Genomic DNA, 41,846 nt, shown 5'->3' with positions numbered 1-41,846 from the left:
CATTGAGCAAGAAGCCCCCACTTCAAAATCTGTGATTTAAGTGGTGGGAGCATGTCACTTACAGGAAAGCACAGAAAACAGTAACTCTGATCCGGGAAGGTGAAGGCAATTTTCTGATGAAACAGAGGAAGGAAGCAAAAGAACATATGGCAGCAATTTTTTTTGATATTGACGGAACTTTATGGGACAGGGAAAATAACATTCCACAGAGTACCAGGGATGCGATCAGGCAGCTTCGGGAGCATGGACACAAGACATTTCTTTGCAGCGGCCGGACCAGGATCTTTATTAACAGCGAGGAACTGCTTGGAATGGGATTTGACGGCATTATCAGTGGTTGTGGTACCTTTATAGAATATGAGGGAAAAGATCTGCTGTACAAAGAGATTGACCGGGAATTATTGAAAAAGACAGTGCAGATATTTTATGATTATGATATTGCCATGGTGATGGAAGGTCGGCATATGCTTTACATGGATGCAGATGAGATCAGTAGAGATGCTTATGGAAGATATCTGCTGGACGTAATGAAAGATTGTATGCTTCCGATTCGAAATCATGAGGATCAGTGGGAAGCCAGCAAGTTTTCTGTATTAATTCACGACAGAGACTACCCGGCAGTGATCGAACTGTTGAAGGATGATTATGATTTCATGGTTCACGGTGATATCGCAATGGAAGTAGTACCGAAAGGATACAGCAAAGCCAGCGGAATTGCATTTGTATGTGAGAAACTGGGCATTGATGTAAAGGATACGTATGCATTTGGTGACAGTGCCAATGATGTCGATATGCTGGATTTTGTCGGTGTGGGTGTTGCCATGGGCGATGGAACAGATGTAGCCAAAGAACATGCGGATTATGTGACAAAAGGACTTCATGAGGATGGTATTTACCATGCGCTGAAACATTTTGAACTGATTTAGCAAATTAGCCCCGTGAAGGTTTTATCTTTTTAACCACATTATAAAAATGAAAAAGTGAGAAAAAAAGAGAAAAAAAGAGTATATATGAGAATATATGTGAAAATATATGTATAAATACGAATCAATTTAGTTGCGATTCAGGTACAAAATAACTATTATATGACTATCGGTTAGCACTCAAAAGAAATGAGTGCTAATAAAACAGAAGAAAGCATAATACTTATATATAGAATAAGGAGGAACACATCATGAAATTAGTACCATTAGGTGACAGAGTTGTATTAAAACAGGTAGAAGCAGAAGAGACCACAAAATCAGGTCTGATCCTTACAACAAGTGCACAGGAGAAACCACAGGAAGCAGAAGTAATCGCTGTAGGACCTGGCGGAATGGTAGACGGTAAAGAAGTAACCATGCAGGTAAAACCGGGTGATAAAGTTATTTATTCTAAATATGCTGGTAACGAAGTAAAATTAGAGGGTGAGGAGTACATCATCGTAAGACAGAATGACATCCTTGCAATCGTTGAGTAATTATATTTCTGGAAAATATCAGAGTAAAACAGGCTTTCACAAAGAAACCTGAAAATCAGAATAATAAAATAGAAAAGAACATATGCATAGAAACAGATTATGCATAGGCTATAGGTTAATGAATGAAGGAGGAAATTCATCATGGCAAAAGAATTAAAATATGGATCAGAGGCAAGAAAATCTCTGGAAGCTGGTGTAGATAAATTAGCAGATACCGTTCGTGTTACATTAGGACCAAAAGGAAGAAACGTTGTTCTGGACAAATCTTTCGGCGCTCCGCTGATCACAAATGATGGTGTTACAATCGCGAAAGACATCGAGCTTGAGGATGCATTCGAGAACATGGGTGCACAGCTTGTAAAAGAGGCAGCTACAAAGACAAACGATGTTGCCGGTGATGGTACAACAACCGCTACTGTTCTTGCTCAGGCAATGATCAAAGAGGGAATGAAAAACCTGGAAGCAGGTGCAAACCCGATCGTAATGAGAAGAGGTATGAAGAAAGCAACTGAGGCAGCTGTAAAAGCAATCGCAGCTATGAGCCAGAAAGTGGATGGAAAGAACCATATCGCGAAAGTTGCAGCAATCTCCGCTGGCGATGAGACAGTAGGAAACATGGTTGCAGATGCTATGGAAAAAGTTTCCGCAGACGGCGTTATCACAATCGAAGAGTCCAAGACAATGCAGACAGAGTTAGACTTAGTAGAAGGTATGCAGTTTGACCGTGGATATATTTCCGCATACATGGCAACTGATATGGACAAAATGGAAGCAAACCTTGATGAGCCATATATCCTGATCACAGATAAAAAGATCACAAACATTCAGGAAATCTTACCACTGTTAGAGCAGATCTTACAGACAGGCAAAAAATTACTCATCATTGCTGAGGATATCGAAGGTGATGCATTAACAAACCTGATTGTAAACAAATTACGTGGAACCATTACTGTTGTCGGTGTAAAAGCTCCGGGATATGGTGACAGAAGAAAAGCAATGCTGCAGGATATTGCAATTCTGACAGGTGGTACAGTAATTTCTTCCGAACTTGGTCTGGAATTAAAAGACGTAACACTGGCACAGCTTGGTCAGGCTAAATCCGTTAAAGTTCAGAAAGAGAACACGATCATCGTTGACGGTGAGGGTGATTCCGAGGCAATCAAAGCAAGAGTTGCTCAGATTCGTGCAGAGATTGAGACAACAACATCTGATTTCGACCGTGAGAAATTACAGGAGAGACTTGCTAAGATGGCAGGCGGCGTAGCAGTTATCCGTGTTGGTGCAGCTACAGAAGCAGAGATGAAAGAAAGCAAACTGCGTATGGAAGACGCTCTGGCAGCTACAAAAGCAGCTGTAGAGGAAGGAATCATCGCAGGTGGCGGATCCGCATACATCCATGCAACAAAAGAAGTTGCAAAACTTGCTGAGACACTGGAAGGCGATGAGAAGACAGGAGCAAAAGTAATCCTGAAAGCTCTGGAAGCTCCGTTATTCTACATTTCCGCAAATGCAGGTCTGGAAGGCGCTGTTATCATCAACAAAGTTCGTGAGAGCGAGCCGGGTATCGGATTTGATGCAGCAAAAGAAGAGTATGTAAACATGGTAGACGCAGGAATCCTTGATCCTGTAAAAGTAACAAGAAGTGCATTACAGAACGCAACAAGCGTTGCTTCTACCTTATTAACAACAGAGTCTGTTGTAGCAGATATCAAAGAGCCGGCTCCGGCAATGCCAGCAGGCGGTGCACCAGGAATGGGAATGATGTAATTCGGCAGAGTGCCTGTAATTTATAATTTTGGTTATTGAAGCCCGGAGAACCAGAAAAGAATACCGCAGCCTGAGACGGCAGCTTGTATTATTTTCTGGTTCTCCGGGCTATTTAAACTGAGAAAATATCTAAATGTAAATCTGTGTATTTACGATATAAGCAGGAGTGAAAGTCCGAAAATAATACAAGCAGACGTCTTAGTCTGCGGTATTCTTTTCGGACTCTCCTTCCTCATAAAACAAACGTTATTTCACAATTTCGGCTAATGGACGGATTTTAATATCATTTTCGGTAAGTGCCTTACGGATTTTTTCTACGAAAAGCAGTGCTTTTTCACCATCTCCGTGTACGCACACGGAATCTGCCTGAATCGGAATATCCTTTCCGGTCACAGCAGTAACAACGCCTTCTTTTACCATACGAATGACGCGGGCAATTGCCTCATCCTCATCTTTGATCAGCGCGCCTTCCTTACGGCGGTTGACCAGTGTGCCATCTTCTTCATAGCCACGGTCTGCAAATACTTCGCTGGCCGCTTTTAATCCACAGTCTTTGGCAGCGCGGATCATTTCACTTCCGGATAATCCCATGACAATGATCTCAGGATCATAGTCGCGGATCGCCTCACAGATGGCCATAGACAGCTCATAATCCTTGGCTGCCATGTTGTATAAGGCTCCATGTGGTTTGACGTGCTGCAGGCGCATTCCGTTTGCCTGACACATGCCGCCAAGGGCACTGATCTGATACAGGGTGTAAGCTTTCGCTTCTGCCGGGGAGATTGCCATATTTCTGCGTCCAAATCCCATGAGATCCGGAAGTCCCGGATGTGCACCAATCTTGATGCCTGCCTCTTTGGTGCGGGCAATGGATTCCAGTATTACGACAGGATCGGATGCATGATAACCGCAGGCAATGTTTGCAGAAGAAATAAGAGGAATGATTTTTTCATCCATTCCGATGGTATAGCGGCCGAAACTTTCGCCAAGGTCACTGTTTAAGTCTACCTGATACATGGTAAAGACCTCTCTTTCTGATTTGAAAATTTATTAGTCCAGACGTAAAATCCGTTCAATAAAGCCGGTATCGGCTTTTCCTTCGCAGAACTCTGGATTTTTCAAAATACGATACTGAAAATCAAGGTTGGTTTCCATACCCATGATTACCATTTCGTCCAGCGCGGAGCGCATTTTCTGCAATGCTGCATCACGATTCGGTGCATGAACAATGACTTTTGCAATCATGGAATCGTATTCGGATGGAATTCGGTAGCCAGTGTAAAGGGCAGTATCTACGCGGACGCCGTTTCCAGATGGCAGATGCAGATGTTTGACCACACCCGGACTTGGCATAAAGTTTTTCTCAGGGATTTCCGCATTGATACGACACTCAATGGCATGACCACGCGGAGTGACATCCTTCTGGGTAAAACTTAACGGCTCACCCATAGCCACGCGAATCTGCTCAATAATGAGGTCTGTGCCGGTGACCATTTCTGTGACACCGTGCTCTACCTGAATACGGGTATTCATTTCCATGAAATAGTAAGTGCCTTTTGGATCTACGATAAATTCAACGGTTCCGGCGTTTGTATAATTTACAGCTTTTGCTGCAAGAATCGCGTCATGATTCATAGAAGCACGCATTTTTTCCGTGATGGCAGGAGACGGGGACTCCTCAATCAGCTTTTGGTGATTTCGCTGTACGGAGCAGTCACGCTCGCCAAGAGCAACCACATTTCCGAAGTTATCTGCCATGATCTGAATCTCTACGTGGCGTGGATTTTCAATGAATTTTTCAATATACATGGTGTCATCGCCAAAGGAATTGGCTGATTCACGCTGTGCCATATTGAAATTAAATTCGAATTCATCTTTGGATTTTGCCACACGCATACCTTTTCCACCGCCGCCGGAGGAAGCCTTGATCATAACCGGGTAACCGATCTCATCGGCAAATTTTTCACCGGTTTCTGCATCGTAGACAGGCTCTTTTGTGCCTGGAACGACAGGAACATTGGCATCCATCATTGTTTTGCGGGCGTGGGATTTGTTTCCCATGCTGTTGATGACATCGGCAGTCGGTCCGATAAAGGTGATACCATACTCGTCACAGAGACGGACAAAATCTGCATTTTCGGATAAAAATCCGAAGCCCGGATGAATGGCATCAGCGCCGACATTGCGGGCAGCTGTGATGATGCGCTCCATATTCAGGTAATTGTTGCGGGCAGGGCCTTCTCCGATGCAGACACGCTGATCTGCCAGCTGTACGTGAAGACTGTTTTTATCTTCTTTGGAGTAAACGGCGACGCTGCGGATGCCCATGTTGCGGCAGGCGCGGATAATGCGGACCGCGATTTCTCCACGATTTGCGATTAATATTTTGTGAAACATCAGCAGGCCTCCTTAGTCATCCAGTTTTTTTACCTTAAACAGTGGCTGGCCATATTCGATCTTCTGCTCATTGCTGGCCAGAACGGCTTCGATTTCACAGTCAAAATCACTTTCAATCTCATTCATCAGTTTCATTGCTTCCAGAATGCATACGGTCTGTCCGGCTTTGACTCTGTCACCGACTTTTACGAAGGCTTTTGCTTCCGGAGACGGAGCGGAATAGAAGGTGCCGACGATCGGGGAGGTGATGTAGGTTTCGTCCTCTGCTTCTTCTTCAATCGGGGCAGCAGGAGCAGTCTGTGCAACGGTGACTGCTGCTTCTCCCGGAACACCCATGGTTCCGCGGCGGCTCATTTTGATCTTTGTATCGCCTTCCTGAATGGAAAACTCCAGCATGGAGGAATTTTCGATAATCTGTACAAGTTTTTCAATCTGTTGTAAATCCATGATAGTTTGTTACTCCTTTGATGTTCAATAAAAAGGATTCTATAGGAAGATCCTGTGAATGTATTTTCAATCTGTTGCTACAGAATCCTGTAATAGTTCAGTAGCTAGTCCTGAAACAGTTTTGATAAACGTTTTGCCACAAGTCTGCAGTCCAGAACTTCTTTACACGGCTGATAAATTTGTTTGCGGAATTCCTGCAGTTCATGAAGTTCATCCTGCATGAGCTGCTGGGCTTCTTCTACGGTAACTGCCTGAAAACGTACCTTGTGGTCTGTTTTTCGCTGAACCAGTTTCGGAATGTCCACGGAAATGACAGTGGCAATTTTTGCATACCCGCCGGTGGTTTGACGGTCGGAAAGCAGAATGATCGGTTTTCCGTGGCTTGGCACCTGAACAGATCCGAAGGCAATTCCGTCTGAAATGATATCGGAAGTGGTCTTGTATGCGATGAACGGTCCTTCCAGACGGCATCCCATACGGTCAAATTCACTGGTTACGGTATATTCGGATTCCAGAAATGTCTTTCTGCCTGCTGCGGTAAATGCTTTATCCTGTGGTCCCATAATGACACGCAAGGTCACTTCATCCTGATCAAATTCATCCAGATCCAGAGTACGGGACAAGTAATATGGTAAATATCTGCGTTTGATACGGAAACCAACATAATCCCCATCCATCAGACGGCGTCCTTTGTATCCGCCAATGGAGCATTTGATGTTGGTAGAACGGCTTCCCATAACCACCGGAATGTCCAGATAACTGGAAAAAGCGATGTAGCCACGGCTGCCGGTTCTGGCGCCGCGGAAGGATAAGATATCACCACGGTGCATATAGACTGCGGTATAGTTTTTGATGGGTTTGCCGTTTACCTGTGGCTGGAAATCGCCGCCGGTGATGGCAATAATGGTTTCGGAAGTAAATTCCAGTGTCGGTCCCATCAGGGTAAATTCAAGGACTGCTTCGTTTTCCGGATTGTCTAAAAGCAGGTTTGCAATTTTAAAGGAGCGCACATCCATGACACCGGACACACCGAAGCCCTGGCTCTGATAGCCGGTTCTTCCAAGATCCTGTACAGTTGTGAGCATGCCGCCTTTTAATACACGAACGCCCATGGGTTACACCTCCTTTTGATGAATCGTGCAGGTATAAGTACCTTTTTCCACTTCATCTTTGATTGCTGTAAAATCAGATTCGCTGACTGGGACAAAACGGATGTAATCGCCGGCTTCAAAAAGAATCGGAACTTCACGGTTCGGATCATACGTTTTTACCGGAGTCAGTCCCAGTAACTGCCATCCTCCCGGTGAATCTAACGGATAGATACCGGTCTGGGAACCGCCGATGCCGACGCTTCCGGCTGGGATTTTGATACGCGGATTTGCCAGACGCGGAGTGTGGATGCGTTCATCCAGGCCGCCAAGATAAGAAAATCCCGGCAAAAATCCAAGCATGTAGATCAGATAGTCACTGGAAGAGTGAATATCAATGACTTCCTGCGGGGTAAGGTTTGCGTGTTTTGCAATGTTTTCCAGATCCGGGCCGTATTCGCCGCCGTAGCACACCGGAATTTCAAAAATACGGGAAGAAGATGCTTTTTTGCTGACTTCCAGTTTTAATAATTTTTCCAGACGGCGTTTTAATTTGCGGTAGTCGATAACGCGCGGATCATAGTTGATGAGAAGGCTTGTGAATGCAGGAATCACATCTGTGACACCTTCCACATGCTGTTCTCTCATCAGATGCACAAACGCAGTGATCTGTGCATTGATTTCCGGAGAAATCTCCTGCCCAAACTGAATGAGCAGGGAGGAATCTCCGGCGGTAAGAATTTTTGTGTCTTTCATAATTGATCATGCTCCATTATGCAAAAAGTGTTGCAAGGTTTCCGAGGGATGTGATGCCAAGGTATGCGGAGATGACAACAACAACGATACCAAGGATCAGCAGCCAGGTCGGATGATGGTAATCCTCACCCATGATAGTCTTCTTTTTGGAAGCTATCAGGCATACACCAAGGGTAATTGGAAGGATCAGTCCGTTTAAAGCTCCTGCCAGAACAAGCAGAGTAGCAGGCTGACCGATCAGTGCCATAACGACGGTGCTGAGGATGATGAATCCAACGATAAACCATTTTTCATTTTTTTCGATAAATTTACTGAATGTCTTCAGGAAAGATACGGAAGTGTACGCGCAGCCTACGATAGAGGTGATGGCAGCACACAGAAGTACCAGTCCAAAGAAGCGGTATCCGATCTGACCTGCACCGATCTTGAATGCATCAGCGGCAGGGTTGGACGGATCCAGTGTATGTGCACCGGAAGTTGCAGTAGCAACAACGACGCCAAGGATGGCGAGGAATAACAGTACACGGACGATGGTTGCGATACCAAGTCCCATAACAGAACTTTTCTTAATTTCACCAAGGTTTTCTTTTTTCGTGATACCTGCATCGATCAGACGATGTGCACCGGCAAAGGTGATATATCCGCCAACGGTTCCGCCAAGCAGTGTCAGGATGGCAGGGAAAGTGTCGCTCATTGCTGCAGATGGTGCAACGGTTTCTTTTAAGGCATAGCCAACTGGTGGGCGGACAATAAGGATCACAACGAAAATAACGGCAATCATAAGTCCACCAAGTACTTTTGTCAGGGTATCCATGGCTTTTAATGCATTCTTAGATAAGAAAACAACGACTGCAATGGCACCTGCAAGGAAATATCCAACTGTTGTCGGAATGCCGAGTAAGGTGTTAAAACCAAGGGCTCCGCCGCCGACGTTACCGATGTTAAATACAAGACCACCGGCTACGACCAGGAATGCTACCACATAACCAAGTCCTGGAAGCACTTTGTTTGCAACGTCTTGTCCACGCATACCGGATACGCAGAGTACACGCCATACGTTTAACTGTACAATGGCAGCCAGTACGATGGAAATTAAAATAACAAAGCCGAAACTTCCATGTAGGCTGTCCGTGAATTTTCCGGTCTGGGTCAAAAATCCCGGACCAATGGCGGAAGTCGCCATAAGGAATGCGGCACCGATCAGGGCACCAGCGTTTTTTTTCTGATTGTTTTTGTTCATACAACGCTCCTTCACAAATTTAATATCTATATTATTATACATAATTATAAGAAGAAGTACAAATTTTTTTGCTTTTATGTATTGGGAGTGTCCGGTCCGAGAGTCAGAAAAGAATGTCGCAGACTAAGACGTCTGCTCTCATTATTTTCTGACTCTCGGACTTACGTTTACGAAGTTGGCAATTATCGTATGAAAAAGACTTATAATTAACAAACTGACAAGAAATGGAAAATTAAAAAAGTGCGGCAATGTTGTCCGGAACTCAATCTGGAAGAGGGAGATTTCCTGACGGAACTGGTCTGTGAAAAGGAGCTGTTGCAGCAGAATACAGAAGAACAGTTCTCTCTGGAACTGACTTTGGAAGGATTAAATCATACCGTTTCGGCAATTTTTCATCTCAGTCTGAGTTGAGACTCCCACTTCTGCAAGTGGTGAGTAGTAACAAGTATTTCTCAGTGGGAGTTCAATCTCCGACTGAGATAAATGCTCCGCGAGGGCGCACATTGTCTGGGAGACAATGGTTTTGCGCCGACCGGAACGGAGTGTAGAGTGCAGTGATTCTGAAAAGAAGATGTCAGCTTTCGCTGACCAGAATCACGCACCAAGTCTCACGTGCGTTCGACTTGAATTATATAAAGAAGCAAACAAAGGAAATACAGGGTACGGGGCTTGACATGGCAATCACGAAAAGCCTGACAGATGCAATGGGTGGAAATATCCGGGGAGACAGTACGCTTGGAAAGGCAGTCGTTTTTGTGTTGAGATTCCGTTTGCGGTATCTGCTGCTGAGATGTACAACGCTGTCTGGATGCGGGGATGAATGCCCATATTGCAAAACCGGTGGATTTTGATAAATTGAAGGAAATATTGCAAAATTTGTAGTAGTAACTTGAGTCTGGTGGCAATAAGTGTTACAATGAACCCAGAAAATAACATATTGATTTGCATGAGATTATGAGCTGAGCAAAAAGGAGACCATGAAGATGGTTTATTTTTGTTCGGCTCTTTTTAATTTCACCAGGTTCAAGCAGATTTTTAGAAAAGTGTATAAATAAGTATTTATGAATGAAAAAATATTTGATGAGTTGGATCTGAAGGAAGCGAAACTGAGAAAAGGAGAGCGATTTTATGTATGATGTAATGATCATTGGGGCAGGTGTCACCGGAAGTGCCATTGCCCGGGAGCTGATGCGAAAGAAACGAAACATTGCGGTACTGGAGCGCTGCAGCGATATCTGTGAAGGTACCAGCAAGGCAAACAGCGGTATCGTGCATGCGGGATTTGATGCGACACCGGGAACCCTAAAAGCGAAAATGAACGTACAGGGAAGCCGGATGATGGAAGCACTTTCAAAGGAACTGGATTTTTCCTATAAACGAAACGGTTCGCTGGTACTTTGTTTTAATGAGGCGGACAGACCAAAGCTGGAGCTGCTTCTGGAAAAGGCAGAGAAAAATGGTGTAGAAGGATGCGAGATTATTTCCGGCGACGAAGTGCGGCAGATGGAACCGCAGGTGTCCGAACAGGTTGTGGCAGCACTGTATGCACCGGCAGGCGGCATTGTATGTCCGTTTGGATTGACAATCGCACTGGCAGAAAATGCATGTACCAACGGCGCAGAGTTTTTGTTAAATCAGGAAGTACAGAAAATTGTGAAAAAGGACGGATATTATGAGATTCATACGCAGGATCATGTGTATGAGACAAAACTGGTGGTAAATGCCGCCGGAGTTTACGCGGACGTTTTCCACAACATGGTCAGCGAACATAAAATTCAGATCATCCCACGAAAAGGCGAGTATTGCCTGCTGGATAAAAAGGTTGGAGACTTTGTATCCCATACGATTTTCCAGCTTCCGACAAAGTATGGAAAAGGTGTGCTTGTAACGCCGACTGTACATGGCAATCTGATGCTGGGACCGACCGCGGTAGACGAATCAGATAAGGAAAATATCGCAACCACAGCAGAAGGTCTGGAAGATCTGCAGCAGCGTGCGCTATTTAGTACACCGAACCTGCCAAAACGTCAGACTATCACATCCTTTGCCGGTTTGCGGGCGCATACAGAGAAAAATGATTTTATCATTGAGGAAGTGGCAGATGCGCCGGGCTTTATCGATGTGGCCGGGATTGAATCTCCGGGACTTTCCAGTGCACCAGCCATTGGCGTTTATGTGGCAGAATTGATTGAAAAACTGCTTCCGGCAGAGGATAATTTGGAGTTTGTATCTACCAGAAAAGGTGTGGTCTGCATGGAAGAACTGACTGTGGAAGAACGCCATGCGATGATTCAGAAAAATCCGGCATACGCAAACGTCATCTGCCGTTGTGAGATGGTGACAGAGGGTGAGATTTTAGATGCAATCCACCGCCCATTGGGAGCGACAACACTGGATGGCGTAAAACGCAGAACCCGCGCCGGAATGGGGAGATGTCAGGCAGGATTTTGTTCCCCGAAGACCGTGGAGATTCTTGCAAGGGAACTTGGATGCGACATCAGTGAAATTACGAAAAAAGGCAGAAATTCAGGATTCCTGACCGGATATGATAAGGAGGATCTGTAGCATGAAAACGAAAATTGCGATTATCGGCGGCGGACCTGCAGGTTTGGCAGCAGCGGTTGCGGCACGAAAGGCCGGTGTGGAAGATATTTTAATACTGGAACGTGATGAGCAGCTGGGCGGAATTTTAAACCAGTGTATTCACAATGGATTTGGACTGCATACCTTTAAGGAAGAACTGACCGGACCGGAATATGCGGCACGTTTTATTGCGGAAGTGGAAAAGATGCAGATCCCATATCTGCTGACAACCATGGTGGTGGATATCAGTCCGGATAAAAAAATTACCTGCATGAACCGGGAGCAGGGGATGTTTGTGGTAGAGACAGAAGCCATCGTTCTGGCCATGGGATGCAGAGAGCGCCCGCGGGGAGCCTTAAATATTCCGGGCTATCGTCCGGCAGGCATTTATTCCGCCGGAACAGCACAGCGTTACGTTAATATTGAGGGACGGATGCCGGGCAAAAAAGTGGTTATTCTTGGTTCCGGGGACATCGGACTGATCATGGCACGACGTATGACCTTTGAAGGTGCAAAAGTGCAGGTGGTGGCAGAACTGATGCCGTATTCCGGCGGCTTGAAACGAAACATTGTACAGTGTCTGGATGATTATAATATTCCATTGAAACTGAGTCATACCGTGGTGGATATCAAAGGAAAAGACCGGGTAGAGGCAGTGACCATCGCGCAGGTGGACGAGAAGTTAAAACCAATTCCGGGAACAGAAGAAACCTACGAATGTGATACCTTACTGTTATCCTGTGGTCTGATTCCGGAAAATGAGCTTTCCGGAAAATTAGGTGTGAAATTAAGTCCGGTGACTTTCGGACCGGTAGCCAATGAGAGCCTTGAGACAAATATTCCGGGTGTGTTTGCATGTGGAAATGTCCTGCATGTGCATGATCTGGTGGATTATGTGTCAGAGGAAGCCGGGGCGGCAGGAACGTTCGCGGCAGAATATGTGACACAGCAGTTTGCGGAAGATGCAACAGAAATCAATATTTGCCCGGAGGGTGGTGTGCGCTATACGGTGCCGTCTTCCGTTCATCCGCATCGGATGCAGGACAAACAGATTGTACGCTTCCGGGTCGGAAATGTATACAAAAACTGTGAGCTTTGTGTTTATTTTGACGATACCTGTATCATGCGTTTAAAAAAGAAAGTTATGGCACCGGGTGAAATGGAGCAGGTGATTTTGCAGAAGAAAAAACTGCAGGAATATGAGCATTTATCCAAAATAACAATTCGAATCGAACAGGGGGAAGCATAATGGAACGAAAAGAACTGATTTGTATCGGCTGCCCGCTGGGCTGTAATCTGACAGTGGAAATGGATGGCGTGCAGGTGATATCCGTAAGTGGAAATACCTGCAAACGCGGGGATGATTATGCCAGAAAAGAGCTGACAGATCCAAGAAGAATCGTGACATCCACGGTTCCGGTAACGGGCGGCAATCTGCCGGTGGTATCGGTGAAAACGGCATCGGATATTCCAAAAGGGAAAATCCGGGAATGCCTGATGGCATTAAAAGGAGTGACACTTACAGCACCGGTTCAGATTGGGGATGTGATTGTGAAAAATGTGGCAGATACCGGTGTGGATGTGGTTGCAACCAAAGAGATACAGTGTTCCTGAAAGCATTGTTTATGGTCTTAATAAGGGGATTTTACGATGAGACCAGATGCCGATAATGTGAAAAAATCTGCTGTTGAAAGATAGGAATAGATACGATAATATAAAAATATATATACAGAAGTGTTTTACATAATAATTTACTATGAGAGAACAGCATCAGGATTGTATATCAGATGGGAGCCAATCCCCCATCTGATATAGCCTCCGGCAGGATTACAGAGGTGCGCAGTTGAAGTATGTCATGCAAGTGCATGACGCGCACCTCGCAACAAGAATGCCGGAGCATTCTTGAATATGAAAAATATGTATAAATAAGAGAACTATGAGGAGAAAAAATCATGGGGAAAAAATATATTATGTCATTGGATCAGGGAACCACAAGCTCCCGCTGTATTTTATTTGATCATGAAGGAAATATCTGTGGTATGGCACAGAAGGAACTGACACAGATTTATCCGCAGCCGGGCTGGGTGGAGCAGAATCCACGGGAAATCTGGTCCACACAGTTATCTGTATTGGCGGAAGCGATCGCGGTTACGGGTACAACTCCGGAAGATATCGAAGGCATCGGTATCACGAATCAGCGTGAGACAACCATCGTATGGAACCGACACACCGGTGTCCCTGTATACAATGCGATTGTGTGGCAGTGCCGCAGAACTGCGGATCAGATCGAACGTTTGAAAGAGGAAAAATTTGACGAACTGATCCGGGAAAGAACCGGACTGATCGCAGATCCTTATTTTTCTGCAAGCAAGATCGCATGGATTCTGGACAATGTAGAAGGCGCCAGAGCGCAGGCAGAAGCCGGTGATCTGTTATTTGGAACCGTGGATACCTGGCTGATCTGGAATCTGACCGGAGGCACAGTGCATGTGACGGATTATTCCAATGCATCCAGAACGATGCTGTATGATATTCATAAATGCTGTTGGGATAAGGAGATTCTGGCAAAATTTAACATTCCGGAAAGTATGCTTCCGGAGGTAAAACCATCCAGTTATATTTATGGACATACCGATCCGGCAGTGACCGGCGGAGAGATTCCGGTGTGCGGAGCAGCGGGAGATCAGCAGGCAGCATTGTTTGGACAGAGCTGTTTTGAAAAAGGTGAAGGAAAAATTACATACGGAACCGGATGTTTCCTGTTGATGAATACCGGAAAAGAGCCGATCGCATCAAAAAATGGTCTGCTGACCACGTTGGCTGCCAGTATCAGCGATGAAGTGGAATACGCGCTGGAAGGAAGCGTATTTGTGGCAGGCGCAGCGATCCAGTGGCTGCGGGATGAAATGCGTATGATCAAAACTGCACGCCAGTCAGAGGAATACGCAGACGAAGTACCGGACTGCAAAGGCGTTTATGTGGTTCCTGCTTTTACCGGAATGGGTGCGCCGTACTGGGATTCTTATGCGAGAGGCACGATCGTAGGCGTGACCAGAGGATGCAAAAAAGAACATTTTATCCGTGCAACCTTGGAGTCCATTGCTTATCAGGCTTATGATGTCATTGCAGCGATGGAAGAAGATGCCGGAGTCAAAATGACACATCTCAAAGTGGATGGCGGAGCCAGTGCCAATAATATGCTGATGAAATTCCAGGCAGATATTGCAGGCATTCGTGCAGAGCGTCCGAAATGTATTGAGACAACAGCACTTGGCGCGGCTTATCTGGCAGGACTGGCTGTAGGCTATTGGAGCAGTAAAGAAGAAATTCGCAAAAACTGGAATCTGGGACGGACATTCGAGCCGACCATGGAAGAAGCAGAGCGTGCAAAACTGTTAAAAGGATGGCATCGTGCGGTGCGTTGTGCACTTGCCTGGTCTCAGGATGAAGACTAAACGAGTGAAGCGCAAGGGGCATGTTTGGTACGAAGAACAAGAAAGAAAAATAGAATAAGCGATTAAGTAATTTAGAAAGAACTGCTTTTATGTGACGATGATACATAGAAGCAGTTCTTTTTCTGTAATTGTAATCAGTACAACCATGTAAGTCATACAGTTGCAAGAATGTGTGATAACAGCTTCCATGGAATGAATGTCTTACAACTGTTGCGCAAAATTGCGCAAACTAACAGAAAATATGTATAATTTACAGAAAACAGAGGAATGATTTTATGAAATAAGCAAATTGACGATAAAATGATATCAAAGTAATATAGATATATACAAAATTAACAGAAAAAATGGGAGATGAGTAAAGCAAGTGGGGATACAAAAATAACGATTGAGCAAATTGCGCAAGATTTAGGATGTTCCAAGACAACCGTATCGAGAGCTTTATCCGGAAAAGGCCGGGTGGGGAAAGAGATGCAAAAGAAAATCCTTGCCTATTGTAAACGAATCGGATATCAGAAAAAAGAAACAGATGTTTCAGATGAGACATTTAAGACATCCAACCTTGGAGTTCTGCTTCCGGCAGATCAGGAACTGAATGAAATACCATTTTTCCAACAGTGTCTGATGGGAATCTGTGAAACAGCTGCCAGCAAATTGTATGAGGTACTTGTGATCATGCTGGAGGCGAACGATCTGTCCAGAGTCAAACGGGTGGTTCAGGAAAATAAAGTGGATGGAATGATCGTAACCCGGGCGCTGACCAATGATCCGGTGATCCAATATCTGGAAAGTGAGCATGTACCGCTGGCGGTTATCGGGGAAGTGAAAGGACACGAAGCACTGTATGTGGATGATGATACGGTGGAAGCCTGTACGCAGATGACAGATTATCTGTTGGGACGGCGCATCAACCGAATGGCATTGATTGGTGGAAACGAACAGCATACGGTTACACAGAAACGTTTGCGCGGATTTGAGAGAGCACATGAGATTTATTACAAGAAAATACCACAGGATCTGGTGTATTTAAATTGCGCGACGAAAGCAGATGTCTTTGCCGCAGTGGAAGAACTTGCAGAAAAATGTGTGGAATGTATTGTGTGCATGGATGATAAAATTTGCAGCCATGTACTGATGAAATTAAACCGCATGCATTTGTCGATTCCAAAAGACATAAAAGTAGTGTCTTTTTATGATAGTTTTTTTCTGCAAAATTACATACCGCCGGTTACTGCGATTTCCTTTGATGAGCAGGAGCTTGGACGGCTTGCATGTGAAAAACTGATCGGATGGCTGGAATCCGGGGATGCGGGTGAGAAGATTTCCCCGGGGTTTGATCTGGTATTACGGGCATCTACCAAAATGTAGATACTAAGAGCAATTTTTTAAAACACATTAGCAAATAAACACAATGAAAACAAAGAAATTGTGGTTTATAATGAGCGCAAGAAGTTAAAGGGCAAGAAGGATAGTAAAACTTATAAGAAAAAAGAGGAGGATATGAAAAATGAAGAGAAAAGGGATTCCAATGAAAGCATTTGCCTGCCTGCTGGCAGCGGCAATGGCAATGTCACCAATTACAGGTGTTTCTGCAAAAGCAGCAGATACCACAGCTGTATCTAACCAGATTGAAAATGATATATTCTGGCACGATACGGACGGAAATCCAATTTATTCTCAGGGTGGTGGAATTTTTAAATTTACAGTTGATGGAGTGACGAAATATTACTGGTATGGTGTAAAGTATGACGAAAGTGAGATATACTATAACGATTCCAGTAAAGCACAGAAGAACAACCATTTTGCAGGCGTAACCTGTTACAGCTCCACGGATTTAACGAACTGGAAGTACGAGGGCGACGTGGTAGTTCCGGAAGAAATTACAAAACGTGAAGAAATGGATAATCAGGATGTGGAATGGGTAGGACGTCTTGGTGTTGCATATATGGAAGATACCGGTAAGTATGCACTGTTTGTACAGCATGAATGTGCAGATCCGGATAATAAGCTGGATAAAAATCAGACAGATAATTACAGCAAACAGGTACTGGTACTTACTTCTGACAGTCCGACTGGACAGTTTAAATGGAATCAGCGTATTGATATGAGAGACTATACTGGCGGAACAACAAATACCGGTGATCAGACCGTATTTACCGATGAAGATACCGGAAAAGATTATCTGGTATATTCCTATGGTTCCGGACGAGGCAAAATCTTTATCTCTGAGATTCAGACACAGGCAGATGGTAAAGTAGGACTTGGACCTTCTTATATGGTATACAAAGGAGCAGGGCGTGAAGGAAACTGCATGTTCAAGTACAATGGCAAATATTATATCTGCGCATCAGATTTGTATGGATGGAATGCTTCTCATGCATATTATATGGTACTTGATAGCTTAGATGAGTCCTATCTGGCTGCAAAAGCAAAGAATCCAGAGACAAATATGAAGATAATGCCGGGCTGCAGCGATGACTTCTGCCATGTAACCCAGACTGGATTTTTCTACACCGTAAAAGGAACCGAGCAGGAGACCGTATTATTCTGTGGAGACCGTTGGGCAGATTTTGCCAGAAACGGACTTGGTTATAACCAGTGGTGCCCGTTATCTTTTACAGAAGACGGAACTCCATATTACAATTCTCTGAGTGCATGGAATCTGGACGCAGAGACTGGAACATGGACGGTTGCAGATAAAAATAACTATGTAAAAAATGGCAGCTTTGATGCAGATCGTGTGGGCAGTACAGCGTTGGCAGGCTGGACGAATCAGGTGACAAAAGGAAAAAGCCCGATTAATAACAATGGAACCACAACAACCGGAAAATATGCACTGCGCCTGGGCGACAGCACAGATTTCTCCTGTGGCGTATCACAGACGATCCAGAGTAATCAGTATGTTGCCCTGCCGGATGGAACTTATGATATGAGTGCCAAAATTAAAAATGGTGGAAACTTCCAGAAACTGCAGATGTATGCAGAATCCGGTGATGTATCCATGAACATCGATATTCCACAGAATCAGTCAGAATGGACAGACGTTACAATGAAAAATGTAACTGTTTCCGGCGGAAAAGTAACGGTTGGTTTCAAGGCAGACGGAGAAGCAAATGCATGGTGCAATATTGATGATGTTACCTTTGTGAAATCTACCGATGCAGTGGAAATGGGAAAAGTTTCCGGAACAATTTCTTCTGATCTGACCGGTGAAAATCTGATTTTACGTGCACAGAGTGAGACAGGGGATGTTTATACAAAAACAATTCTGCTGGATGGAGAAAAAACAGACTATAGCTTTGATTCCTTAAAACCGGGTAAGTATACCATCAGTGCTGAATTAGATGGAGCCGAGATTGAGGGACCAAACAGCAGCGTAGAAGTTGTATCTGGTCAAAGTGTCAGCGGCATTGATTTTTCCGTAAAAAATCTGTCCGGAAATATTGCAGGAACCGTTACAAGCGGTAATGCTGCACTGGCAGGTGTAACGGTAAGCTTAAAACAGGGCGATACCGTTGTGGCACAGACTGAGACCGATGCGAGTGGACAGTATCAATTCCGTAGGATTCCGGCGGGTACATATACTCTGAGTTTTGAAAAAGGTACTTATGAGACAATTTCAGATGTTGAAATACAGGTAACAAAAGGGGAGGAAACTTCCGTTTCCAATCAGGAAATGAAGAGTATGTCCGGTGACCTGAGCGGCTTTGTTTTCCTGACAGATGGAACACCGGTAAGCAATGCATCTGTATTACTGAGAAAAACAGACAACCGAGCAGATACTTTGACTTATACAGCACAGACAGATGAAAATGGAAAACTTGCGTTAAACGGAGTAGTTCCGGGAACTTATCAGGCAATTGTTACTTCCGGTAGTCTGACCGCTGTTAAATCCAATATTGTAATTACTGAGAATAAAGAGACAACCATGCCGGTACTGATGTCAAAAGAGAAGATTACGGTTCCAAATGGAGATTTTGAAACAGCATGGTCAAATAAAAGATCAATTCCAAACTGGTCTCTTGAAGGTACAGGAGCTTTTCTGGAAAATAAAACACCTTATGCGGGAAAAACACGTATCAGCTTCTGGAGCAGCAGTGCATTCCTTGGACATATTTACCAGACTTTAACAGGATTGGAGAATGGAACCTATTATGTGACTGCCATGATAAAAGGTGATTACGCTGACGGAGATGAGAGCTATCTCTATGCCAAGGACAGCGCGGGTAATGTTATCGCAAAACAGGATATGCCGATTTCCGAAAACGACTGGGTCAAAGTTGGTATTCCGGTGAAAGTAACAGATGGAACCATGACCATTGGTGTATATGGAAAGATGAGCGGAAGCATGTGGATGAATCTGGACAATGTGGAAGCATATTATGCAGGTCCGACAGACACTGACGTTGACGCAACCGAAAAACAGATTGATGCACTTGGAGATATTACCTTAGCCAGCGAAGATGCGATTGCAGAAGCACGAGCAGCGTATAATGCGTTGACTGATTTACAGAAGATGCAGGTAAACAATTACGAGACACTTCAGAAAGCCGAAGAAAAACTTGCGGAACTGAAGGAAGATGCAGCAAAGGTAAAAGCTGTAGAGAGCCAGATTGACGCACTTGGAGATATTACCTTAGCCAGTGAAGACGCAATTACAGAAGCACGGGCAGCATATGATGCATTGACAGATGCGCAGAAAGCACAGGTAAGTAATTACGAAGCACTTCAGAAAGCAGAAGAAAAACTTGCAGAACTGAAAGAAGATGTAGCAAAAGTAAAAGACGTCGAGAGCAAGATTGATGCAATCGGAACTGACATTACTTTAGAGAGCAAAGGTGCGATTGCAGAAGCACGAGCAGCATATGATGCATTGACAGATGCGCAGAAAGCACAGGTAAGCAATTACGAGGCACTTCAGAAGGCCGAAGAAGAATTTGCGTCATTGACGGCGTATGGAACAGGCATTTATACGGTTGATGGAGAAGATGTATATTATCTGAATGGAACACGTCAGTACGTTACAGATGTGGCTAAAGTAAATGGAACCTGGTACAATCTGGTAAATGGTGTGGTACAGAAGAAAGTGACTGTTGCTAAAAACCACAATGGCTGGTGGTACATCAACAAAGACGGAAAAGTAGACTTTAATGCCAATACCGTAGCAAAGAACGAAAATGGCTGGTGGCTGATCCGCAGCGGAAAAGTAGACTTTAATGCTAATACAGTAGCAAAGAATGAAAACGGCTGGTGGTTGATCCGCAACGGAAAGGTAGATTTTAGTGCCAACACAGTAGCAAAGAACGAAAACGGCTGGTGGCTGATCCGTAACGGAAAAGTAGATTTTACTGCCAACACAGTAGCAAAGAATGAAAACGGCTGGTGGTTGATCCGCAACGGAAAGGTAGATTTTAGTGCCAACACAGTAGCAAAGAACGAAAACGGCTGGTGGTTGATCCGCAATGGAAAAGTAGACTTTAGCGCCAACACAGTAGCAAAGAATGAAAATGGCTGGTGGCGTATTGAAGGTGGAAAAGTTAATTTCAATTTTAATGGAATTGCAAGCAACGAAAATGGTCGCTGGTACATCAGAAACGGAAAAGTTGATTTTTCCTATAATGGATATGTAACACAGAATGGTGTGCGGTATCACGTTGTTAACGGAAAAGTCAAATAACAAAAACTTATGAAACGAAAATATGGTTGATTTAGTGAAAGCTGGATCAACCATATTTTTTTCACGGTCGAGAAGACTTCCGCTCTATAAGTGGGGAGTAATAACAAGTCCGTATATGTGTGAATGTTTTTGCCTAAGAAATAGCAGGTTGTGTGTTATATGATCAACTTTTACAGATAGTTTCATACTAATTAATAGATAGAGAATGAAAAGGGATGGAAAATGACCATGATGAACCTGCAAAGTAATCTGACGGGACAGGGATTAGCAGATTTCGCAGAAGGCAGAATCGGAACGCCATATTTTTATGGAGCGAAAATCTCTCATGGAATTTTGACAGAAGAATTTGTGCAGGAACTACACGAAAAACTCCCGGATCTGGTAACGGATGATTATGTGGAACGGGCAAGACAGCAGGGACAGGTTGGAAAAGTGAATACCGATTGTTCCGGACTGATCGGGGCTTATCTGGGCGTGGAGTTGAGCTCAGCGCAAATGTATGCGGTGGCAGATCAACGAATTGTGTATGAAACGTATGCATGGCTCCCCGTAGGAACCGTACTCTGGAAACCAGGGCATGTGGGTGTTTTTCTTGGCAAATGTGATGGCGCGTATCGTTGTGTGGAAGCAAAAGGAATCAATTATGGAACCATCTACTCAAATGTAACCGACAATGACTGGCAATATGGTCTGCTTTTTCCGTGGGTAAGTTACGATATGGAGAATTGCAGGTCGGATACCATGACAGAAAAATTCAGTATTACACGAAAAGGTGAAAATCCATATTTACGTCCATATGTATGGATCATGCAGCCAGAAGAAGCAGCACAGCATCCGGCTGTAAAAAAGATCACTCACGGAGAAGGCGTTCGCTGGCTGCAATGGGAGCTTTGTGAGGCAGGCTATCCCGTTTCTGTAGATGGCGTGTTTGGTTCAAAAACAAAAACTGCCCTGCAAAAATTTCAGATTTCCTGCGAACTGCGTCCGGATGGAATCGCAAAATTTGAAGAACTGGGAAAAATCTCTTTATCTCCCGGAAGTTTTCATGTATAATAACAAGGTTGAGTGATAATCCAAAATACAGGAGGAACTATACATATTATGAAAAAAGTAGAAGATTACGTTAGAAGTATCCCTGATTTTCCGGAACCGGGCATTATTTTTCGCGATATAACAACCGTTCTGCAGGATCCGGACGGACTGAAACTTGCCATTGACGGATTAAAAGAGCGTCTGGATGGCGTTGATTTTGACGTGGTAGTTGGAGCAGAATCCAGAGGATTTATCTTTGGCGCACCGCTGGCTTACGAATTTGGTAAAGGTTTTGTACCGGTTCGTAAAAAAGGAAAACTGCCGTGCGAGACTGTTTCTGCAAAATATGACCTTGAGTACGGTTCCGCAGAGATCGAGATGCACAAAGATTCCATCAAACCGGGTCAGAAAGTTGTTGTAGTAGACGACCTGATCGCAACAGGCGGAACCATCGAGGCTGCTATCAAACTGATCGAGAGCCTTGGTGGAGAAGTTGTCAAAGTATTATTCCTGATGGAGCTGGCTGGTTTAAACGGTCGTGAGAAACTGAAAGGTTACGATGTAGAGTCTGTCATTACTTATCCGGGTAACTAAGGACATCGAAGTTCTTTGAAAAAAATTTTCACAGTCAAAGTGAAATAGGAAAAACAAATAGTTAAGAAAAAAGCTTTCTATATAGAAGTGTCAGTTGAATCTGATCGTTTCTATATAGAAAGCTTTTTATATTTTCCGAGTCAAAGCGGGTGCGTAAAATGGCATTCTGCACGGAATCTTTATTAAACAAAATGACATCCTGATGATCCAGATCAGCAGCTGTGATAGAGATATGATCAGCCAGCGGGTGTTCCGGTGAAACACAAAATACGAGCTGGTCGTGAATGAGCACATGACTGTCGAGCTGGTCAATATTGTACATTTCCATGTTTGACGAGAGCCAGATCCAGTTTATCCTCCTGAACCAGATCACAGGCGCGTACAGAACCATACTCCTCCAGTGAGACGAGGGCATCCGGATATTTGGAACGATAGGCATCAATGAGTCCAGGAAAGAAAAAACTGCTGAGCACCGGTGGAATGCCGACATGGATTGGATTTTGCTGAATCCGGCTGCCGTTCAATTCAAACTGCATGTCTTTGCAATACTGCAGAATGTAGTCTGCTTTCTTATAAAAAAGTGCGCCATCTTCTGTCAGAGTGAGTCGGTTGTTAAATCTGGTAAACAGCGTGATGCCAAATTCGGCTTCCAGTTCCCGAATTGCCAGGGAAATGGCCGGTTGCATCACAAAAAGCTGATTTGCGGCAGCAGTTTTTGTTTCTGATATTTGCGATTGTCAGCTTTATATTAGAAAAAATTCCACTGGGGCTTACCGCTACCATCGTAGCGATCGGATTAAATGTGACCGGGGTTCTGGATTAATGCAAATGCAGCAAAAATGGAGAGATTGTTGGAGGACGGAATCAATGCGATCGGTCTTGGACCGCAGGGTATGGGCGGAAAATATTCTGTCATGGGTGTAAATATTGAAAATACGGCACGTCATCCGTCTACCATTGGTGTTGCTGTAAACGTGGGATGCTGGTCACATTGTGATCGACAAAGAGCTGAACGTAGTCTGTGATACACATTCTACCTGGAAATTTGAGTAAAAAATAAGGAGGATAAAAAGATGATTGAAATCAGAGGCGATAAAAAAGGCATTGATTGGTATTTTGTATACTTTGCATAGAATACAAGTGAATTTGCCAAGGAAAGGCACAAAAATGATAGGCAAACAGGAACATTTTTCTTGAATTTTTGTTCAAAATGAAGTAGAATGATTCTGGTATGTTAATAAAATAACAATCTCAAGGAGGTATGAGGCAATATGGCAGAATGTTTAGCGTTAGAGCGAATCAACCGTCTGTTAGATGAGGGTAGTTTCGTAGAGGTTGGCGCATTAGTTTCCGCCCGCATGACAGATTTTACCGTAAATGACCAGTCCGCACCATCCGATGGTGTCATCACAGGTTACGGACAGATCGAGGGCAATCCGGTGTATGTATATAGTCAGAACCGTGATGTGCTGAACGGAACAATGGGCGAGATGCACGCAAAGAAGATCGCAAAATTATATGATATGGCTGACAAGGCAGCAGCTCCGGTGATCGGACTGTTAGACTGTGGCGGCTTCCGTCTGCAGGAGTCTGTAGATGCACTGGACAGCTTTGGCACAGTGCTTGCAAAACAGGCTGAGTATGCGGACAGTGTGCTTCAGATCAGCGCAGTAATGGGTAATTGTGCAGGTGGCATGACATTGATCCCGGCCATGAGTGATTTTGCATTTATGACAAAAGAAGCACAGATGTATGTGAATGCACCGCATACAATTCAGGATAATAAAAAACTTTCCCGTGAGTTCAATTCCGCAGACTATCAGGCAGTAGTTTCCGGACAGGCAGAGGTGCTGGAGAGCGAGGACGCTGTTCTGACAAAGATCCGTGAGCTGGTAGTGATGCTCATCGATGAGGAATACGGACGCTGCGGTGAGGACGATCTGAACCGTTACATCTCTGAAAAAACATGTGCAATAAAAGATGCACGGGCACTGTTAGGCGAGTGTGCAGACGATAAATTCCTGGAGATCCGTCCGGATTATGCACCGGAGATGGTGACAGGATTCCTTACATTAAATGGAATTTTAGTTGGTGCAGTGGCAAATGCCGATGCACTTTATGATGAAAAAGGTGAGAAGACAGCAGACCTGGCTGACGGACTTACCGTAGACGGATGTGAGAAAGCAGCAGCTTTCGTCGCATTCTGTAACGATTGCGAGATTCCGCTTCTGACTGTGACAGCAGCAGATGGATTTGCAGCAGTAGAGCAGACAGAAAAAGGTCTTCCACAGGCTATCGCAAAACTGGTAAAGGCTTATCATGATGGTGGTTTCAACAGTAAAGTAAACCTGATCATGGGCGATACTTACGGCAGTGCTTATGTGGCTATGGGCGCAAGAAGCATCAGCGATGCTGATATGGTATTTGCATGGGATGACGCTAAAGTAGGTATGATGGAAGCTGAAAAAGCAGCAAATATCTTATTTGCAGCTGAAGGAGAGAAAGCAACTGAAAAACAGGCAGCTGCTTATGAAGGAAAACAGAATGCCGTAACTTCCGCAGCAGCAAGAGGCAGTGTGGATGCAGTCATCGCTCCGGCACAGACAAGAAAACATCTGATCATGGCATTTTCCATGTTGTAAAAGAAAGGAAGATAGTGAAGATGAGAAAGAATATCAAAGGGATTGCGGCAGGCAGTCTCGGACTTCTGGCTTTACAGCTTCCGGGGATGACCGTATTTGCGCAGGCAGCAGACAGAAAAGCCCGACTGGCAAATGCATTACAGAATACAGTCCTTGGTATGGGAACGGTATTCGTTATGCTGATCGCAATTGCGCTGATCATTTACTGTTTCAAGATCATTCCTGTGATCCAGAAAAAATTTGCAAAAAAAGCAGAACCGGAAGCAGAGGTACCAAAGGCAGCACCTGTTGTAGCAGCTCCGGTACAGGAAACAGACGATCTGGAGCTGGTTGCTGTTATCGCAGCCGCGATCGCAGCAAGTGAGAATGTACCGGTAGACAGTTTCAGAGTCCGTACGATCAAGAGACGCTAATCACACCATTTTGTTTAAGGAGAATAGAAAAATGAAAAGTTATACAATTACCGTAAACGGAAACGTATATGATGTAACCGTAGAAGAAAATACAAATGGCGCTCCGGCAGCAGCACCGGCTCCAAGAGCAGCAGCACCGGCACCGGCTCCGGCAGCAAAACCGGCAGCAGCCGCAGGCGCAGCAGGAAGCATTTCCATCACAGCAGGCGCAGCAGGTAAAGTTGTTGACGTTGTAGCAGCACCGGGTGCAGCTGTAAAGAAAGGTGATCCTGTCGTTGTACTTGAGATCATGAAAATGGAAACACCGGTTGTTGCACCACAGGACGGCACAGTTGCCAGCGTAGAGGTTGCAAAAGGTGAGACCGTAGAATCAGGAGCAGTACTTGCTACCATGAACGCATAAGACAGGAGGTAGACATGTCAGGTAATATAGCAGAGACATTAGGCAATCTCGTGCATCAGACCGCGTTCTTCAATCTGACCTGGGGAAACTATCTGATGATCGCCGTTGCCTGTGTGTTCTTATATTTAGCAATTAAAAAGGGATATGAACCGTTACTGCTGGTGCCGATCGCGTTTGGTATGCTTCTGGTAAATATTTATCCGGATATCATGATTTCTCCGGAAAATGCAAGCAACGGTGTCGGAGGTCTGTTGCACTACTTCTTCAAACTGGATGAGTGGTCCATCCTTCCGTCCCTGATTTTCCTTGGTGTCGGCGCACTGACGGATTTCCGTCCGCTGATCGCAAACCCGATCAGTTTTCTCTTGGGAGCAGCCGCACAGTTCGGTATTTTTGCCGCGTATCTGCTGGCTATCGTATTCGGTTTTTCCGATGCAGCAGCTGCAGCAGTATCCATCATCGGTGGAGCAGATGGACCGACTTCCATCTTTCTGGCCGGAAAATTACATCAAAATGACTTGATGGGTCCGATCGCCGTCGCGGCGTACTCTTATATGTCATTGGTTCCGATCATCCAGCCGCCGATCATGAAACTTTTAACAACCAAAAAAGAGCGTTCCATCCGTATGGGACAGCTTCGTGAAGTTTCCAAACTGGAAGCAATCCTTTTCCCAATCATTGTTACCATCATTGTGTGTCTGGTACTTCCGACCACAGCTCCATTGGTAGGTATGCTGATGCTTGGTAACCTGTTCCGTGAGAGTGGTGTAGTAAAACAGCTGTCAGAGACAGCATCCAACGCCCTGATGTACATCGTAGTTATTCTGCTTGGTACATCTGTTGGTGCATCCACAAGTGCAGAAGCATTCCTGAAAGTGACAACACTTCAGATCGTAGTACTTGGTCTGGTAGCATTTGCATTCGGTACCGCAGCCGGAGTTATCTTTGGTAAGATCCTGTGCGTTGTAACAAAAGGTAAGATCAACCCGCTGATCGGTTCCGCAGGTGTATCCGCCGTTCCGATGGCAGCCCGTGTATCCCAGAAAGTCGGTGCAGAAGAAGATCCGACTAACTTCCTGCTGATGCACGCCATGGGACCAAACGTTGCCGGAGTTATCGGAACTGCTATCGCAGCCGGTGTATTTATGGCAATATTCGGTGTATAACTTTGTTTACAGTGTCGAAATCCTAAAAGCATGTCATGCTTGCATGTAAATGCTTTACAGGATTAGCGACACGCCCCTCCAATGAGAAAAAAAGCAGGACAGAGTCATGCGATTTTCGAATGGAGGGAGGATTGTGGGAGCTGAAACAGCGGAACAATCCGTAAACAAAGGCAATGATTATAAAAAAGGAGATAATTTATCATGGAGAAAAAACCATTGAAAATAACAGAAACTGTCCTGCGTGATGCGCATCAGTCTCTGATGGCCACCAGACTGACCACAGAACAGATGCTTCCGATCATCGATAAGATGGATAAAGTCGGCTATCATGCAGTAGAATGCTGGGGCGGTGCAACTTTCGATGCATCCCTTCGTTTCCTGAAAGAAGATCCGTGGGAGCGCCTCAGAAAATTCCGTGACGGCTTCAAAAATACAAAACTGCAGATGTTGTTCCGTGGACAGAATATTTTAGGTTATCGTCATTATGCAGACGATGTAGTAGAATATTTTGTACAGAAATCCATCGCAAACGGAATTGATATCATTCGTATTTTTGACTGCTTAAATGATCTGAGAAACTTAAAAACAGCTGTAGATGCCTGCAAAAAGGAAAAAGGTCATTCCCAGATCGCACTTTCCTATACCTTAGGTGAGGCATATACACTGGATTACTGGGTAGACACAGCAAAACGTATCGAGGATATGGGGGCAGATTCCATCTGTATCAAAGATATGGCAGGTCTGCTGATTCCGTATGAGGCAGAGCGTCTGGTAAAAGCATTAAAAGAAAATGTAAGCCTTCCGATCGAACTTCATACACACTATACAAGTGGTGTGGCTTCCATGAGCTGCTTAAAAGCCGTAGAAGCCGGATGCGATATCATTGATACTGCAATCTCTCCACTGGCTCTGGGAACATCCCAGCCGGCTACAGAGGTTATGGTAGAGACTTTCAAAGGCACACCGTATGATACCGGTCTGAATCAGGATATTCTGGCAGAGATCAATGAATACTTTGCTAAGATCCGTGAGGAGGCAATGGCAAGCGGACTGTTAAATCCGAAGGTACTTGGTGTAAATATCAATACTTTACGTTATCAGGTTCCGGGCGGAATGCTTTCCAACATGATTTCTCAGCTGAAAGAGCAGAACGCAGAGGATAAATACGAGGAAGTATTAAAAGAGATTCCGCGTGTAAGAAAAGACCTTGGTGAGCCGCCTCTGGTAACACCGTCCAGCCAGATCGTAGGTACACAGGCTGTATTAAACGTTCTGATGGGAGAGCGTTACAAAGTCGCTACCAAAGAGACCAAGAGCATTTTACTTGGTGAGTACGGTCAGACGGTTAAACCGTTCAATCCGGAAGTTGTAGAAAAAGTACTTGGTCCGGATAAAGATAAAGCCATCACATGCCGTCCGGCAGATCTGATTGAGCCGGAGCTTGCTAAGATTGAGAAAGAAATGTCACGCTGGAAACAGCAGGATGAGGATGTATTGTCTTATGCACTGTTCCCACAGCAGGCACTGGATTTCTTCAAATATCGTGAGGCACAGCAGACAAAGGTAGATCCGGAAGCTGCTGATCATGAAAATGGGGCTTATCCGGTTTAAAAAGTTTTTATGGTGAAACTGTAAATTATAAAAAAAGTTTCTTTTGTGATACAATTGTAGACTATGGAAAGGGGTTCGGCTTATTTTGTCTTATCGGCTAACAATCGCTCGCTAAGAAAAAATAAGCCGAGCCCCTTTATTTCATTCATCGAGCAAATAAGTCAGAAGGTTTTTCTTCAAAATGAACTTTTGTAATTGTTGATTAAACAAATAAAAGTATGTTATCTTAAAGTCGCGCAATTACAGTTCTTGTGATTGCACAAATATTCTTTATATGAACCAAGTGGTTTCTGAATTTCGGAAGCTCAGATTTTTCGAGCATTTTTCGAATGAAGAATAATAAAAGAACGGTAGGATAAAGAGGAGAATGTGAAAAAACTCTCATTTTTATACAGAAGCATGAAAAGTTGAAAGAATCAAGAAAATATTTTGATGTGTTTTACAAGTGTATTTGTTGAAATATATGGATGTCAATGATATAATGATGGATACGTCAATTAGACGAAAAAAATTGTAGAAAATAATGATTAGAAAGAGGATTTAATATGGAACATAACAAAAAGGAGCGCAGTAGTTTCTCTGGCGGAATCGGTTTTGTGCTTGCAGCAGCAGGAAGCGCAGTGGGACTTGGTAATCTGTGGCGTTTTCCTTACCTTGCCGCGCAGTATGGCGGAGGAATTTTTATTCTGGTATATATCATTCTGGCACTGACCTTCGGTTTCACATTGATGACTACCGAGATTGCAATCGGACGCAAGACAAAGCAGAGTCCGGGTACTGCATATAAAGCCATCAATAAAAAATTTGGATTTTTAGGCGTGCTGGCACCGATCGTTCCGGTGATCATTCTGCCGTATTATTGTGTGATCGGCGGTTGGGTTGTTAAATATATGGTGACATTTGTGTCCGGTCATGGACTGGATGCAGCAGCAGATAGTTTTTTTGGAAATTTTGTCGGAAATTCGATCTCACCGATGATTTATTTCGCTGTTTATCTGGGACTGACTGCAGCAGTTATCCTGCTTGGCGTCAATAAAGGAATTGAAAAAATCAGTAAATTCCTGATGCCGTTATTGCTGATTATTTCTGTGATTATTTCCATTTATATTTTTACATTACCGGGAGCAAGTGCCGGTATTAAGTACTATCTCCTGCCTGATTTTACGAAGTTTTCACTGAAAACAGTGTGTGCAGCCATGGGACAGATGTTTTATTCTATGAGTCTGGCTATGGGAATCATGGTTACTTATGGCTCTTATACAAAAAACGAGACAAGCCTGACAAAATCTGTAAATCAGATTGAGATTTTTGATACAGTCGTTGCTCTGCTGGCAGGATTTATGGTCGTTCCGGCAGTTTATGTATTCAGCGGTGAAGCAGGAACAAAAGCAAGCGGAGCAGGATTGATGTTTGTGACGCTTCCGAAAGTGTTTGAGCAAATGAGAGGTGGCACGATCATCGGAATTTTGTTCTTTGTGCTTGTATTCTTAGCTGCGTTGACCAGCTCCATTTCGATTATGGAAGCTATCGTATCTTCCTTTATGGATCGATTCGGTATCAGCCGTAAGAAAAGCGTTGCGGTCTGCATCATTATCAGTATTATAATGGGAATTCCATCCTCTCTGGGCAATGGTGCATGGGCACATATCAAGATTCTTGGGATGGACTTTTTGACTTTCTTTGATTATATCAGCAATAGTGTATTAATGCCGATCGTAGCACTGTGCACCTGTATTCTGATCGGATGGGCGGCAGGAGCAAAGACTGTTACAGATGAAGTAAAACGAAATGGTGAAAAAATGAATCGTGAAAAACTGTACAATGTGATGATAAAATACATTGCACCGGTAATGTTGGTGATCATCCTGATCACTTATTCAATGGCACAGTTCGGATTCTTTACGATGTAATCCACCGAAATAGGCGATAGATTCAAGTTGAATGCAGGCTGTAAAGTAACTGTGTCAGAGAGAAGTAGCGAGAGCAGAACGTGAGTGCCCGCTTCACTTTTGGAAAGAAGGTATCGAGATTATGCATGATGAAGTGACAGAAAAAGACATTGAACGAATGAAAGAGGAAATCGAATATCGGAAACTGGTAGTTCGTAAAGAAGCATTGGAAGCTGTAAAAGAGGCAAGAGCGCATGGCGATCTCAGTGAAAATTTTGAGTACCACGCAGCAAAAAAAGATAAAAATGCCAACGAAAGCCGTATCCGTTATCTGGAGCGCATGATCAAAACAGCGGTAGTTGTATCCGATGAGTCAAAATCCGATGAAGTTGGAATCAATAATAAAGTTACTTTATATTTTGAAGATGATGACGAAGAAGAAGTGTATACACTGGTGACAACCGTGCGCGGAAACTCCCTGAAAGGCTGGATTTCTACGGAATCCCCAATCGGAAAAGCCATTCTTGGTCATAAAGTCGGAGACCGTGTCTACGTGGAGATCAATGCAAATGCCGGTTACTATGTAGAAATCCGTGCCATTGAAAACACCGAAGATGACGGAAGTATTGGACTCAGAAAATTTTAACAAAAATAAGTCGAACGCACAAATTTCATGTGCGCTCGACTTATTTTTTTACGGACAGCGTTTCTATTTTGTGTTATTTGATACAAAACGTACTTCCAGTTTGTCTGGGCGGGAATAACTTTCTGTATATTCTACAAGGTTACCGTGATGGTCATAGCCAATCAGTTCCAGGTGATTGACGATCATTTCATCTTCCAGATGCAGATAGGAACGGATTTTATCCCCGGCTTCTACCATGGTCAGAGATTCCTGGAAAACAACGGGCAGGTGATCTCTGGTGGACATGTAGTCATACAGAGAAATCTGTTCAAAGTTATAATTATCGATATCCGGGAAAAATTTCAGTGGAACGTAAGTGTACTCAATAGCCAGTGGCTCTTTGTTACCCTGGCGGATACGGTGGATTCCATAAATTGGTTCTTCAAATGCAAGACCAAGTTTATCAGCATAATAATAACGCCCCTGGATGGTGCCGGTGCACAGTAATTTGTTGGATATCTCGATTCCAAAATTGCGGACAAGGGAAGTGAAACTGGCATTTTCGGATTCATTTAATACACCGAAAGCGACTTTGTTATATTCCGGTTTCCTGACAAAGGTACCTTTTCCCTGTCGACGCACGAGATAATGCTCATTTACAAGTTCATCGATGGCTGTGCGGATGGTAGGTCGGCTTACACCATACATTTCTGCAAGGACTCGTTCGCTAGGGATCATTTCTCCGGGAAGATATTCATGGCTTTCAATCCTGCTTACAATAATATCGCGCACCTGTGCTGCTACATGATTTAATTGTTCCATGATTCCTCCATTTCCGCATTTCTGATAAATGCAAAATCATCTATTTTCATAATGTCTTCAAAAAAATGAATCAGTCTGCCGGTTTCGTCGTATACCAGACCTTTGTATTTCATCATGGGACTACCCGGTGCAGTTTGGAGCAGACTGGATTCTTCCTCATTTGTGTAAATGAGTGTCACACGTTGATTGGATTTCAAAATCGGTATCTGAAGATCTGTCTGCAATACATTCAAAATTGGGCGTGAACCCAGAATTTCAGCAGTCAGACCAGGATAGATATCGATTGGAGTATAAGAATAATCCAGGCACAGCGGGGTGTCGTTTTCATAATAAATGAAAAGGATTTTATAAACTGGTGTTTGTTCCGGGATCAGCATTTTGCCGGAAAGACGTTTATCTACCAAAATCTCTTCAAAAGAATAGGGCTGCCAGCGAATATTCGGACGTTTTTCTCCGGGATCAAAATTACCGGTACAGGTGTGAGTAGATATTTTGATTCTCTCAGGAGCAACAAAATATCCAAGTCTTTCCTGGGAAAAAAGGTAATGCTCACGCACAAGTTGTGCCAGAGCATTCCGGATAGTAGGCCGCTGCACATGAAAATGCTCCGCAAGAAATCGCTCAGAAGGAAGCCGGTCTCCGGGGCGATAGCCCTCATTTTTCAACATATATATGATCTCTTTTGCAAGAATGACATCCATTGTAAGTAAATTCTTTCTCATAAATTCTAAAAATACGCTCCTTTTACTTCCAATTTTAAAAATAACTATATGAAAAGATTATTATAGAACATCTTTTACATTCATGCTACCGAATAGTTGCTTATTTCTATCATATAACAGATTCAATCTGTTCGTCAAATATGATTGGTATAAAAAAATGCACTAGTGGTCTAAATCAGCCGGTTATGCAAATATGCCAAAAAATGAATGATAATGAATAAAACACAAGATATAATCGCGAAAAACATATAGTTATTAAATGCGTAGAATAACATTTTTAAAAAAGATGTTGACTATTTAAGAAACTGTGGTATAGTAATTTACATAAGTGGTTGCAAAAAAAGGAAAAGGAATTAAAGGAGGATATCAAAATAACATGTTGAAATTTGATGAGCAGAAACAGATTGACAGTGTAAAAGGTGCACTTGCATTGCGCGGGAAAATTGAAGAAATTGTAGACCAGATTTGTAAAGATGGATTTAAAAATATCTGCTGGCTTGGCATAGGAGGCACTTATGCTTCCTGCTTACAGGCAGAAGTTCATATGAAAGAAAAATCAGGACTTGACTTTTTCGTGGAAAATGCAGCAGAATATCTGACAACTGGAAATAAAAAAGTTGGAGCAGATACGATTGTTGTGGTTTCATCCGTAACCGGAAGTACCATCGAGATGGTGGAAGGTGTCAAAAAAGCTTCTGCAGCGGGAGCAAAGGTGCTTGGATTTATTGATGTGGATACTACAGAACTGGCGCAGATCGTAGATTATGAAATTGCATATCCGGGCAATGAACAGCTGAAGTTTTTTATGGTTGCAGACCGTTTTATGTACAATGCAGGTGAATTCCCGGAATATGATCGTTATTACAAAGAACTGGATGAAAATCTGGCTGTAGATCTGGTAGAAGTTGAGAAAGCAGCGGATGCATTTGGAGAGGCATTTGCAAAGAAACATTGCAATGACAGTATCCATTATTTTGTAGGAGCAGGTAATCAGTATGGTTCAACATATTCTTATGCAATGTGCTACTGGGAAGAGCAGCATTGGATCCGTACAAAATCTATCCACAGTGCAGAATTTTTCCATGGAATGCTGGAAATTGTAGACCGCGATACACCGGTCACTGTATTTGTAGGTGAAGATGCACAGCGTTCTCTGAGTGAACGAGTAGTAAAATTCCTGCCGCGTGTTTGTGCAAATTACACAGTAATTGATTCCAAAGACTATGAGTTGAAAGGAATCAGCGAGGAATTCCGTGGAAATCTGTCTCATCTTGTGACCCATGCTGTAACACAGCGTATTGATGCACATTTGGAGCAGATCAATTGCCATCCAATGGAAATCAGAAGATATTATCGTCAGTTTGATTATTAATGAATTTGGAAGAAAAGATGATTCTGCGTACTGAAAGATAAACAATGATGAAGTGATGCGAGGAATGCTGAAAATGGAGAAAAAGATTAAAATTGCAGCTGTAGGAGACAATTGCGTGGATGCTTATGATCAGACAGGTGGGGCATTTCCGGGAGGAAATCCGGTGAATGTTGCCGTTTATGCGGTTCGGCTTGGCGGGGAAGCGTCTTATACCGGTGTCGTTGGAGACGATGCATATGGGAAATTAATGAAGGAGTCAATTGCAAAAAAAGGGGTGGATATTTCTCATTTGAAAGTGATGCCTGGCAGTACGGCTGTGACACACGTGGAAATCATAGACGGAGAGCGTATTCTCGAAGATTATGAGGAAGGCGTTATGGCAGATTTCAAGCTGAGTGAAGAAGATATTGAATTTCTTGGAAGCCATGATCTGGTCGTATCCGGAATCTGGGGGATGATAGAGAATGATCTTGAGAAAATCAAGGCTTGTGGCACCAGGATTGCTTTTGACTTTGCAACGAAATATGAAAGCCCGGTGATTGATATCGCGATTCCATTTGTGGATTATGCATTTTTTGCCTATGATGGAGAAGATGAAGAATGGATGCGAAACTTTATGGAAGAAATGCAGAAAAAAGGAGCAAAGACAGTCATCGTCACCAGAGGCACAAAAGGAAGTATTGCTTATGATGGCACAAGTTATACGGAGTTTGGGATTATTCCATGCGATGTCGTGGATACGATGGGAGCCGGTGACAGCTTCATTGCAGGCTTTTTATATGGTATCTTACAGGGAAAATCATTACAGGAAAGTATGGAACAGGGAGCAAAAAACAGCAGTGTGACACTGGGATATAGCGGAGCCTGGTAAGATAGATGTGTAATGGGCTCTCACTTCTATAAGTGCGAAGTAATAAGAAAGAAAACATAAGACACATTCTACGGTATCGAATGTGTCTTATGTTTTTGTGTTTGATAAGAAATTATAAAATTTCCGGTTTCAAGTGGAAAGAGAACGTATAATGAGTATCGTCCAGACGATATTCTTTTGCCAGCTGAGGACCACAGCTTCCGGAACCGATACCACTCTGTCTGTAATCGATACAGAATACAGTGTATCCGGATTTTTCCAGTTCATAATTATGACCTTTCGTGGTCAGTTCTTCTTCTGTATACTCGGACAGATTAAAGGAAATCGGCTGCTCGTTATATACGGTCAGTTTCCGGCTGTCATCAGCAACACTGACATATTCGCAATGATAGTGGCTTCCGTTTTCCTGCGGACGCATGTAATCTTCATGCAGATCACAGACACGGGAAGTAAATTTGCCAAGATAGCTTGCCCGGCGTTTGTCAATATAGCTCTCATGAGGTCCGTATCCAAAGTATTCTGCCTGATTCATACGTTTTGACAGGAACAGGCGGATACCAAGTCGCGGGAGAAATGCCTCATTTGCCTGGAATGGATTGTCATTTTCTGTCACATCTTCGAAGTATTCGCTGTATATGCCACGCATGATCGCATCCCGCTCAATCTCCATGCTGGATCTGACGATTCCATCCGGTGTGATGATCCATTCTGCATCAATCTCCAGGAAACGCTGCCGGAAGATGGGAGCCATGGAAGAGGTTGTGTGCAGTTTCAGGGAACCATCTTCCTGTGCTTCTATAGTTGTATTATAAGCTCGCTGTGTCATTTTATCATAACCTGCTTCATACCACAGTCTCTTGACCACGCGATCATTATCTGTCGGTGCACGCCAGATATTCATTTCCATCGGACGTTTTAAGAAGCTGTGATTTTTGTAGATCATGCTGTCAAACATACCGGTGAGTTTGTTGTATACATAGACAAAATCAGCACCGTTGATCGTAATGACACGATCGTTTTCTGTATAAGTAATAGCAGAAGCAGTGCCATTTGCAGCGCAAGAGCAGGAGTCTGCAGATGCTTTTTCCGCATCCAGCAGAGCGGTTAAGGTATCGGTGCAGTTTTCGTTCAACATGATCTGGTCAAAACCAAGTTTGAAACCGGCCGGTGTAAATGGCTTTTCATGTAGCTGATGAGAACTGATGATGACAGAGCAGGCACCGTTTTCTAATGGCTTAATTGGCAGCTGAACCGTCTTCTTGCTTCTTGGAGCAACATCTAACAGCTCAGTATCTCTGATCTCACCGGAAGCAACTGCCATACCATTTTGCAGAATTTCATAGGTCAGATATAATTCTTCTTTTAAGTTTGTAAAATCAAGATTGTTCTGCAGGATGTAAGTACCGGAAGCAGCATCCTCCAGATGGACACGAACCGGACGATGTACATTTTTATATTCTTTCAAACCGGTGCTCGGTCTGCGGTCAGGGTAAACAAGTCCATCCATACAGAAGTTACCATCATGCGGATATTCGCCGGAGTCACCGCCGTAGTAGAATTTTTTACGACCATCATTGGTGGTGCCCATATAAATACCGTGATCACACCACTCCCAGACGAAGCCACCAACGAAGGTGTCATACTGTTCCTCTAACTGATAGTAGTCCTCGATGTCTCCAGGTCCATTTCCCATAGCATGAATAAACTCGCACTGAATAAACGGTTTGTCCGGGTTATTGTCCAGATAGGCGTGCATTTCCGGGATGGCAGCATACATGCGGCTGCGCAGGTCAATATTGGAAAAATCAGTTTTTCCACGTTTCGGATTGCGCGGATAATGCATGGAACCTTCATAATGAGTCAGTCTGGTCGGATCGTAGGATTTTGTCCATGCAAGGGCATCCTCAAAAGTGCATCCATAGCCGGCCTCATTTCCCATAGACCAGATGACAACGCTGGTGCGGTTCTTATCACGCATCACATTTTTCTGAACACGGTCTACGACACTTTCGGTCCAGTCTTCGTTGTCAGATAAAAACGGTGGGAACGGGTTTTTCTTTCCTTCTTTCCAGATATTCAGGTTGTACAGGTTTACAACACCGTGGATCTCTATGTCGGATTCGTCGATGACATAGAAACCGTATTCGTCACACAACTCATAAAACTCCGGTGCATTCGGATAATGGCTGGTGCGGATGGCGTTGAAATTATGCTGTTTCATCAGGCTCATATCTTTGCGGATATGATCTAAGGTAACGGCAGAACCCACATAAGGATCACTGTCATGGCGGTTTGTTCCGCGGAAACGAATTTTCTGACCATTCAGGTATACAATTGATTCTTTGATGTTGATCTCACGGAATCCGATGCGCTGACGGATGGTTTCGTTGTCGGTGGAGAGTGTCAGTGTATACAGATACGGATGTTCTGCGTTCCAGAGTGTGAGATCGGAAGCAGAAAACGCAATGCTGTTTCCATCGGAAACACCTTCTGCAACGGTGCATCCGCAGGCGGTGGTCAGTTTGTAAGAAACCGGAATGGATTCTTTTGCAAACGTCAGCGGAATTGTTACGTCTGCAGCAGTATAATTGTCTTTTAACTGCATTTTGATAAAGAAATCACGGACATAGTTTTCCGGTCTTGCAAGCACATAGACATCACGGAAAATACCGGAGTTGCGGAATTTGTCCTGATCCTCCAGATAGCTGCCGTCACACCATTTCAAAACAAGAACCGCAAGGGTGTTTTCACCTTCCCGAAGTGCGTCGGTGATGTCAAATTCACCGGTGGAGTGGGAAACCTGATGATATCCGATAAAGGTGCCGTTTAACCATACATAGTAGCAGGAGTCTACACCTTCAAAATTCAGATGGTAAGTAGCGGTTCCTTCCGGTTTTTTATATGTAAATTTGCGAACGTATGCGCCGCATGGGTTTTCGTGCGGTACATAGGGCGGATCAAACGGGAACGGATAGCGCGTATTTGTATACTGATGAATATCATAGCCGTGATCCTGCCAGTTTGATGGAACCGGAAGTGTGTCGAAATGACGGGTATCATAACCCTCCTCGTAAAAAGCTTCCTGACAATCATAAATGCTGTCAAAATACCGGAAGCTCCAGTCGCCGTTTAATAAGAAGAAACGATCAGTTTCCTGACGGCACTTCCAGTCCGGATTCTGCGCGGTAGATGTCGGAATGTAATAAGCACGCATCGGCTCATCGTTGACACCAAAGGTATGATTGTCTTCAAAATACTTTGGAATAATCATGTAAAAACCCTCCTCATAAAATGATTTTTTCCTTGAAATAATGAGTAAATAGATGAATACTCACTTGAATGTATTATATAAAAAAGCGGACTACATAGCAAGGTATGCAGTCCGTTCTTAATAATTATTTCACTGTTTACACACACTATTTGAAAAACATCTTTTTACAGAATTTTCACAGCGTGGATATTATTTTTTGTATTTAGCTTCACAGTATTTGCAGCGGTATACTTCGTGCTCCGGATCGGTCAGAAGGAAGATCTGATCCAGTTCCTGCTCGATGGAAGTGATACAACGCGGGTTTTTGCATTTGATGACATTGGTAACGGATGTCGGAAGTTTTAATGCACGTTTTTCCACAATGCGCTCATCTTTGATGATGTTTACTGTGATGTTGTGATCGATAAAACCAAGAATATCCAGGTCTAAGTTGTCGATGTTGCATTCTACTTTCAGGATATCTTTTTTGCCCATTTTGTTGCTTTTTGCATTTTTGATGATAGCAACACAGCAATCCAGCTCATCCAGCTTCAGATCATGATAGATGGAAAGGCTCATGCCTGCTTTGATATGGTCTAATACAAAACCTTCTTTGATTGCACCTACGTTTAACATTGCTTATACCTCCACTCCTAATAATGTAAGAATCAGGGCCATACGAACGTAAACGCCGTACTGAGCCTGTTTGAAATATACTGCTCTCGGATCATCATCTACTTCGGTAGAAATCTCATTGACACGTGGCAGCGGATGGAGTACCAGCATATCTTCCGGAGCCAGTTCCATTTTTGTTTTGTCTAAAATGTAGAAATCTTTCATGCGGATGTAATCTTCCTCATTGAAGAAACGCTCTTTCTGTACACGAGTCATGTAAAGGATATCCAGTTCCGGCAGAGCTTCTTCCAGACGAACCACCTCTTTGAAAGGAACATTGTTCTGGGCAAGTACATCTTCACGAATATAGCTTGGAACACGCAGTTCTTCCGGAGAGATCAGCACAAATTTTACATTAGGGTAACGAATCAGAGCATGAATCAGTGAGTGAACAGTACGTCCAAATTTCAGGTCACCACATAAACCAATGGTCAGATTGTCGAGATGACCTTTGAGACTGTGAATAGTAAGAAGATCGGTAAGTGTCTGTGTCGGATGCTGATGTCCGCCATCACCTGCATTAATGACAGGAATTGTGGATTTTTCGGAGGCAACTAACGGAGCACCTTCCTTCGGGTGACGCATTGCACAGATATCAGCATAACTGGAGATGACACGGATAGTATCGGAAACACTTTCTCCTTTGGCAGCGGAAGAACTGTCAGCACTGGAAAAACCAAGCACGGATCCGCCAAGATTTAACATAGCCGCTTCAAAACTGAGTCGGGTTCTGGTACTTGGCTCATAGAAGCAGGTAGCAAGCTTCTTGCCGGCACATGCATGTGCATATTTTTCCGGATTCTTTTCAATATCGTTCGCGAGATTGAGCAATTTATCTGTTTCTTCCACGGATAAATCTAACGGGCTCATTAAATGTCTCATAGGTCTCCTCCTTGATTGTATATAGTTTCACAGTTTACCTATTACATATGAGAAAGCTTCTTGGAAGATGTTCTTCGGGAAGCCTTCTGCAATCCGGAAAATCCGTTGATGACGATCCTGCGTGCATCAGGAGTTATCCGGATACATTGTGATGGGACAACTGCATTGTTTATCTTAAATATCATATACTATGAAGTTGCAAAATTCAATAGGTAGTTGGCATTCCTGATGTAGAAATTTGACCATTCAGTCAGTGCTTTTGTGCGAAAATTCAGACATTGTTCAGAGTATGGAAAAATGACAGAAACGTGGAGACGATGACTGCGGAAGTAAGTTGCCTGAGACACAGAACAGAGCGAAGTTTCATATCTTAAATACAACGGTAAATCAGGGGTTGAGGTTGGTATGCGGCAGACGGAAAAATTGTTGCAGGGGCTTAAATGGCGATGTATCCGGGGAGAGCTGCCCCGGGAAGTGACGCAGGTGGCATATGACAGCAGAAAAGTAGAGCCGGGAGCATTGTTTGTCTGCATTCAGGGAAGCAGGCAGGATGGGCATGCGTTTATCCGGGAGGCGGTGGAACGGGGAGCGGCGGCGATCCTGACGGAGAAAGATGTGATAGATGAAGAACAGATAAATCAAATTAATAATTTAAGAAAAGTTAATAACCTGCGAGAAATCTGTGTGTTGGAAACTAAGGATACCAGAGCTGCGTTGGCTTCTATTTCACGTCAATGGTTTGATAATCCACAGGAAAATTTAAAAATCATCGGTGTTACGGGAACAAAAGGCAAGACTTCCACTGCCTGGATGATCTGGAAAATGTTCACCGCAGCTGGTCAGAAGAGTGGTCTGATCGGAACCATTGAAGTCTGCTATGACACCTGGCAGCAGAAGATCCGCAACACCACACCGGAATCGTATGAATTGTATGAAATATTGCGAAAAATGGTGGATCAGGGCTGTCAGTACGTTGTCATGGAAGTTTCGTCTCAGGCGCTGAAACTGCACCGGGTAGATGGAATTATGTTTGATGCGGCAGTGTTTACCAATCTGCGAGAAGACCATATCGGAGCAGGGGAGCATGCCGATTTTACAGAATATATGGCATGTAAGCAGCGGTTGTTCTGTCAGTGCCGTACTGGAATTTTTAATCAGGATGATCCATACTGGCAGGAAATGTGGCGCGGCAGCAGCTGTGAGAAGGTACTTACCTATGGATTTTCCAGACAGGCAGATTACTGTGCAGACCGGGTACAGCTTTTGCGAGGAAGCGACCGTCTGGGTGTGCAGTATCATCTGAACAGATATCGGACCGGAAAAAATCAGGGAGAAATGGAAGCTGCTTCGGAAAACAGCTGGAATGTGGTGGTAAATGCTCCGGGCAAGTTTTCTATATACAATTCGCTGGCAGCGATTTCTGTGGCGGAACAGTATCAGATACCGGAGGAAGCAATTGAAAAAGCACTGCATACCCTGCAGGTGCCGGGACGCATCGAAATGCTTCCGGTATCGCCACGTTTTATCGTCATCGTGGATTATGCGCACAATGCCATGGCACTGGATGCGTTGCTGAGGACGCTGCGGGATTATCACCCGGGGCGGATTATTTGTATTTTCGGCTGTGGCGGAAACCGGGCGGCAGAACGCAGATTTCAAATGGGCGAAGTGGCAGGGCGGCTGGCAGATCTGGTGGTGGTGACCACGGATAATCCCAGAGAGGAAGATCCGGAAAAAATTGCGGATGAGATCTGTCTTGGGCTGGAAGCGGCAAAAGGAAAATACGGCAGGATTCCGGATCGGGAGCAGGCAATCGCCTATGGCATTTCCCATGCAAAACCCGGAGATATCGTGGTGATTGCCGGAAAGGGTCATGAGACCTATCAGGAGATCAACGGGGAAAAATATCCGATGGATGATCGGAAACTTGCGATGAAGTGTAAGGTTTGGTAAGATAACAGTCAGCAGAGAAGAGTAAAAAGGAGCACTATGGATAAAAAAACATTGTATG

At 44.0% G+C, this 41,846-nt stretch carries 38 protein-coding genes (1 of these 38 only partly in view); 25 read left to right on the top strand and 13 right to left on the bottom strand.

The genetic code is table 11. The features are described 5' to 3' along the window. Positions 1-116: 116 nt before the first annotated feature. From DXB15_RS07130 to groL, 3 genes are all read left to right on the top strand, one after another. Entirely contained in the window at positions 117-926 is an 810-nt protein-coding gene (locus tag DXB15_RS07130; protein ID WP_118702450.1) for a Cof-type HAD-IIB family hydrolase, read from the top strand. Between the two features lie 248 nt (positions 927-1,174). Further along, on the top strand, positions 1,175-1,459 hold the full coding sequence (groES, locus tag DXB15_RS07125; RefSeq protein ID WP_118702449.1) for a co-chaperone GroES: 285 nt from the start codon (positions 1,175-1,177) through the stop codon (positions 1,457-1,459). Between the two features lie 141 nt (positions 1,460-1,600). Continuing rightward, positions 1,601-3,226, top strand: coding sequence for a chaperonin GroEL (gene groL, locus DXB15_RS07120; protein WP_118702448.1), 1,626 nt, complete (start codon positions 1,601-1,603; stop codon positions 3,224-3,226). Positions 3,227-3,472: 246 nt separating this feature from the next. Here groL and DXB15_RS07115 read toward each other — a convergent pair whose 3' ends face one another. From DXB15_RS07115 to DXB15_RS07090, 6 genes are all read right to left on the bottom strand, one after another. After that, entirely contained in the window at positions 3,473-4,243 is a 771-nt protein-coding gene (locus tag DXB15_RS07115; protein ID WP_118702447.1) for a LamB/YcsF family protein, read from the bottom strand. A 33-nt stretch (positions 4,244-4,276) separates the two neighbouring features. Further along, complete coding sequence (accC, locus tag DXB15_RS07110) at positions 4,277-5,623, bottom strand: acetyl-CoA carboxylase biotin carboxylase subunit (RefSeq protein ID WP_118702446.1); 1,347 nt, start codon at positions 5,621-5,623, stop codon at positions 4,277-4,279. 12 nt (positions 5,624-5,635) lie between these two features. Then, positions 5,636-6,070, bottom strand: coding sequence for an acetyl-CoA carboxylase biotin carboxyl carrier protein (accB, locus tag DXB15_RS07105; RefSeq protein WP_109215437.1), 435 nt, complete (start codon positions 6,068-6,070; stop codon positions 5,636-5,638). Between the two features lie 104 nt (positions 6,071-6,174). Then, a complete protein-coding gene (locus DXB15_RS07100; RefSeq protein WP_109215438.1) occupies positions 6,175-7,182 on the bottom strand; it encodes a biotin-dependent carboxyltransferase family protein in 1,008 nt (335 codons plus the stop codon). Positions 7,183-7,185: 3 nt separating this feature from the next. Further along, the gene (pxpB, locus tag DXB15_RS07095) at positions 7,186-7,914 is read right to left on the bottom strand and encodes a 5-oxoprolinase subunit PxpB (protein ID WP_118702445.1); all 729 of its coding nucleotides are present in this window, start codon (positions 7,912-7,914) and stop codon (positions 7,186-7,188) included. 16 nt (positions 7,915-7,930) lie between these two features. After that, positions 7,931-9,154, bottom strand: coding sequence for an NRAMP family divalent metal transporter (locus DXB15_RS07090; RefSeq protein WP_109215440.1), 1,224 nt, complete (start codon positions 9,152-9,154; stop codon positions 7,931-7,933). A 240-nt stretch (positions 9,155-9,394) separates the two neighbouring features. Here DXB15_RS07090 and DXB15_RS16910 point away from each other — a divergent pair, with 240 nt between their 5' ends. From DXB15_RS16910 to DXB15_RS07050, 10 genes are all read left to right on the top strand, one after another. Further along, complete coding sequence (locus DXB15_RS16910; protein WP_158582209.1) at positions 9,395-9,565, top strand: hypothetical protein; 171 nt, start codon at positions 9,395-9,397, stop codon at positions 9,563-9,565. Positions 9,566-9,828: 263 nt separating this feature from the next. Beyond that, a complete protein-coding gene (locus tag DXB15_RS16905) occupies positions 9,829-10,005 on the top strand; it encodes a hypothetical protein (RefSeq protein ID WP_158582208.1) in 177 nt (58 codons plus the stop codon). A 277-nt stretch (positions 10,006-10,282) separates the two neighbouring features. Continuing rightward, on the top strand, positions 10,283-11,719 hold the full coding sequence (locus DXB15_RS07085) for an NAD(P)/FAD-dependent oxidoreductase (RefSeq protein WP_118702444.1): 1,437 nt from the start codon (positions 10,283-10,285) through the stop codon (positions 11,717-11,719). 1 nt (position 11,720) lies between these two features. Further along, positions 11,721-12,986: an NAD(P)/FAD-dependent oxidoreductase gene (locus DXB15_RS07080; protein ID WP_118702443.1), complete on the top strand. Its 1,266-nt coding sequence runs from the start codon at positions 11,721-11,723 to the stop codon at positions 12,984-12,986. Beyond that, positions 12,986-13,351 carry a DUF1667 domain-containing protein gene (locus DXB15_RS07075; RefSeq protein WP_118702442.1) on the top strand — a complete coding sequence of 122 codons (366 nt, stop codon included), beginning with the start codon at positions 12,986-12,988 and terminating at the stop codon, positions 13,349-13,351. The genes DXB15_RS07080 and DXB15_RS07075 overlap by 1 nt, the downstream gene beginning before the upstream one ends. Positions 13,352-13,689: 338 nt before the next feature. Then, positions 13,690-15,192: a glycerol kinase GlpK gene (glpK, locus tag DXB15_RS07070; RefSeq protein ID WP_118702441.1), complete on the top strand. Its 1,503-nt coding sequence runs from the start codon at positions 13,690-13,692 to the stop codon at positions 15,190-15,192. A gap of 351 nt (positions 15,193-15,543) precedes the next feature. After that, on the top strand, positions 15,544-16,557 hold the full coding sequence (locus DXB15_RS07065; protein WP_118702440.1) for a LacI family DNA-binding transcriptional regulator: 1,014 nt from the start codon (positions 15,544-15,546) through the stop codon (positions 16,555-16,557). A 139-nt stretch (positions 16,558-16,696) separates the two neighbouring features. Beyond that, positions 16,697-20,866 carry a carboxypeptidase regulatory-like domain-containing protein gene (locus tag DXB15_RS07060; protein ID WP_118702439.1) on the top strand — a complete coding sequence of 1,390 codons (4,170 nt, stop codon included), beginning with the start codon at positions 16,697-16,699 and terminating at the stop codon, positions 20,864-20,866. A 222-nt stretch (positions 20,867-21,088) separates the two neighbouring features. Beyond that, positions 21,089-21,919: a C40 family peptidase gene (locus DXB15_RS07055; protein ID WP_118702438.1), complete on the top strand. Its 831-nt coding sequence runs from the start codon at positions 21,089-21,091 to the stop codon at positions 21,917-21,919. A gap of 48 nt (positions 21,920-21,967) precedes the next feature. Then, entirely contained in the window at positions 21,968-22,492 is a 525-nt protein-coding gene (locus DXB15_RS07050; RefSeq protein ID WP_109216986.1) for an adenine phosphoribosyltransferase, read from the top strand. Between the two features lie 61 nt (positions 22,493-22,553). Here the strand turns inward: DXB15_RS07050 and DXB15_RS17860 are convergent, their stop codons facing one another. Both DXB15_RS17860 and DXB15_RS17435 read right to left on the bottom strand, forming a co-directional pair. Further along, positions 22,554-22,814 (bottom strand): LysR family transcriptional regulator substrate-binding protein, encoded by a 261-nt coding sequence (locus DXB15_RS17860; protein WP_431733523.1) that lies wholly within the window; start codon positions 22,812-22,814, stop codon positions 22,554-22,556. Continuing rightward, a complete protein-coding gene (locus tag DXB15_RS17435) occupies positions 22,801-23,220 on the bottom strand; it encodes a LysR family transcriptional regulator (protein WP_256385910.1) in 420 nt (139 codons plus the stop codon). Before DXB15_RS17435 ends, DXB15_RS17860 begins: the two co-directional genes overlap by 14 nt. 123 nt (positions 23,221-23,343) lie before the next feature. Between DXB15_RS17435 and DXB15_RS07035 the strand changes: the two genes are divergently transcribed. The 8 genes from DXB15_RS07035 (at position 23,344) to greA (ending at position 31,262) form a co-directional block, all read left to right on the top strand. Then, positions 23,344-23,517, top strand: coding sequence for a fumarate hydratase (locus DXB15_RS07035; protein ID WP_347562910.1), 174 nt, complete (start codon positions 23,344-23,346; stop codon positions 23,515-23,517). Positions 23,518-23,763: 246 nt separating this feature from the next. Continuing rightward, complete coding sequence (locus DXB15_RS07030) at positions 23,764-25,134, top strand: carboxyl transferase domain-containing protein (protein WP_118702436.1); 1,371 nt, start codon at positions 23,764-23,766, stop codon at positions 25,132-25,134. A gap of 20 nt (positions 25,135-25,154) precedes the next feature. Continuing rightward, a complete protein-coding gene (locus DXB15_RS07025) occupies positions 25,155-25,547 on the top strand; it encodes an OadG family protein (protein ID WP_118702435.1) in 393 nt (130 codons plus the stop codon). Positions 25,548-25,578: 31 nt separating this feature from the next. Further along, positions 25,579-25,950: a biotin/lipoyl-containing protein gene (locus DXB15_RS07020; RefSeq protein WP_118702434.1), complete on the top strand. Its 372-nt coding sequence runs from the start codon at positions 25,579-25,581 to the stop codon at positions 25,948-25,950. Positions 25,951-25,964: 14 nt separating this feature from the next. Further along, positions 25,965-27,116, top strand: coding sequence for a sodium ion-translocating decarboxylase subunit beta (locus DXB15_RS07015; RefSeq protein WP_109214560.1), 1,152 nt, complete (start codon positions 25,965-25,967; stop codon positions 27,114-27,116). A 201-nt stretch (positions 27,117-27,317) separates the two neighbouring features. Beyond that, positions 27,318-28,727 (top strand): oxaloacetate decarboxylase subunit alpha, encoded by a 1,410-nt coding sequence (locus DXB15_RS07010; RefSeq protein ID WP_109214559.1) that lies wholly within the window; start codon positions 27,318-27,320, stop codon positions 28,725-28,727. A 545-nt stretch (positions 28,728-29,272) separates the two neighbouring features. Continuing rightward, complete coding sequence (locus DXB15_RS07005; RefSeq protein WP_109214558.1) at positions 29,273-30,637, top strand: sodium-dependent transporter; 1,365 nt, start codon at positions 29,273-29,275, stop codon at positions 30,635-30,637. 121 nt (positions 30,638-30,758) lie between these two features. Further along, a complete protein-coding gene (gene greA / locus DXB15_RS07000; protein ID WP_021739494.1) occupies positions 30,759-31,262 on the top strand; it encodes a transcription elongation factor GreA in 504 nt (167 codons plus the stop codon). Positions 31,263-31,325: 63 nt separating this feature from the next. Here the strand turns inward: greA and DXB15_RS06995 are convergent, their stop codons facing one another. Continuing rightward, positions 31,326-32,063, bottom strand: a complete 738-nt coding sequence (locus DXB15_RS06995) for a GntR family transcriptional regulator (protein ID WP_109214557.1) — start codon at positions 32,061-32,063, stop codon at positions 31,326-31,328. After that, positions 32,051-32,764, bottom strand: coding sequence for a GntR family transcriptional regulator (locus DXB15_RS06990; RefSeq protein WP_256385909.1), 714 nt, complete (start codon positions 32,762-32,764; stop codon positions 32,051-32,053). The genes DXB15_RS06995 and DXB15_RS06990 overlap by 13 nt, the downstream gene beginning before the upstream one ends. A gap of 397 nt (positions 32,765-33,161) precedes the next feature. Between DXB15_RS06990 and DXB15_RS06985 the strand changes: the two genes are divergently transcribed. Both DXB15_RS06985 and frlD read left to right on the top strand, forming a co-directional pair. Further along, positions 33,162-34,157, top strand: coding sequence for an SIS domain-containing protein (locus DXB15_RS06985; RefSeq protein WP_109214555.1), 996 nt, complete (start codon positions 33,162-33,164; stop codon positions 34,155-34,157). Positions 34,158-34,230: 73 nt separating this feature from the next. Further along, positions 34,231-35,028 carry a fructoselysine 6-kinase gene (gene frlD, locus DXB15_RS06980; protein WP_118702459.1) on the top strand — a complete coding sequence of 266 codons (798 nt, stop codon included), beginning with the start codon at positions 34,231-34,233 and terminating at the stop codon, positions 35,026-35,028. A 112-nt stretch (positions 35,029-35,140) separates the two neighbouring features. Here the strand turns inward: frlD and DXB15_RS06975 are convergent, their stop codons facing one another. The 3 genes from DXB15_RS06975 to pyrB form a co-directional block, all read right to left on the bottom strand. Further along, entirely contained in the window at positions 35,141-38,299 is a 3,159-nt protein-coding gene (locus DXB15_RS06975) for a glycoside hydrolase family 2 TIM barrel-domain containing protein (protein ID WP_118702433.1), read from the bottom strand. 189 nt (positions 38,300-38,488) lie between these two features. Beyond that, positions 38,489-38,914: an aspartate carbamoyltransferase regulatory subunit gene (locus DXB15_RS06970; RefSeq protein ID WP_109214553.1), complete on the bottom strand. Its 426-nt coding sequence runs from the start codon at positions 38,912-38,914 to the stop codon at positions 38,489-38,491. Between the two features lie 3 nt (positions 38,915-38,917). Further along, complete coding sequence (gene pyrB / locus DXB15_RS06965; RefSeq protein WP_109214552.1) at positions 38,918-39,835, bottom strand: aspartate carbamoyltransferase; 918 nt, start codon at positions 39,833-39,835, stop codon at positions 38,918-38,920. A 405-nt stretch (positions 39,836-40,240) separates the two neighbouring features. Between pyrB and DXB15_RS06960 the strand changes: the two genes are divergently transcribed. Both DXB15_RS06960 and priA read left to right on the top strand, forming a co-directional pair. Then, positions 40,241-41,788, top strand: coding sequence for a UDP-N-acetylmuramoyl-L-alanyl-D-glutamate--2,6-diaminopimelate ligase (locus tag DXB15_RS06960; RefSeq protein ID WP_118702432.1), 1,548 nt, complete (start codon positions 40,241-40,243; stop codon positions 41,786-41,788). 36 nt (positions 41,789-41,824) lie between these two features. After that, on the top strand, positions 41,825-41,846 hold the start of the coding sequence (gene priA, locus DXB15_RS06955; protein WP_243115608.1) for a replication restart helicase PriA. The gene runs 2,228 nt beyond the window's last position; only the first 22 of its 2,250 coding nucleotides appear in the window; its start codon is at positions 41,825-41,827; the stop codon falls past the right edge of the window.

The organism is Roseburia sp. OM02-15, from assembly GCF_003481835.1.
Taxonomy (GTDB): domain Bacteria; phylum Bacillota; class Clostridia; order Lachnospirales; family Lachnospiraceae; genus Eubacterium_I; species Eubacterium_I ramulus_A.
This window is presented reverse-complemented; position numbering and strand designations above follow the sequence as displayed.

Bases quoted from the DNA above. Each gene is read 5' to 3' on its own strand.
- DXB15_RS06990 (WP_256385909.1), bottom strand. From the start codon at position 32,764: ATGGATGTCATTCTTGCAAAAGAGATCATATATATGTTGAAAAATGAG.
- DXB15_RS07050 (WP_109216986.1), top strand. From the start codon at position 21,968: ATGAAAAAAGTAGAAGATTACGTTAGAAGTATCCCTGATTTTCCGGAA.
- DXB15_RS06975 (WP_118702433.1), bottom strand. From the start codon at position 38,299: ATGATTATTCCAAAGTATTTTGAAGACAATCATACCTTTGGTGTCAAC.
- DXB15_RS07085 (WP_118702444.1), top strand. From the start codon at position 10,283: ATGTATGATGTAATGATCATTGGGGCAGGTGTCACCGGAAGTGCCATT.
- DXB15_RS06995 (WP_109214557.1), bottom strand. From the start codon at position 32,063: ATGGAACAATTAAATCATGTAGCAGCACAGGTGCGCGATATTATTGTA.
- DXB15_RS16905 (WP_158582208.1), top strand. From the start codon at position 9,829: ATGGCAATCACGAAAAGCCTGACAGATGCAATGGGTGGAAATATCCGG.
- DXB15_RS07010 (WP_109214559.1), top strand. From the start codon at position 27,318: ATGGAGAAAAAACCATTGAAAATAACAGAAACTGTCCTGCGTGATGCG.
- DXB15_RS07115 (WP_118702447.1), bottom strand. From the start codon at position 4,243: ATGTATCAGGTAGACTTAAACAGTGACCTTGGCGAAAGTTTCGGCCGC.
- accB (WP_109215437.1), bottom strand. From the start codon at position 6,070: ATGGATTTACAACAGATTGAAAAACTTGTACAGATTATCGAAAATTCC.
- DXB15_RS06970 (WP_109214553.1), bottom strand. From the start codon at position 38,914: ATGTTAAACGTAGGTGCAATCAAAGAAGGTTTTGTATTAGACCATATC.
- DXB15_RS07075 (WP_118702442.1), top strand. From the start codon at position 12,986: ATGGAACGAAAAGAACTGATTTGTATCGGCTGCCCGCTGGGCTGTAAT.
- DXB15_RS07100 (WP_109215438.1), bottom strand. From the start codon at position 7,182: ATGGGCGTTCGTGTATTAAAAGGCGGCATGCTCACAACTGTACAGGAT.
- DXB15_RS07025 (WP_118702435.1), top strand. From the start codon at position 25,155: ATGAGAAAGAATATCAAAGGGATTGCGGCAGGCAGTCTCGGACTTCTG.
- DXB15_RS06960 (WP_118702432.1), top strand. From the start codon at position 40,241: ATGCGGCAGACGGAAAAATTGTTGCAGGGGCTTAAATGGCGATGTATC.
- greA (WP_021739494.1), top strand. From the start codon at position 30,759: ATGCATGATGAAGTGACAGAAAAAGACATTGAACGAATGAAAGAGGAA.
- DXB15_RS07030 (WP_118702436.1), top strand. From the start codon at position 23,764: ATGGCAGAATGTTTAGCGTTAGAGCGAATCAACCGTCTGTTAGATGAG.
- DXB15_RS07005 (WP_109214558.1), top strand. From the start codon at position 29,273: ATGGAACATAACAAAAAGGAGCGCAGTAGTTTCTCTGGCGGAATCGGT.
- DXB15_RS07080 (WP_118702443.1), top strand. From the start codon at position 11,721: ATGAAAACGAAAATTGCGATTATCGGCGGCGGACCTGCAGGTTTGGCA.
- groES (WP_118702449.1), top strand. From the start codon at position 1,175: ATGAAATTAGTACCATTAGGTGACAGAGTTGTATTAAAACAGGTAGAA.
- DXB15_RS07020 (WP_118702434.1), top strand. From the start codon at position 25,579: ATGAAAAGTTATACAATTACCGTAAACGGAAACGTATATGATGTAACC.
- accC (WP_118702446.1), bottom strand. From the start codon at position 5,623: ATGTTTCACAAAATATTAATCGCAAATCGTGGAGAAATCGCGGTCCGC.
- glpK (WP_118702441.1), top strand. From the start codon at position 13,690: ATGGGGAAAAAATATATTATGTCATTGGATCAGGGAACCACAAGCTCC.
- frlD (WP_118702459.1), top strand. From the start codon at position 34,231: ATGGAGAAAAAGATTAAAATTGCAGCTGTAGGAGACAATTGCGTGGAT.
- pxpB (WP_118702445.1), bottom strand. From the start codon at position 7,914: ATGAAAGACACAAAAATTCTTACCGCCGGAGATTCCTCCCTGCTCATT.
- DXB15_RS07055 (WP_118702438.1), top strand. From the start codon at position 21,089: ATGACCATGATGAACCTGCAAAGTAATCTGACGGGACAGGGATTAGCA.
- DXB15_RS07090 (WP_109215440.1), bottom strand. From the start codon at position 9,154: ATGAACAAAAACAATCAGAAAAAAAACGCTGGTGCCCTGATCGGTGCC.
- DXB15_RS07060 (WP_118702439.1), top strand. From the start codon at position 16,697: ATGAAGAGAAAAGGGATTCCAATGAAAGCATTTGCCTGCCTGCTGGCA.
- DXB15_RS07065 (WP_118702440.1), top strand. From the start codon at position 15,544: ATGAGTAAAGCAAGTGGGGATACAAAAATAACGATTGAGCAAATTGCG.
- groL (WP_118702448.1), top strand. From the start codon at position 1,601: ATGGCAAAAGAATTAAAATATGGATCAGAGGCAAGAAAATCTCTGGAA.
- DXB15_RS07015 (WP_109214560.1), top strand. From the start codon at position 25,965: ATGTCAGGTAATATAGCAGAGACATTAGGCAATCTCGTGCATCAGACC.
- DXB15_RS17860 (WP_431733523.1), bottom strand. From the start codon at position 22,814: ATGTACAATATTGACCAGCTCGACAGTCATGTGCTCATTCACGACCAG.
- pyrB (WP_109214552.1), bottom strand. From the start codon at position 39,835: ATGAGACATTTAATGAGCCCGTTAGATTTATCCGTGGAAGAAACAGAT.
- DXB15_RS07130 (WP_118702450.1), top strand. From the start codon at position 117: ATGAAACAGAGGAAGGAAGCAAAAGAACATATGGCAGCAATTTTTTTT.
- DXB15_RS06985 (WP_109214555.1), top strand. From the start codon at position 33,162: ATGTTGAAATTTGATGAGCAGAAACAGATTGACAGTGTAAAAGGTGCA.